Below are 56,308 nucleotides of genomic sequence, written 5' to 3' on the forward strand. Positions count from 1 at the left end.
CAGCGGCATCGGCTTGGCCACCGCGAGGATGGCAGCCAGGCAGGGGGCGCGCGTCGTTTTCGCGTCGCGCGATGAGCCCGCATTGCGCCAGCTGGAGATGGAGATCATCGACGCTGGCGGGCAGGCGCTGGCGGTTCAGGTGGACGTGTCGAACGTCGACGATGTCCGCCGACTGGCAGACGTTGCCATTGCGCGGTTCGGGTCGATCGACACGTGGGTAAACAATGCCGCGGTCGCGATCTATGCCCGTGCCGACGAAACCGAAATCGGCGACGCCCGGCGGCTGTTCGACGTGAACTTCTGGGGCCAGGTTTACGGTTCCAAGACCGCGATGGACCATTTCAAGCAACAGGGCGTGCGGAATGGTTACGGTAGCGCGCTCATCAACGTCGGCAGCACCGAGTCCGATCGCGCCCTGCCGTTGCACAGCATGTACTCGGCCAGCAAGCACGCGATCAAGGGCTTCACCGACGCAATGCGGATGGAACTGGAAGAGGCCGGCGTGCCGGTCTCGGTCACGTTGATCAAGCCCGGCTCGATCAACACGCCCTTCACCGAACACGCGCGGAACTACATGGGCAACGAGCCCGACTATCCGCCTCCGGTGTACGACCCGAGCGTGGTTGCTGAGACGATCATCTACGCCGCCACACACCCGGTGCGCGACCTGTTCGCCGGCGGCGGTGGGAAGATGATCAGCGCGATGGGCACGTACTTGCCGCGCATTACCGATTGGTTCATGAAGCAGACGATGTTCAAGCAGCAGCAGAAGGACGTCCCGACACGCACCGGCGACAACCTGACCACCGGCACGCGTGGCGAACTTCAGGAACATGGCAGCCATCCGGGCCATGTGATGCGATCCAGCCTCTACAGCAAAGCGACGATGCACCCGTTGCTCACGTTGGCGATCATCGGCGCCGCCGGCCTCGCCATCGCGGCGGCCGCCAATCCGCCAAGTCAGGTGAAGCGCCGCGGATCGCTCACACGACGGCGAGACGGGGTAGCGACGCGGTTGCGCGATCTGGTCCAGTAGCACGGGACGTTGCCGACGAGGTGCCTATAACGCGGGCGGGATGAGAATTCAGGTGCGGAGCGGAGCTACCCGAAATCCCCATTTGCGACCGCCCTTCAACGTCCGATAATGCATGTTATGTTAAGTTCAGACAATGGTTTACGTACGGGAATGATACCCTAACATCGGTGCCATAACCCTAGAAACTGCCAATCTTTGTAGAATCGCAATAGGAGCCAATCTGAGCGACGTTTCCGCACCGGGACGGCCCGCGACCCCTCCAACGTCCGAAAACGCGTTGGCGCGGCCAATGCGCTCGCTACGCGCAAAATGGCGCTTTGGAGTTAAGTGCGCCCTGCAGCGGTCCGATCATGGGATTGTGGTGCTGGCTCGCACCCAAACGCCCCTGACGACGGTCGGGGGCATTTTTATGCGCCGACCCGGCGGGGGCTCTGGTAAACTGCTTTTGCCGGTGGTGATCCCCGCTTGACGTTCCCCCCCTCGTCTTGCACCCGCCGGTTTTTTTATGCGCCGGCCGATTGCGCTTAACCCGCGCTCCCAACGCGCCGAAAAGCGCAGCATGAGCAGCGACGATGCACAGAGCGTGATTGAAGAACTGGTGGCCGCGCACCCGGAGGCGAGCGACACCGGTGCCGGCATTCGCGCCGAGCTGCAGCAGCTGACGCCCCCAGAGCCGGCCCCAAGCGTCGTGCCAGAGGGTTTCGTCGGCCCGGAGGGTTGGAACGCGGCCGACCACCGGTACCCGCCTGAAAAGACCTGGCGTGGCGGCTGGCGCAAATTGCGGCGGGGCGCTGCAGCGCATCGAAAGAACGTCGCGCTTCAAAGCGCCGACGGCGGCGCGTCGGCCGACCCGATCGCCGGCGAAGCGCCTTTGATGACCTTCGACGCCAACCAGGCGGCGCAGTCGACGTGCGATTTGGCTTTCACCGTCGCGCCGATGTTGCTCGATAGCCTGGCCAAGCTGCCAGCGCCGATGACGTGGGCACCGACGGACAAGGAACGCGCCGACGTGCAGGAAGCGCTCGCGCGGTTTTACAAAGCGCACCCGGAGTACGCTTTGGATCTCCCGCCCGGCCTGGCGCTCGCGGTGACCGTCGCCGGCTACGCCCTGCCGCGCATGTTGGCAATGCCGGCGGTGCAAGCGCTCATGGGCATGAAGCGCAATCAAAGCGCCGATGGTGCGCAAAGCAACGATCAACACGAGGCGCTTCGCCATGCTGCATAACCACACCGTCGGCGGAAGCGCCAGCGGCAAGACGGCGCTCAACAAACTCTTCTGCGCCGGGCTGTCGGCCGCCGGCATCAAAACGGTTGTGCTGGATCCGCTGCGCGACGGTGGATGGGACAGCGACTTCGTCACGCACGACCCCGACACGTTCTGGCGCTGGACGCTGAAGCAAAAGCCCGACGCGCAGGTGGCGCTCTTCTGGGAAGAGGCGGGCATGAGCGTCGACCGGGAAGACAAGCGCTTCAAAATGGCGGCGACGACCGGCCGGCACAGCGGCTGGCGGATCTTCGTTATCTCGCAGTCGTTCAAGCAGGCGCACCCGCAGGTCCGCGACATGTGCAAAGAGCGCTGGGTGTTCAACTGCAAGCTGGAAGACGCGATCGCCCTGGCGAAAGAGTGCAACCACCCGCAGCTCAGGACCGCCGCCAACCTGCCCCCGCTGCACTTCTTCCGCGTGCGGCCGTTCAAGCCGCTGCAGAGCGGCATCATCACGTTCGGGCGCAGGCCGACATTTTCCCTGCGCGAAGTTAAAGCAGCTGCCTAAAGCGCCGATACAGGCATCAGCGAGCCAGCTAGTTCAATTGCAGACGTTCAAAGCGCGAGCCAGCGCCGAGACCCGAAGGGTTCCGGTATGTGGCTCGCGTTCTTCATTTTGATCCTCATCGCCGGCGTCGTCCTGGCGGCGCTGCTGAACGGCCGCGGCCGCGCCTACGCCCTGCTGGCGATCGCCGGCATGCTGCTGGTGCTGCCGATCGGCTGCGCCGCGAGCGAGCCCTTCACCACTGCCAACCTAAACAAACACGCCCTGCGCGTCGGTGACGCTGCAGGGCAATTCGCAGTCACAGGCAATCCATTGCCTGTGCTTTTTCAAACCCTCAGCATGGCCTCGTTCGTGGTCGGCGGCATCGGTGCCGCGGTCGCTCGAAAGAAAGCGAAGCAGCTGAAGGAACGCCAGCGGCCGTGGACCGACGCTGAGCGGCAAGCGCATCGTGCGGCCCAATCCGCGGCGCATGGCCTGCCCCTCAGCATCGCGCCCACGCCGCGCGGATCCGAACCGACGTTACCCGCGGCGCGTGCCGCATGAGCATCCCGCGCGTGCGGTCGCTCTGTCTGCTGTTCGCGGCTGTCGCCGTGGCCGGCTGTGTTCATCAAACCCCGGCTGGGCCGGAGGGAAGTTTCCGTGAAGGGTTCCACCACCAAGATCCTCGTCCTGGCCACCGTGGCCGCGATCGCCGTCCACTTCGCCATGAAGCAGGTCGAGAAGCGCATCTAACTCAGCCCGACGCTGACGACATCATCCGGGCCGCGGGTGATGCGAACTCACCCGCGGCCCATCAGTGTGACATTGCAAGCGCGAGCCAACGCCGAAAACGTCCGTTCTAGTTCAACCGCGGCCGCATGCCGCAAAGCGAAAAGATCATGCTCCGCACAATCGTCCGATCGACCAGCAACCAGCGTAAGAAGATCAAGCGCGGCAACACGGCGCAGTTCATCAGCGCCGGCCGCGAGGCGATCAAGCTGCAGACCGATGGTGGCTGGCAGAAATACCTGTTCATCAGCCTGGCCGGCACGCTGACGTTCGCGGCCGGCGCGAACAACACGCGCACCGCCGCCAAGCCCGGCGACGAATGGGCGCTGGTGAAGAACCTGAAGATCGTCATGTTCGGCAAGGACATCTGGAACGGCAGCGGCGAGGAACTCCGCGCGATGCAGCGCGTTTGGTTCGGCCGCGACGCGCAGACCGTGCCCGCCCTGGGCGACGGCACCACGGCCAGCGTCGTGTTCGACTCCACGCTGGTGTTCCCGTTCGTCGACAACGAGACGATCCGCCCCTACGACACGCTCCACGACGGCCGCAGCGTCGGCGACGCCCGGCTGGAGATCGAGTGGGAGACGACCGCCAACGCCAACAGCGGCGCGACGGCCGCGGCGGCGCAGCTGTCGACCACGCTCTACAACATGTTCGGCTACAGCGGCATCCCGGTCGACCTCAAGCGCCACGTGCGCAACCAGGGCACGATCGCCGCGGCCGGCGAGATGACGATTGAGCTGGACATCTACGGCCAGTCGTTCATCAGCCACGTGCTGCACGTCGAGAGCAACAGCACGGGCGCCGACCTGCCCAACGTCGTCACCGCGATCCGCATCGAGAACGGCGGCGACGATCCGATCGACCTGAGCATGGAGCAATTCCGCCAGGCCTACAACCTGCTGGCGCAGACCAGCACGGACCTGCTGCAGACGTCGGCCGACCAGCAGTACTTCGCGGACCCCTACCGCAGCGACGGCAGCGACGCCCGCGCCTGGCTGTACGTGCCGCACGTCGACCCGATCGACAAGCTGGCCACCGAAAGCTACGACACGACCGGCACGCAGGTCCTGCGCCTCATCATCACCTGCAACGCGGCCTGCAAGGTGACGGTGCTGTCGAACGTGCGCGAGCCCGACCCGAAAGCGGCGCTCGCGGCCTAACGCCCGACTGTTCCCCCTTTCCTGGACACCCGGCCGGCGGTTCGCTCCGTCGGCCGGGCTTGGACGTGACCCCCTGGAGCTGCGCAAATGGTTTTCGATTCACCATCACCGCCCGCGACGTCGATGCCGCGGACAATGACGATGGGCATGACGCCCAAGCAACAGCTGCAGGCGCAGAAAATCGACCTGGCCAAAACGCGGGCGATCGAAGCGCAGGAAACGAAGCGCCAGCAGATCGCGGCGCGTGAAGCTGCAGCGGCAAAGCGCCAGCAAGAGGCGACGGCCCGGGCGCAGGCTGCAGCTGCAGCGAGGACCGCGGCGGCGCAGGCCCGCACGGCCGCGGTCGCAGCGAAGTCGCAGGCCTCGGTCGATCGCGCCGTTGGCGTGCAAACGCAAAAGACGTTGGCCAGCAGCAACAAGTACGACAACTACGCGAAAAAGCTGATCGAAGTCGAGAAGCAAAAGACAGTGCAAAAGCTCGGCACGGCCGCATTCGTCGGCACGGTCGACCAGACCACCGGCGCGACGTTCCTGCCCGACACCGCGGGCATTACCGCGTTCCTCGGCGGCATCGGCAACATGATCGGTGGCAACAGTGCGCCGCGGTACGTGTCGGCAACCACCGACCTGGCCACCTACCCGCCGGCACCGGCCGACGACGTGGGCGCAGTACCCATTTACAAACGACCCGCCGCGATCGCAGCTGCAGCTGCAGTCGCAGTCGTGGCGATCGGCTTTACGAAGGGCTGGTTTAAGTGAGCAAGTTTAGCGAACTCCTTGGCGGCGACGGCAACGCGACGAATCTGGTAAGCGGCATCGGCGTCGGCCTCGGTTCTCTGTTCGGCGGTCCCGCCGGCGGCCTGGCAGCTGCCGGCGTGGCCAGCACGTTCGCCGGCGGCAAAAAGACCGTGGCCAACCCTGCGCCCGCTGCGCCTGCGCCGTTCCTGGTGCAGCGCCAACCGATGCCCGTCGAAACGGTGAAGCTGGCACCTGTGCCGGCCGACAACACGAAACTTTACATGATCGCCGGCGGCGCTGCCGTCGTCGTGCTGCTGGCGGTCATGCTCGCGACGCGCAAGTAACCAGCTGCAGGCCTGCGCCGCGCAGATCTGCGCGGCGTGGATCTCCGGCCGGTGGATCTACCTGGAAGGGCTCGACCAATGGCAAAGCTAATTATCGCCGGCGTGACGCGCGAGATTCAGAGCGAAGACGACGTGCTGCCGGCATACAAAGCGGAGCAGGACTTTCAGGCGGCGGCGCTCGGCCGGCCGTTGACGATCGACGAACGCGCGAAAATCCTAGAGCCGATCCGCGTTGCTGCCGGCATGCGCCCCACCGGTGCAAACAAGCCCTACACGCTCAACGGCCAGACGTTCGACCTCACGCGCCCGCCGTCGACGCTGGACCTGCTGCCGGCCGCGGTGGCGGAAGTGACGCGCGAACGCGTCGCGCAGGTGGCCGGCGTCGTGCCGTCGGCGTTCGGCCTGCTGCCCACGAAGTACAAGTTTGCAGCTGCCGGCGTGGCCGTCGTCGCGGCGTTGTTCGGCGCGGCCTACCTCAAGCGGAGCTTTGCTTAAAATGGAACCACGCTACAAAGCCGTCGGATACTTCACCCCACGCGAGGGCGGCCAGTACGGCAGCGCATCGTCGGCTGCGGCCGGCGGCGTGCCGTCGATGAAGTCGCTCACACTCGACCTGAGCGTCGCGACGACGGATAAGGAATATCCGATCAGCGGCAACGTGCTCTGGTACCTGGACAGCACGGCTGCCGGCGATCGCCTGCAGGTGCGCTTCGATGATTTCGGCAGCGACCCGCTGCCCTGGCGTCCGGGGATCTCGATCGTCGGCCGCACCTACGGCCGCGTGTATCTCTCCTGGGCGGCACAGCCCGGATCCATCGCGGTCCTGGCGTACACCAACGACCCGGCCGCGACCGAACTGCAGGTGGTGTAAGTCGCCCGCAGGGGTTTTCCGTTTCACCAGGTAGACGCAATGGGCATGGGCATCGGTTCCAGTTTCAACAAGGGCGACCGCGGCGACGTGGGCCCGGCCGGCCCCGCCGGCGCTGCCGGTGCTGCAGGCGCGACCGGCCCGGCCGGCGCTGCAGGTGCTGCAGGTGCCACGGGCGCACCGGCCGGCCGCAACCTGCTACTCAATCCCCGCTTTCGTTGGGCGCAGCGTGGTACGTCGTTTTCGGCGAACGCGGGCAACGCGCTTGATCGGTGGCACGTTAGCCGCACGCTCACGACGGTTGGCACGTTCGCGCGTGCAAGCATCGTGCGCGGCGTCCTGGCAGCGGAACCGTCGTTCATCGGGCGCGTGTCTGTGACCACCGCGGGCGCGTCGACGACGATCACGCTGGCGCAGCGCCTGGAAGACGTCGTGCGGCCGGCCGGTACCTACGCCTACTCGTTTTGGGCCAAAGCGACGACGGCCGCGGCGATAAACGTCGGCCTGGTGCAAAACTTCGGGAGCGGCGGATCGGCCGACGTTGCGAGCGCAACCGGCACGATCGGGCTGTCGACCAGTTGGGCGCGTTACAGCGGCAACCTGGCGGCGGCGTCGATCGCCGGCAAGACGATCGGCGCCGGTCACTACCTGGCGTTTCGCCTGGCGTTTCCTTCCGACGCGTTGAACGTGTTTGAAGTGGCCGACGTGCAGCTGGAATACGGGACCGCGGCGACGGAGTTTGAAATCGTGCCCGATGCCGTCGACCTGCAACGCTGCAGGCGCTACTACCGCAAAAGCTACGAAGTCGACTTCGCGCCCGGCGCTGGCGGCACGGCGCTAAACGCGATCGCCTATTACGCGCCGGCCATCAACGGGGAATGCGCCCCGTTCGTTGCGTACGACCCGCCCATGCGAGCGGTACCGACGACGCGTTTCTATTCCAGCGACTCGGCCGCGGTCGACAATATCCGCAACCTGACCGACGGCGTCGACCTGGCAGTAACCGCCCCGGCCGTCGTGTCGACAAACGGGCATTACGGAATCAATGCCGCGCACACCGCCGGGAAGGTGTATCGCTACCACTACGCGGCCGACGCGGAGTTTGCATGAGCTTCAAGCTAACCAGGGGATTCGCGGCCGCCTCGGCCGACGACGTCGCGCTTGCGGAGCTGCAGGCGCTAACGCGCACGTACTACGACCCGCGGAAGTTCGCAGACACCTACGCTTTGCATGAGTACCCGTCACCAGGCATCACCGGCGGGAAGTGGGAAACGTTCTACAACTCGGACAACAGCGGCGGGCAGTGGAACCAGGTGCTCGAGCGATTCCAGACGCCCGCGATCGACCTGCGCCAGATCGGCAGTCGCGCACGCCTCCCCGATGGCTACGGCAGCACGCTGGCCGGTAATACCGCGTTCGGCCGTTCCGTCGTCGCGTACCTGATCGACGCGACGTACACGCCCCTGTTAGATCGCGTCGGCGTCGAGGCATCGGTTATCCCCTCAAACAACAACTTTGGTTCGCCCCCGTCGACCGCGATTCACCTGTTCTGCAAGGCGAACGCGAGCAACGGCACCGGCGTCGTGCTCGGCATCTACAACAACCAATTCCGAGTCTTCGGGCTTTACGACGACGACAACGACGGCACCCCCAACGCCATCACCCACGGCACGATTGGCCACACGTTTTCGCGCACGGCCTATACCCGCGTCGGCATGTTCGTCGTCGGCAACACGGTCGAGGTGAAGATTAACGGCGTCGTCGCCGGCACGGTGAACACGACCGGCGCTGCAGGCCTGGCCGGCGGGCTCGTGGGGTTCGGCATCGGGAAGGACGTCAACGCCTACCACAGTTCCGACCTAGCCTGGCCGATCGTCGCCGGCCTGCGCGACTTCACCGTTACGCGCTTCGGTTAAATTTGACACTCCCCCACCCATGGCGCTACCGTCTCGCGCCGATGCCCAACCCGCTGAACATGCTGGCGCAGACGTTCGAGGTGCGCGTTAACCCTGACAACGATTTGATCGTGAGCGTACAGAGCGCCCCGCGCGGCGATCGCGTGACGTGCGCGAGCACCTGGGACGTGTCGGCACAACTCGCGCAGCAGCTGCAGGACGCGCTCAACGCGCTCAACCAGGCGAGGCTAGACGACGACGCCACCGCGGCGGTCGACGGCACGATGGCTAAGTGGTGGGCGGCTTCGGGTTGAACTTGCGCAGCTGCGCCGACATTTCCTGCAGGAGCGGCCGCGCGTCGGTGATGCGCTCGCGCAGCAGGTAGAGGTTATCACTATCGAGCAACTTGGCGGCACAGGTGCGCCACCCTTGGCGAAAGTAGTGGTTTTCGTTTGCCTGGTACGGCGTCGATTGCTCAATCTCAGCAATGACCTCCCCCGCTGTGGCCAGGACGGCTGAGATCTGCTTCACCAACGCAGCGGCCACGTTGCGCGGCGCAGGATCATCGAACGGTGGCAAGCGCTTGCCCGCGTTGTACGCGGCCTGCGCCACCTCATCGGTGCTGCCGTCGCCGAACGGTTCCACCTTCACGCCGACGACGGTGCCCCGCCTGGTGACGTAGTGGATGACCTGCGCGACCGCTTTGCCGTCGTCGGGTTCCGGTGCTGGCGCTTCTTCTCCGCGGACGATGCTGATCCGCATGGTGCTCCCCTCGTTAGTGCCATGGGTGGAACGTCGAATAAAAAGCAGCGGCGGGCAAACGGTGGCTCTACTTCCGATGCCCGCCACTGCGCCGAAACGACCGTCGATTACGCTTAGTCGGCCGACGTCGACGACTTCACCGCCCCGCCGTCGACGGCGAGCTGGTCGCCGCGCTTAACCAGCATTTGCACGCGGTGCTGTTCAGCCAGGCGATCGACGCCGGCCGACGTGCAAAGCGCGTGAAGCGCCGCCTCCACGTGGACGCTGTGGCGGCTTTGCTCTTTGGCCCGCGTGGTTTCAACGTCTAAGCGCTTCTGCTGCAGCGCGATCAACTGATCCAATTTTGCCGCCAGCTGCGCCGCGGCCGTGGCGATCGGCTTTAAGTCAAACATGGTGCCTCACCTGTCTAGGGTCGTGGTGGAAGTCACTAACTTTGCATGGAAGTCAACTAATTCACTTCCTCGATCGCCGGGCCAACCGTTGGCCAGACACGTTGCACGACTTTGGTTTGCTGATGCGCGTTCGACATGACGCGCATTACGAATCCGGGGCTGTGCTTGGCGGCCTCGTCGATCGCCGCGGCCTCGGTCGCGTGCTGGGTGCCGCCGCCGTGGCGAATCACGAGGTAGTCGACGTGGTAGTTGGTTTGGCGGCCCATGCGGTCACTTTCCTTTCGCCGGCTTTTTCGCTGGCGCTTTCTTTTTGGACGATCGCGGCGGCGTCGTTTTGGCCAGCACTTCCTTAGCGATCTGCACGGAACTCTTGCGCGTTGGCGCTTCGCCCTTCGTTGCGTAGCCCTGGGGGTCGAGTTTGATTTTGGCCATTGGCGCTTTCTGCCGGCATCGCCGGCGATGAATGAAACAGGAACATTTGCCCGGCGGCGTCTACGCGCCCGGGCGCTTCAAATCCGCACGTTGCGGAAAGTGGATCGTGGTGGTGTTTTGCACTCAACGGTCACCTGCCGGCGCTTGCTCGAGCGCCTGTAGCAGTCCGCGCTTTACAGCTTGACCGTGGAGCATGCTATGCCAGAGAGGCGAGCCCAACGGGCCGGTTGCCTTCCTTATGTTCTCCAATCCCTGGCGCAGAACCGGGTCGGCGATCGCCAGCACTTCCTTCACCAGCGCATCAAAGTCAGCGCGGGGAAGACTTCTAAGCGCCTCCTCCTCACGACTCTTTTTGGTTTCTGCCGCTACGCGCCGCTGGCGCTCAATCGCTAGATCCTCCTGAACGTGCTCAGGTTTGGATGTCTGGCGGCGATCTTCGGCTGTCATGGGCGCGCTGAACTTCTTTCGGATGGCGGTCGCGATGAACGCCTGGCGGGTGCTTTTCAGCTTCCCGTTTGCCTCTAACCAATCGCAGCGCGTTACAGCGATTCCAATCTGCTTCACGCTGCAATTCGGGTGGTCGGCGAGGCTCTGCGCTTCCCCTTCTTCGAAGCCCTGCGCCAGCAGCAGCGGCACACATGCAAATGCTTCTGCATTAGCAGAAGCATAGTTAAATAAGGTATCCCCACCGCTGGTGTCCGCGGGCGCGGTACTCCGCCCATTGGTGGCGCGCGCCCCGAGTGCCGCGCCAGCGACCCCTGGGCGCGCGCCTGAGGTACCTGGCGTACCTGAGGCGCGCGCCCGGGGTACCGCGCCCGCGGTACCCTCTCTGAGGCTGGCAGGCGGCGGCCCATCGTCTGGCCTCAGGAGCGGAAGCGCGTAGATGGAGGTGACGTGGCCTGTACCCTCTACCACTTTTTGAATGATCCCCTTCGAGGCCAGCGACTTGAGCGACGTATGCGCGATCGACTTGCCAAGCTGTGTGATTTCACGCAGCTTGCCAACCGACACCTTAATGAGCATGTAGTCGGGCGTGACCTGGGCGGCGTCGATCCAGCGCGTCATCGCGACGAGACCCGCTAATTCACTGCCCGTCAAGCTGGCGAAGTGCCCGCCGTCGATCAACTCACGAATGAAGCGGCCCCTCAACGTGTCCTCGGTGGACACGTTGATGTCGTATCTAGCGGGTTCGACGTTAGAAAGGAGCAGCGTTTGCGCCGCCGTGAGAATGGGGGCGCGATCGGATGCGTCCATGGACGCTCCGCTTTCTTGGGACCTGCGGGACTTGTGCCCAACCGCACGGCCCGCGACGATCCATCGAAGAGGGTTGACGTTCGGGAAGGCGTGCGGTCGCTAGGCCCAAGTCCCATCTTAGCCAGAGCGGACGCACTCGCAGGGCTTGCCGGCCCTGGTCGAACTGGCGGCAACCAGTTCGACAGCACGTCCTAATAACCGCCCGCCTTCCCGGTCGTCAACTTCCTACTACGAATCGGTGCTCGACAAAAACCCGGATTACGTACTCGCGTGGCACCTGCTCCGTCGCGACCGGCGACGTCGGCGCTTCCTGCTTTGGCGGCACGGGTGAGTGCCGAACTTGTGCAACCTTTTGGGATCTACGCAGCTGACGCCACCCGCCCCGCCAAGTCTTATCTGGCGGGTAACTGTGCTTTTCGACCTTCCACCCGCGCGGCCCCTTGAACCCATCGGGTGCAACGCCTAGCTCTACCTTCGGCACGTCCGCTTCCATTCTCACTCCCTTGCTAACCCCCCTCCCCCACCGCCTTGACAACGCTGCTATCCTAAGTTTTATTGGGCCTAACATCAAGAAGCTGAATGCATGTTATGTTAAGCTCGACACACATTCAGAAGCGGGTGGGGTCTGTTCGCTGGGCAGGCGTAGGATGTGATGATCTTCGGCAGCTTTTAAACCGACGTGGACGTCTTCTGATCAAGTATCTGCCGTCACTAGACTTACCGCCCCCATTGGGCCGCCAAAACCGGCGGCGAGACAGATCGATCGATGCACGGTTCGGCGTACGGGTGCCTGAGCTACTTCGCAGTGGCGTGCGGTCAGCGGAGCGCTTGTGTTCGCATTCCCTGGAACTAACCCGCGTTGGTGTCCCAAGCAGTTCAGCACCACCGACACCATCCCAGCGGCTCCCAGTGCATGGCCCAGATGGGCTTTGTGGGAATAGATTGTCGCCGGTGCGTTGCGTCGTGCCCCAAGGGTCGCATCGATGGCGGCAAGTTCGATCGGGTCGTTGACGACGGTGCCGGTGCCGTGGGCATGGACCAGATCGACAGGCCGGTTCCCAATGACCTGCGATAGAATATGCCGTAGCGGCGCGCCAGAGGCGTCGCTGGCGGTCAAATGTGACGCGTCGCCGGCCAGTGCGAAACGTTCGATTCCGACGATCGCCCGACCCGTACTCGGACTCCGTTCCAGGCAGACCGCAGCGGCGGCTTCGGTCATCAGGAAACCGGCTCGGGTAACGTCGAAGGGTCTACAACCGTGACCGGCCGGTGGCAGTACGCCTAAACGCTCGAAACTGCTGATAAACAAGGGATGAACCGACGCTTCGGTCGCGAGAACGATCGCCCGGTCGGCCTCGCCGACCTGTAGCATCACGCATGCGCGGATCAACGCGTGCAACCCACTGGCGCAGGCAGCGGACAAGGTCGTCCGGGGGCCGTGTGCGACATCTAAGGCCGTCGCCACACGCTGGGTAAGGCCAGACAGGCCAAACTCGGTTCGACGCCCCGCCGGCGGCTGATTATCGGACGTAAGGGTCGGCGGGGGGCTGATCCAGTCTTCGATCTCCCCTTTGCTCGTCCCGAGCACGATGGCCGTGCGATCATCGCGAAGTGTTGCACGCGACCACCCTGCCTGCTCGATCGCCTGCCGCGCCACGTTCGCCGCCGCGGTTGCCGCGCGTGATCCGTATTCGCGGCTGATGTCCAATTGGGAATGGTCACGAACGCAACGCGTTGAATCGACTAGCGCGTGCCACGTCGCGTCGACGGTCGAGCCGAGTACCGTCGTAAGGCCTAGTCCCGTGATGGCAGGAAAGTTCGACACGTTGCCGACATGTTACACGATCGCGCTCCACAGTCTCGAATTGCGGCGATGCGACCTACGAAGAAGCACGAATCGGAAGATCGGCTTGGCACCGCTTCCGATTCGTGCTTAATGGTGCCCTTTCGTGGGCACTTTTTCCGTTCGCAGCGGCCAGAACGCCTTTAGCGGGTCGCGGGCGCGAAAGCGGCCATAAGCGCGCGTACCTTCCGGGCTTCTACCGTCCGTGTGCCGGTGTTGTACATCAGCACGGCCACCTGGCCGCTGCGATGGTCCAATACGTACAGGGCATCGGCGCCGGCGTTGGTGCGGGCCGTGACGAGCGAATAGTCCCGATCGCGAACCACTTCCTGCGCGTGGGCCGCTTCGGGAAGCAGGTAATTGCCGATCGCCAGGACGACGGCGGTCAGCGACAGGAGGCCGATGGTGAAGTTCTTGTTCTGCATGGCGTTTGGCTCCTGTGGGTTTAGCGGCGCTTGCGGTCCGTGGTGCCACCGATCGTCTCACCGGCCGCGAATACACGGCCCAGGTCCAGCGGCGCCATCATCGAGATGTCGTCGCGCGGCTCATCGTAGCTCATGGCGCTCAACTGGCCCGTGCTGGTGTCCAGCACGTAGATGATCGCAGCGCTGCCCGTGCCCAGGGCACCGGGGATCATGATGTAATCGCCCGGTCGACGATTCGCCTGCGCGTGGGCGGCGTTGTCGGGGAACAGGCGGAACAGGAACGCGCCGGCCAGCACTGCGTTGAGCAGCACGAGCGACCATAAGACGGGCTTCTTCATCAGGGTGCCTCCAATTGGCATTGTGTCTCGACACGGCCTCTATGGGAACGGACGTTGTATGACGGCGTAGCAGCAACCAATCAGGCCGCGCCAAAAATTCGATCGGCGATCAATCTAGATGCGACCGCTGCGCGTCTTTGAACAGCACCGCCAGCGTGATGATGCCCAATAGCATCAGCAACATCCACATGACCGCGGTCGAACCCTCGGTCGCCACCTTGGATGGGTACCCTTCCAGGCGAGCGTCAATGACGGTCTCGGTATCGCCCGGGGCGGCATGCAGATCGGTGGCGGTGGTGGTGAACGCGGCGATGCTGAGGATCGCCGACAACAGAACTCGTGAGCAGCGACGGGCCATGCGTTTCATCATAACCAGCTTTCGAGCGGGCGGGCAAGCGTTTGAAAGTCAGCAGCGGGCAGGCAGACCGTTTCCCACTTGGCGCTGCGCCGCCTCATGTGATTGCGATACTCGGCAAGGTCGATCCCCATCAACAAGTACCATCGGTCGCGAAACTCGTACATCCCCGGTTCGGGCGTCAGTGGCGCGTCGATCCAGTAGACGAAGCTGAGCAAGGCACGAAAGCCTTCGCCGAACACCTGTTCCCACTGCATGAGGTCGGTAACGTCCTGTTCGGTCGTCCACGTTTCGAAGCCACTGCGCTTCGCCTTATTGCGACACGACCGCCCTTTCACGTCGATCAGGAGATTTGGGCCGGCCTTGCTGTAGACGACGAAGTCGAAGCTCTTCAACTTCGCGTCGGCGAAGAGGGCCTTCTTGGCCTCGTCAACGGCAACATAGGGCACGCCGCGCGAGCGGAGGTAACCCTCGAACGCGGCTTCGTAATGGATCGATCGGTCGGCCACTTCGCGTTAGTCCCCCAAGGGTCGGGTCCGGGATCGTCCCGGATTTTGATCCGGTGTTCCGATATAGCCACCGGCTCCCGGTGGTATTTCTTTAGATTGAGGAAGGACCGCGGGCAAGCCCGTGGCTATGCAACAACGCTCACTTTACCAACGGTAAGGGTCTGCGTCCCTTCACGGTTAACGCCACCGGTGCGCGCACCACGGGCAACACGTTCGGCCGCGTCGACTTCGGCAACTTCTGACGCTGGGCCCGGCGGCGCTGGTTGACCTTCTTGGCCCGCGCTTCCTCAAGGGCCGTCTCCGCGTACTCCATCAAGTGCTCGGCGCTCGTGAAGAGCTGTTCAAAGTCGTACTCGCCGCCGTGGTAGTCGCAGTTGTCGGTCGTGTACTTGCGGCAGATGGCGGGGCGCGTCTCGTAGATGCCGCAGCGGTTGTCGTCCTGCAGGTGCTTGCAGCGGTTCAACACGCCGACGTACCACTGCGCTTTCTCGATGTAGACGACGATGTTCTGGTGGATGAGGTACCAGCGGATGTCGTCGTAATCCTTACGCGTCTCGGGGTTGTCGATCGGCAACGAAATGTAGCGGCAGCATAGCGCGGCGCACTGGTCGCAAAGGCTAGACATGGTGGCGTCGGCTCCGTCTCAGAAAAAACAACAAGGCGTACGACTTCGCAAGATGCGGATTGTAGCGTTCTTGTACCCGCCCGTGCTAAATTCTCCACCATGCGCGTCATCGCGGGTGAATTTCGTGGGAGAAATCTGCTGGCGCCGGCGAGCGAGGTCACGCGGCCCGTCACCGATCGCGTGAAGCAATCGGTCTTCGACATCCTGTCGCCGTACATGGACGATGCGGTCGTCTACGACTGCTTCGCAGGCACCGGCAGCATGGGGCTGGAATGCCTGAGCCGGGGCGCGGCCCATGCGACCTTCTTTGAGGCAGATCGATCGGCCGCCGAGCGGTTAAGGCGGAACATTGGCACGCTGAAGGTTGAGGGGCGCAGCACCGTCGTCGCCACCGATCTGTTCAAGTGGTTCAGCACCGCTCGCAAGCCCGGCAGCCGCCCCGCCGAACTGATCTTTCTCGACCCGCCCTACCGATTTCTAAACGAACGGCCGGAGGAATTACGCAAACTGGCCGAGGCCTTCGCGGCGCGGCATTTGTCGCCGACCGCGTTGGTCATCTTCCGCCACGATGCGAAGGACGCGCTCGAACTGCCCGCCCTGCACGTTCGCGACGTTCGAGAGTACGGCTCGATGACGGTCGAATTGCTCGGCCTGCCCCCCAACGGCGACGCGCCACCGCAGTAGTATCCAGTGGAGAGGCGACCGCCGTTATGCCCATACCCCGCTATCGCTTCTTCGGCACGAAGGACGCCGCCCTGGCGGGGTCGTTGCAGTTCTCGGCCAGGCAGGTGGTTGAAGGGCTGATCACCGGCCAGCACAAGAGCCCCCACAAGGGCTTCAGCGTCGAGTTCGCCGAGCATCGCGAGTACACGCCCGGCGACGAACTGCGGCACCTCGACTGGCGGGCGCTGGCGCGGTCCGACCGCTACTACGTGAAACTGTACGAGCAGGAGACCAACCTGCGGGCCACGCTCGTGATCGACACGAGCAATTCGATGCGGTTCGCTGGCAAGATTGATTACGCCAGGCACCTGGCCGCGTGCCTGGCTTACCTGCTCTCAACGCAACAGGACCTCGCGGGGCTGATCGCGGTGGATGAGACAGTGCGCGTCGAGCTGCCGCCGGGCTCGTCACCGACGCACCTGGATCGGCTATTTAAGGAGCTGGAGCGCATCGAGCCCGGCAACAAAAGTGACTTGCCCGGGCAGTTGCACGCGTTGTCCGAGCGACTGCCCCGCCGGAGCATGGTCGTGCTGGTCAGCGACCTGTGGACCGAACCCGACGACCTTCGGCGAGCGCTCCAGCACCTGCGATACCGCAAGCACCAGGCGATCATCATCCACCTGCTGGACAAGGCCGAGACCGAGCTGTCGTACGAAGGCCAGATTACTCTGGAAGACCTGGAGACCAACGAGAAGATCCAGATCGACCCGGCCGACCTGCGCGAAACGTACCAGAAGCAAGTCGCCGACTATCTGGCCCAGGTGCGCCGCGCCTGCAGCGACAGTGATGTGGAGTATCACGATCTGTACGTCGACCAACCTTATGACAAGGCGCTCGTGCGGTTGTTGTCCCGTCGACGGTGAAACGGGGAGTACTTGGAACAACGATTCCGCAGATTCCGCAGATAAGAGAGCGAGAGAGAGAGAGAGAGAGAGAGAGAGACGGCCCATCACGCTCTTCATCTGCGTAATCTGCGCAATCTTTGTTCCGGTCTTCCTCGACTGAATTTATGTTCGGATTAGATTTCCTATTCGCCTCTGCCCTGTTCGCCCTGCCGATCGCGGGGCTGCCGGTGTTGCTGCATCTTTTGTTTCGGAAGAAGTCGCCGGTCGTGCAGTTCAGCACCATACGGTTCATCCGCTCGAGCATGCAGCGGACGGCGGCGAGGCGCAAGTTGCAGCGGTGGCTGTTGCTGGCGTGCCGGGCGTTTCTGTTGCTGCTGCTGATCTGGGCGATCGCGCAACCGGCCCATCGGGCGGCCGCGAACTGGCTTGGGTCGGCCAAAAGCCCCATCGCGGCAATCGTGATCGACACCAGCTATTCCATGCTGCTGAAGGACCGCGAGACGCCCCTGCTCGACTCCGCCGACGCCGCTGTGCAATCGCTGTTGCGCCAGCAACTGGCCGGCGCGCGGGTCGCGGTCTTCCGTTCGGATGTGCCACCGGCAGATCAGCCGGAGACGTTGCGCGAGTCGGGCGAATGGCTGACGGATTGGTCGCCGCTTCAGCCCACGCCGGCCGGGATGCCACTGGCGGAGCGCATCACCGCGGCCACGGAGTTTCTGAACGATCAGTCGGCCGATCAGAAATGGCTCTTCGTGCTGAGCGATTTTCAATCTCGCGAGTTCCCACGGCCAGTGACCGCACCCGGCGACGTGCGGGCCGTCTTCATCGACCTGCACGCTGACGACGCTCGGTCGGCCGGTGTGACGAACGTCACGGTTCAACCGCAACGGCCGATCCCCGGCGTGGGCAGTGATGCCGTGGTGTCGATCGCCGGGCGGGCGGGCGAATCACGCGCGGTCACGCTTCGGGTCGCCAGCCCGGCGGGCGATGTGTTTTCGGAAAGCACGTTGGTTGGCACGCTGGATCGTGCCGGCCGGGCGCAACTGCGGTTTCCACTGAAGCTGCCGGCCGAGCGATGGCTGACGTTGACCGCGAGCCTGCCCGCTGGCGATGCGTCGGAATGGGACGACTCGCGAACCCATTTGATCGAGGTGCCACCGCGACGGGTGGTGTCGCTCCTCGCGCCCTCGCCCGCCCCACCGGCCGAGCGATTCCTACGGCTGGCGCTCGACCCGTCCGAAGGCGCCGACTCTGCGTGGCCGCTGTTGGTGAAACCGGCCCAAGCCATTGCGCCTGATGCGCAAGTGGCCGTCGCGATGCTCTCGGCGTGGCCGGCGGCAGAACGCGTGCAGCAGTTGTCACGCTTCGCGCAGTCCGGCGGTGTCGTCATCGTTGCGCTTCAACCCGGTTTGGAAGAGTCGTGGTCTGCCCTGTCGGCGGATCGTCAGGCAGCGCTCGCGGATTTCCTGGGTGGCACACCCGCTCCGCGCTCGCCGACCGGCACCTTCACGGCGTTGGCCGGTAGCGGCGCGGCTACCGTGCTGGAAGGTCTGAACGACCCTGCGATGCAGCTTGCTTCCGTCTCAGCCCAGCGATTCGTACCGCTCGCGGAAGTCGCCGGCGATTCGGAGGTCGTGCTGTCGCTCAGCCGGTCGTCCGGGGTTGGCAGCGAACGGCCATTGCCGTTGCTGTTGCGCCAGCCGCACGGCGCCGGCGCAATCTTCAGTTTGACGACGCTCCCCGACCCCCGCTTCACGAACTTGCCGACGCATCCGGTGTTCCTGCCGACGCTGGTTCGGATTGCCGTCTCGGGCACGGGGGGTTCGACGCCGGCGAACGTGGAGATCGGTCAGCCGATCGTGTTGCGCGATCGGTCGTTAGACGGTCGCCCGCAACTGAACCTGGAGACGCCTCGCCAGGAGCGTTTCGTCCTGCCGGCGAATCGGGATGAGGGGGGCGTCTCGTTCGTGTTCTCGAACACTGGGTCGCCAGGCATTCACACCATCACCACCGCCGAGCGTGCTGAGCCGGTGGCGATGGCGAACGTTCAGTTGCCCGGCGCGGAGGCGGAAGTGGACCGCCGCGAGGCGGCCACGGTGGCGTCGGGAGATAACGTGGTGGTCGTGCGTTCGGTGGAAGAGCTGCAATCGAAGTTCGCGACGTTGTCGGAGCCTGAACCGCGATGGTCGACGCCGATCGCGCTCGTGCTGGTGTTGCTGTGCTTCGAGTCGCTCATGGGCAGCGTGACCAGCGCATGGCAGTGGCCAATTTGGGGTGCGACGCGTACGGAGCGCTGAGTTCTTTCCAAATAGCCGCCGGCTCGCCGGTGGTCTTTCCTCCCATGGAACCGAGGACCACCGGCAAGCCGGCGGCTATGTGAAGCCAAAGTCCGCGTTTCCGACCCCTTCGTGGATCGCCCCGCTCAGGCTATCTTTGCGGCTCGATGAATGCTCCTAGCTCACCTTCGCGCGAACACGCGGTGGCCGTCGTACGGCGGCTGCGCGATGCGGGCCACGTCGCCTACTTCGCCGGCGGGTGCGTGCGCGACGAGTTGCTGGGACTGCCCGCGAAGGATTTTGACGTCGCGACCGACGCGCCGCCAGACAAGGTGCGGTCGCTGTTCCGCAACACGCAGGCCGTCGGTGCATCCTTCGGCGTAATCCTGGTGCGCATCGAGCGGAGCCAGATCGAGGTTGCCACCTTCCGCACCGACGGCCGCTACACCGACGGTCGCCGGCCAGACGACGTTCGCTTCAGCACGGCTCAGGAAGACGCGCAACGCCGTGACTTCACGATCAACGGCATGTTCCTCGACCCGCTCACGGGTGACGTGGTCGACTACGTCGGTGGACAAGCGGACCTGGCCGCCCGCCGATTGCGAGCCATCGGCAATCCCGACGAGCGCTTTACTGAGGACCACCTGCGCCTGTTGCGGGCCGTTCGGTTTGCGGCTCGCTTTGGCCTGAAGATCGAAGAGGCGACCGACGCTGCTATCATCCAGCACGCGCCGCTTCTGGCCCGTATCAGCCCAGAACGCATCGCAGAAGAACTTCGGCGGATGCTGACGCCGGCCACGCGCGACAGGGCGTACCACCTCCTGCGAGAGTACGGCCTCCTGGACGTTATTCTGCGATTCTTGCCGGCCGCTGGAACGCAAATCAATCCGGCCGTCGACGGATTGCTACCGCGAATCACAGGCTTTACCGGGACCGAACCCATTTCATTCAGCCTCGCCCTGGCGGCGGCTAGCCTGGAGCATCGCGGTCGAACGGACGATGTGTTGCATCTCACTTCGCCGACGGAGGTGAGGCGTACGTGTGCCGCGCTGCGCCAGGCGTTGAAGATCAGCAACGACGAGGAACGGGCGATCACCGAGACGCTGATGATCGGTCCGTTGATTGGCGATCAAGTTCCGGCAGTCGCGCCGTTGAAACGTTTCCTGGCCACGCCGCATTCGCGCGATGCGTGGCTGCTCATGCGGGCGCTCGGAAAAGATGCGCTTGTGGGCCCGGTTCTGACGCAGCTCAGTCAGACGGACTGTGCGCCCCCGCCGCTCGTAACGGGTGATGATCTGGCCGCCGCAGGCATGAGACCGGGGCCGGCATTCAAGCGCATCTTGGACAGCGTCTACGATGCACAACTGGAGGATCGGGTGAAGTCGAAGGATGAGGCGCTCGAACTGGCAAAGCGCATGGCGTGACGCGAGCGTTTGGGTGCCGCTGGTGGCACAGAGGCGGGACTACTTGCTGCCCATCGCGCTGACGATCTGTTTCAGGTCGCCCACCTGGGTGATGCGCAGGCCGAAGTTTTCACCGACCTTGACGGCCTCGCCCATGCCGATTGGCTTGTTGTTGATCAGCAGTTCCAGCGGCTCGTCGCTGCTCTTGGCGAACTCGAGGATCGCGCCGACACCGAGTCGCATCACTTCTGACAACAGCAGTTTGCGCTCGGCCAGCTTCACGATCACCGGCACGTTGAGGCGCAGGATGCGCTGCAACTCGCCGTTGGTGGGCGTGTTAACGGGCTTGGGTTGGCCTGAAAGGAGTGGCACGTGCGTTCCCGGTTGTGGCACGCCCAACGCGTGCTGCACAACGTGATTATCGGCACGACGCCACCGAAGGCAATACCCGCAATTGCTACGGATGACCCCGTCATATAGCCCCGCGCTTGCCGGGGGTGCTTGGTCTGAACGAAGACCCCACGCAAGCCGGGGGCTATGCGGTTATTCCACCCGATCAGGCTCATCGGGATCCCAACACCTTGACGACGCTCAAAGGCAACGCGACTCTTTAACCCATGGCGATAAGTGAACTGCCGCTAAGTTACTGCACCAATGTTCATCCGGGCCGGTCGATCGCCGAGGTGAACGCGGGGCTGGATCGCTACACCGTCGACATCCGCAACCGATTCGGCCATCCGCTGGCGGCGGGGTTGTGGTTGGCGAGTCCGGTGGTATCGGAGCTGGCCGCCTCGGATGAGAAGCTGCGAGCGTTCGCCGCGGGCGTGCAGGCTCGGCGACTGCCCTGCTACACGCTGAACGCCTTTCCGTATGGCGATTTCCATAGCGAACGCGTTAAAGACCGGGTCTACCTGCCCGATTGGAGCCAGCCCGCGCGGGCCGCCTATACCCGCCAGTGCGCACAGGTGCTGGCCCAGTTGATGCCGGCCGAAATCACTGACGGTAGCATTTCGACTGTGCCGCTGGCGTTCAAGGGTCACCCGCATGACGCCGGCTTTACCGATCAGTGCATCGCGGCGCTGTTGGACCTGTCGCAGTTCCTGACCGACCTCGAACAACGGACGCAGAAGACGATCCGGCTGGCCATCGAACCTGAGCCGTCCTGCGTTCTTGAAACGACCGCTGAGGCGCTGGCGTTCTTCGAGCGTTTGTTTGCCGCCGCGAGGGCGCGCGGGGCCGAGGCAATCGCCCGGCGGCATCTGGGTGTCTGCTTCGACGTCTGTCACCAGGCGGTGGAGTTCGAGGACGTCACGGCGTCCATCGCCACCATTGATGCTGCTGGCGTGCGAATCAACAAGGTTCACGTCAGCTGTGCGCTGCAGATCGACCGCCCCGCAACCAACGCCACCGCCCGCGAGGCGCTTCGGCGGTACGTCGAGCCGCGTTACCAGCATCAAACCACCGCCCGCACGTCCACCGGAGCCGTTGTGCAGGAATTGGATCTGACCGGCGACCTGCTGGACAATCCACCAGCCGAATTCGCGCACGCCGCTGAGTGGCGCATTCACTTTCACGTGCCGATCAGCGACGCGCAGATCGGCCCGCTGCGCACCACGCGCGACGCCCTGCCCGCCGCGTTCGACGCCGTGGCGAAGCTGGATTATGCGCCGCATTTAGAGTTGGAAACCTATACCTGGGAAATCATGCCCGGCGAAGGCCCCCCTAATCTGGCTGCCGGCCTGACCCGGGAGTTGATCGCCGCCCGGCAGATGATCGAGCAAGCCCGCCGCTAACCTCTGGCGGCCGCGGTTGTCTGACCGGGACAACCTTTATCTGGAGTGACCGAAAGTGAACCTGACCATCAGCAACTCGTCGCCAGTTTCAGTCGTTCGTAAGGCTTCTTCGATCACCGCTGTTCTCACCGCGGCGCTCGTGTGCACGTCCAGCCTACGAGCAGAGCCGCCCACCACCGTCCCCACCACGCAAGCCGCCAAACCCGCCGGCACGGTGCCGCAGGAGCTGCTTGGCGAGTGGTTCCAAGGCACCATCTCACCCACCAGCTACTGGGACACGCAGAGCGGCAAGTACCTCGGCAACGCCAGCAGCATGGGCTCGACCTATCGCTTTCATCCCGACGGCACGTACGAGGAATACGTCTACATCGAAACGCGCATGTACAACGTCCAGACCGTGATCTGGACCACCTACAAGGGCACCGTCGACTTCAAGGCCGACACCTTCACCGTCACCCCCACCTGGGGCCACTACAAGACCGGCGGCACTAGCTCGCAGAAGACCGACCGCGACATGACGGAGGAGGAACTGGCCAAGGGGAAGAAGACCTACAATTGGAAGCTGGAAAAGAACCCCGACACGGGCAAGACGCACTTCGTCGTCCCGTTCGACGATGGCAGTTCGTTCCAGTTCCGCCGGACTGAATCGGATAAGGCCAAGGAGTAGGCCGGCGGCCGTCCGGGCTTCCCCGCGCAACGCGCCTCACTTGGCGTTGCCCCGCCGGCGCGTAGAATGCCCGACCCAAAATGGATTACTTCAACTACAAGAACGGTGAGCTGTACTGCGAAGACGTGCCCGTGGCCAGGATTGCCGCCGAGGTGGGCACGGCCGTCTACATCTATTCGAAGGCCACGCTCGTCCACCACTACCGGCAGATCGCCGACGCGTTCAAGGCGCTGAACCCGACCATCTGCTACTCCATCAAGAGCAACGGCAACATCAACCTCTGCAAGGTGCTGGCGGCCGAGGGATGCGGGTTTGACGTCACCAGTGGTGGCGAGCTGTTCCGCGCGTTGCAGGCCGGTGGCGACCCGAAGAAGATGATCTACGCTGGCGTCGGAAAGACCGATCAGGAGATCATCGACGCGATCAACGCCGGCATCGCGGCGTTCAATCTGGAGTCGGAAGCCGAAATCGAGAACATCGATCGTGTCGCCGCCAGCATCGGCAAGCAGGCGGTGGGCGCGATCCGCATCAATCCCGATGTCGACCCGGGCGCCAAGACGCACGCCAAGACGACCACCGGCAAGAAGGAGACGAAGTTCGGCGTCGACATCGAACGGGCCGAGCGCGTCTTCGAGCAGTACCGCAACCTGAAGAACCTGCGCATCGCCGGTGTGCATATTCACATCGGCAGCCCGATTTACGACGTGCAGCCATACGTGGATGCGGTGACGAAGATCATCGCGCTCATCGACCGCCTGACGGCCAAGGGTCACAAGATCGAATGGTTCGACGTCGGCGGTGGCTTTGGGGTGAACTACGAGCACCCCGAGCAGGCGCTGCCGGTGACCGAACATGCCAAAGCGCTGGTGCCGCTGCTGCAGGGCAAGCCGTACCGCATCGCATTCGAGCCCGGTCGATACATTGCGGGCAACAGCGGTATTCTGGTGACGAAGGTGCTGTACCGGAAGACGGGTGGCGAGAAGAAGTTCGTGATCGTCGACGCCGGCATGAACGACCTGATCCGCCCGACGCTGTACGAGAGCTACCACCACATCTGGCCGGTGCATCCCGATGCTGCGAACCAGCCGAAGTCGCGATCGAAGTCTACCGAACCGGTGAACGGTGAAGTGGTGGATGTGGTCGGGCCGATCTGCGAAAGCGGCGACTATCTGGCCAAGGCCCGCCCGCTGCCCACCACCCAGCGCGGCGATCTGCTGGCGGTCTTCACGGCTGGCGCGTACGGCTTTGCGATGAGCAGCAACTACAACAACCGTCCACGCCTGCCCGAGGTGCTGGTGGACGGCGACAGTTACAAGGTCATCCGCCGACGCGAGACGTTCGAGGACTTGGTGGCCGCCGAGCGAATCCAGCCGCGCCTGAGCCCGTCAAACGACCTGTAGGGGCAGGCCTCCGTGCCTGCCCTTCTTCTCTTTATGGCGTCGCAGATCACGGCCACGGCCGCGGACGCCTGCCACTGTCATACTTCACCTTCTCAGCGCCTCCGGCCGATGAAGTTATGGGTCGCAGCATTTGGCCGCGCGCCCTACAATTCCTCGAACGGGCGTGCCCGCGTGCGCCTGACTTGGCATCGAACGCGACGTTGCTGACGTAAGTTGCGACGGCGTGCGGGAAGGGTATCGCGATGGCGACGGAATTTTACGAGTGGAAGTTCGGTGACGTGTACTACCTGAAGCGCGGCTGGGGTGAGCCGATCGTGCTGCTGCACAACATCTACCCCGGCGCTAGCCACGAGGAGTTCGAACACAACATCGCCGAGCTCGCGCGGCACTTCACGGTGTACGCGGTTGACATGCTGGGCTTCGGCCAGTCGGACGCGCCCCACCTGCGGTACACGGGCAACCTGTACGCTTCGTTGATACACGACTTTCTCGTCGACGTCGTCGGCCAGCCCGCGAACATCGTGGCCGCCGGGCTCACCTGTTCCTATGTAGCAGACGTCGCCGTCTGGCGGCACGAACTGGTGAAGTCGATCGCGATGATCTGCCCGCGCAGCGAACCCATCGGCCTGGATTCCCCGCGATGGATCGCTGCCATCCGGCACTTCCTGATCAGCAGCCCGACGCTCGGCCACGGCATGTACGAGACGCTCAGCACCGGGTTCGAGGTCGACGCCTTCCTGCGCGGCTGCTTCCACAACCCGCGGAACGTCACGCGTCAGAAGATCGACCGCCTGGCCGCCAACGCCTCGCACCCGGGCGGCGCGTATCCTTACGCCAGCCTTGTTTCGGGATACCTGGATAGCCCGTTGATGAAGACCTTGCCACACGTGAGCATGCCCACGTTGCTGATCTGGGGCCGCGAGGCGAAGCCGACACCGGTGGAGCACAGCGTTCGCCTGGCATCAATGTTGCGCAAGGGCCAGCTCCACGTCGTCGAACAGGCCGGCGCGTGGGTGCATGACGAGCAGTCGAAGATCGTGAACAAGCTGCTGTGCGACTTCGCGTTGAATCGGGGTGCCGGTGCGCAGATCGCGACGGCTTAACCGCCTGCCCTTGGACTACGCCTGCTTCCCGCCCTGCGCTGAGGTCGACACCGGTTCCAGTGCCCCCGCCAGGCGTTGCAGCACCGTGTGCAGGCGACGGCGTCGCGGTGCCGGTAGGTGCATCCGGCCGAAGCGCACCTTGTAGAAGATGCTCGTCAACCGACGAATCGTGTCGTACACCTCGCTCGGCAGGTACGCGAGGCTGTCGGCGAATTCCTTTGGTGTGAGGTAGTCTGGCCGCTGCATGTTGTGGCGTTCCAGCAGGCGGATCAGGTCGTCATAGAACCCCAGTTGCCGTACGAGGCGGATCTGCTCGGTCGGCGACAGGTCGTCCAGCCCGATACGCTCGGCCCGGCGGCGAAGGCGCCAGCGTTCCCAGAGGAACCACAGGACCGCAACGATCAATCCACCCACCAGCATGATCATGATCGGCGCGATCACCTTCGTCGCGAACAGGCTGAACTTCGACTGAATCCAGTCCATAAAATTTGCGAGCGACTGCGACGAGTTCACGGCCGTCTGATCCAGCTTCGTGCTGACGTTGGTGATGAGGCTCTCGCGGTTATCGCTGTCGTAAGCGATGACTGAGCTGGCCCAGGTGAACTCCAGGAAGTTCATCATTCCGCGCACGCGGTCCATAATCCCCACCTGCCGTGGGCCAGCGTCGCGGCCACTGGTGGGGTCGAACGTCTTCCAACCCATTGGCGTCAGCACCTCGACCCATGCGTGGGCGTGGCTCTGCTTCACGGTGTACATGTAGCCCAGATCGCTGTACTCGTCGGAGCGGAACCCGATGACCACCCGGCTGCGCAAGTCCAAGCTCTGGCAAAGCAGCGTCATGGCGCCGGCGAAGTACTCGCAGTGACCGCGCTTGAAGTCGTACAGGAAGCGCACGATTGGATCGTCGTTGTGCGTGCGGCCGAACTCCGTCAGGTCCAGCGTGTAAGCGAACTTCGACTGAAGGTGCTTCTCGATCACGCGAGCGACCTCCTCGTCCATCGCGTGGGGTTCCCAGCCCTGCTTGCCACCCTCGCCGGCCGAGCGGCGTTCCAGCAGATCCCCGAAGTCGATCTCCTTCAGGTAATCGCGCACCCGCGGGTCGATCTCCGACTGGAACCAACGCGCGGGCCGCGGGATCATCGACTCCAGCTCATCAGCAAGAATCGGCTGCGGCGCATCGGTCGAGGTGACCTCGTACTCCAGCCTCTGCACGAGCGGGTCGGCCACCGAAAGCAGCTGGTCGCGCGGCACGTAGCGCAGCCGGATCGGCCGAGCGGACTTGAAGTCGATCGGGAAAGGCATCGCGAACAACGTCGAGGAGCCCGTGGGATCAAGCGTGATCCGCTGGCGGTAGATCGACCCCCCCTGCGGCAGCGTGGGCTCCAGCGCGATCAGCTGATTGGCCTCCACATCTACCGCAGTGCCACCACCGCGCGAGAAGCCTCGGCCGGTGCGCACCCAGCGCCATCCGCTCTCCGGGTTGGCGTCGTAGCGGTCCAGTGTGACGCCGCGCAGGTAAAGCGGCTGCGTGCCGCGCAACGGTTCGCCATCCTTCGTCACTTGCACGTGCGCGACGGTCTGCGTGTTCTGCGTAATGTTGGCGATCTGCTGGAAGCTCATCTGATCGCTGAAGCCGGTCAGCGCCTGACTGGGGCGCATCGGCATCGTGCCGAGCATGTTGGCACCGGTGCCGCGCGGGAACATGAGGAAGACGATTACCGCCGCCACGATTGCGACGCTGGAGACCAGCCCCGTTAAACGGCGCATCGAGCGCGACAGGTAGCGCTGGTCCTGCCGAAGCACGCTGAGGTTGATGCGGTCTTCTGGCAGCGCGTAGGCCGAACGGGCGTGGTCCGTCTCGACCTTCAGGTGGAACAGCAGGCAGCAGTAGAGCGACAGAAACAGGTAGGCGATCAACAGCAGCCCGAAGATGAGGCTTGCGGTCGTGATGGAGGCCGCCACCATGAGCAGCAGGCTCAGGACGAGCAGCTGCGCGTAGTCGCGGTTGGCGCGCTGCTCGTACAGCTTGACGACCTGCAGCAACACCAGGAACTGCCCGATCGTGATGATCGGCGTGCCGCGCACCACCATCACCTGCTGCGCGACGTACAGGAACGCCAGCAGCGTCAAGATGTTGGCCATCCACCGCGGCATCGGCGTGAACCTTTTGGTCGCCACCAGCCATGCGTTCAGCGCGATCGCGCCGCCAGACAGAACAAACAACGCCGGCGCCTGCGCCGCCAGCGTGAAGCCGACGATGCCCAGCGTCACCAGGATGTACAGCACAGGTTTGAACTGGCGAATGTCGTACATAATTCGTGTGGGCGGTGGTTAGAAGTCTGGGGTCAGGCGAAACCTCTTTCACTCGATGCTCGCGATGCGCGCCCTCAGCGACCTAATGCCCACTAATCTTAGGCTGCTGATCGAACGGCATACAGGTGGCAAAGTCGATTTCGTCGCCGAATCGGAACATCTGTCGGCCACCCATTTCGGCCGACGAGAAGACCATCATCGAGCCGCGCGTGCGCTCGCTGAGGCCGATCTGCATGTCGCGCGGTGTGAACAGCACCGCGGTCGTGCCGTGGCCGACGATGTCCCGGCTTTCGTCCAGCAGGTGCTGCGTGTTCCGGCTGGTGTTGAGCGATAACCGCGCCAACGTGGTCAGGATGTCGCGCAACTGGCGCTTGCCGCGCGTGGGTGGAATGGCGACCCACGCGCCGTCCCAGGCGCAGAGGCCGACCGAGATGTCCTGCGCCAGCGCCGCGGAAGCCGTCGATGCCGCCATCGCGATCGCACGTTCCACCCGAACGTGCTCGGCCTCGCTGCGATCCTGTAGAAACGTGTCTACCAACAACACCAGCCTCGGCGGTGAGACCTGGGTCATCTCCTTGCTGACGAGCGTGCCGGTGCGGGCGCTACGCTTCCAGTAGATCATGCGCGGGTTCTCACCCTGGCGGTACTCCTTCAACCCGTAGAACTCATCCTCGCCCCCGCGGCGTGGCCGCATGGTGGCGCCGGTCTTCTCGGCCGACCGGGCCATCTGAAGAACCTTGGGATCGACCTTGCCGATCGGGGGGTAGACGACCAACGTGTCGGCGTGCCGTCGCTCGAGGGCGCGCTTGATGAACCCGAAGGGAAAGCTCGTGCTGATCTGGTAGCGGTTCAGCTCGTGCAGGCCACGCCGTTTCGGCACCACCTCGGTCGGTACGGAAGCCGTCATGCCACCAGCGGCGTGAAGGAGGTAACTGGAGGGTTGCTTGGTGAAGGCCTCCACTCCGTCCAGTTCGCTCAGTCCGACGGAAAGGCTTGGCCAGAATCGTTTGTGGTTGGTGAACGAATAGGCGATGACCGTCACCTCCCCCACCATCACGGCTTCCGGAATCTCGCGCTGAACGCGCAGCCGACGAAGCACCAGCCGGCTGATGAACCCGCTGATCACCAGCACGCCGATCATTAGCCCGAATACACCGAACAGCAGGTTGGCCTGGCTGTTGATGGCCGCCAAGCCCATGAACATCATCATGGAACAGTAGACGAGCCCGGTGAGCGAGAAGTCGAGCGATGGCTTGCGCCGGACCGGCGTAGTTACCTGGCGGACGGAGTTGGACGGGCCGCGGGTCGTCATAAGCCGGGATCGCTCGGATTGAACTGCAATCGACGTTCACGCGCGCACAGCCGACCGAACTTGAGCCGCAATACCGACCTAGCGTGGCGTCGGCACCTTGTCGAGGATGCCTTCCAGCACCCGGGCCGTTGCGTTGGCGTCGCCGTTGTGCAGGTACGACTTGCTGACCACGCGGTGCGCACAGCACGCAATGAACAGCCCTTTCACGTCGTCGGGCGTCACATAGTCGCGCCCGGCAAGCATCGCGGCGGCCTGCACGCCGCCTGTTAGCGCCAGCGCGCCACGCGGGGAGACGCCAAGGTGCAACTGGTCGTGGTGGCGCGTCTCGTCGACGAGGTCCAGGATGTAATCGACAATCGCGGGGTCCAGCCGCACTTGCGGCACCATGTCCTGCAAGCGCACGACGTCGGCCGCCGTCAACACGGCATCCAGTTCGGGTAGCGCGTTGCGGCCGGGCTGGGTCGTCAGGATCTTATGCTCGGCCGTGCGATCGGGATAGCCGACCGCCACGCGTAGCAGGAACCGGTCCAGCTGGTTCTCCGGCAGGTAGTACGTGCCCTCGAATTCAAACGGGTTCTGCGTCGCCACCACCATGAACGGCCGCTCGAGCTTGATCGTCTTGTCCTCGATCGACACCTGCTCCTCGGCCATCGCTTCCAGCAACGCCGACTGCGTGCGCGGCGTGGTGCGGTTCACCTCGTCGGCCAACACGATGTTCGCGAAGATCGGGCCCGGCTTGAACTCGAACTGCTCGGTGGTGCTGTTGAAGACCGACACGCCAAGCACGTCGCCGGGCAACAGGTCGGGCGTGAGTTGGATTCGGCTGAACTTACAGCTGATGCTCTTGGCGAGCGACCGCGCCAGCACCGTCTTGCCAACGCCCGGCACATCCTCGATCAACACGTGCCCGCGGGCGAAGAGCCCGATCAGCAGCAGGTCGACCGCTTTGGATTGTCCAAGAAATACGCGACGAATGTTCGACCGGAGTCGTTCGATTGCGGGATCGGCCACGCCTGCCACCTTGATGAGTCGTCCGTTCCTCGTTGTCCGCCTACGGTGGGAAGACCTACACCCTATCTTAGCAGCCCCGGCCGTAATTGACCAACAGATTAACCGGATGGTGACACGGTTAATCGCGCCGGAACCAAGCGTTATCGCTCGGGCCAACGAAGCCCAACAGCGCTTGCGCGTTGTCGGCCCCGTAGACGTTGGAGCCGTACGTGAACGACATCGGCTCGGCCGTCACGTGACCGTCGGCCCAGCAGATGTTAGCGCGCTTGCGATGGCGGAAATGGATGGACGGCGACGTGGTGTTGCCGAACGCGTCGAGCGGGGGCTCGACGTACGAGTATTCGATCAAAGCCGGGAGGGCCATGGCCGTGTCTGCGAAGGCCACCTTTGTCGCCGGCTGCCTGATCATTGTGACCTTCGCAGGCACGTTGCCCACGCGGCGTTCGAATTCCGAGATGGACAACGACATGATGAGCGTGCCCAGACCGGGCACGCCGGTGCCGCTGCCGAACGCGCCGGCGTTATAGCCGTATCCTCCACAGGCCAATTCGAATCCGATCGATTCGTCCGGCGGTTCGAAACTTGGACAGCGCTTGATCTGCGGCGTCTGCAGGAACGGTTTCAGCGGTCCACGATCGAATTCAAACGGGGCCGAATCATTCGGCCGAACGCCGTGCCAGCGGTGAAGATTGCCACTGATCAAGTCGAAGTGACCGGGCGGCCAGTAGTTGTTAAAGCTGCCCGCATACAGCAGTGACGCCGTGTAGATCTGCCGCAGGTTGCTCTGGCAGACCGTCCGGCTGGCCGCCTGCCGGGCCGCCGACAGTGATGGGAGCAGGATGCCGATCAGCACGGCGATGATGCCGATGACGACCAGCAGCTCGACCAGCGTAAAGCCCCTGGCGCGCGACGTTATCCAACGCGCGTCACGGGAACGGGAACCGGGTTTTGGCGATGAGCCGGGTCGCATGCGGTTCCCACAGAAGGTGTTCATTACGTCTGATCCCCTCTCCCGGTACGCCGGGAGAGGGCTAAGGTGAGGTGATTTCGAGCGGAAATAAGCTGAAGTACGAAAGCTGGAGTGCGGAGCCTTTTGTCCGCTTTTCATCCTTCAGCCTTCATCCTTCCCGCCATTCGAAATCACCCCCACCCAGCCTCCCCCGGAGTACCGGGAGAGGGGCCGGAGGGATCGCTACCTAGTCCAAGCGACGGCGGCGTTGCAACAACAGCCCCGCCGCCAGCAGGAACGCCAGCGACGACGGTTCCGGGACGGCGACCGTGACGAGGTTGTCGATGGCGGCGTAGAGCGGCGTGTTGATGTAGTCCACTCCGCCGTAGGTCGAGCGGTCCGACGAAGCCCACTCGACGTCGAACGACACGGCGTTCCCCAGGGGCGTCAGGTCGACCAGTTCCCACGTGGCAACGATGTAGTCCTGGCTGTTGTCCTCGAACGTGTAGTCGGCCAATCTAAACGCGACCGAGCCGGTCGTCCCGCCGGTGGCGTTCGCGCCGGCGTAACCGACGAATCTTACGTCGAAGTAGTCGGGGTCGTTGCCGGTATCGCCTCCGAACTTCTTGGCAAACTGGTCACCCTGCTGCAAGGACTTAGCGGTAAGCGTCGTGTTGGTGACCCGTACCGACGCAAGCGCCTGGCCCGCGGGCAGGTTGACGTGCCCGGTGTTGTAGACGATCGCGTAGTTGCTGCTGCCGTTGAACCCAATACCCGTAAAGGCGGAGTACTCGTTCTCATAACCACCTGTACTCGCGTCGGTATCGTCCGAGTACGTCCAGCCGTTGTACGTGCCCCCGGAGAACGTCATCCCCTCGCTGACGAAACCCGTCGTTCCCACGCCGTACTCCGGCCGCTGCGTGGGATTGAGTTCTTCAAAGTCATAAGTGGTCGCCGAGGCCACCGAAGCGGACAAAGCGAAAATGGTTGAAATGATTGCGCGAAGTTTCATGCTGTTCCTTCTGTTCCATCACTTGTTGAATCGGACCGCAAACTAACGGCTCCGGCGGCGCAAGGCCGCCACGGCGCCGATCGACAGCAGCGCGATCGCGCTCGGTTCCGGCACCGCGTTGATCACGCCAATGCCCTGGCCGACAGGCAGGCGGAAATCAAAGCCGCCGGTGCCAGTGGTGAGCCAGTTGTCGAGGATCGGATTGTTCTGGCTGTCCCTAAACGCACCGTTGCCAGGAACGTCGATCAGCTTCACGAACTGGACGTCGTTCAGGTCGACCGCGCCGCTCAACACGAGCGCGTTCGTCGTCAGATCGGCCAGGTCGAACGGCGTCCCGAACCCGTTGGCGTGCTTGCCGGCGAGGTTGTGGATGTTCGTTGCGTCGAATCCGGCGTAGCCTTGGCCGAACGTGCCGTTGAACGTGGTGTTGGTGCTGATCGATGCAAAGCGCGCAAAGTCGGTGCCGTTGCTCGACACCTCCACGTACGCCAGCTCGGCGAAGACGAACGGCGCACTGGGAAACAGAATGCCATTCTCGAACACCGCGAAATCGGCCCCGCTGCCGTTGCGGATGCCGGTGGGGAACTGCACGGTCAGGTAGCCGGGCGACGCGCCGTTGGCGATCTCGGTGGCGTCCAGATCGCCAAGGCTGTTGAAGCCGGTGGTGCTGATGCTCGTGCTGCCGCGCGGCGCGAACTGCGTGCGGGCCGCGTCGATGGAATCGGCCCACTCCACAAACCGCGCGCTGGCGGCCGGGATGGCGGCGTCGATGGCATTTGAGGTATCGGTGGGACCGGAATAGATGCCCGCGAGAGCGGGCGAAACGATAGGAATGGCCGCGATTACCGCAACCGGGACGAACTTGCGCATCATGCGCTCTCTCCTGCGCCGACTCGCGCGGCGCAAACGAAAACCCCCGGCCGTCGCGCGTGCCAGTGGCACGGGAGAAACCGGGGGTCCGAGAGCACGGGATTGCTGCGTTGGGTCGCCCACCCATGACGGTGGTAAACGCGACGATGACGCTGCCTGCGTGGATCAGGGGCCCGGGGTCCCAAAGCATAACGGCCAATGGCCGCGATGCCTTTTCGCGAGGACGGTCCGAACGGGCTCACCGCACCAAGCGGCGAGCCGAAACGCAGGCAGGTCTTCTGACTCGGGGCCCACCCGGCCGCCTTCCCACCGGTCCGTCGCAATCGCGATCGACCGGCAGTGGCAAAATGGCCGGGCAGTAATACAGCTGCCCCATACAGCGGCGCGTCCGTGCCGGATTCTCACCGGCTTCCCTTTGACGCCTCGGCTTCCACCGAAACATCAGGCATAACGCCGCCTGCGTTAACTCGAGGGCACAATACAGCGGGACCTGGAAGATTCAAGTCGGAGCAACTCAGCCAACAGGCACACCCGCGCGCGCCTACGCCGTTAGCGCGTTCCTTCGTAGAAGAAGACCTCGCGGACGATTTGCTCGTCCTGAACGGTGTAAATGGCGACCTCTTCAAGCTTCACGCGTTGGCCGGTGCCGTTGGGCGTCAACTCAAAGGTGAAGTGGACGGCGAACTGGCCACTGGTGACCGCGGTCGGGTCGGCGACACCGTTGAAGTATGGGCCGCGCACGTATTCCCCGTGAATCTGATTGGCGGCGCCCCACTTCTCCGACTTCTGAATGACCGGCTGCTTCCCGACCGTCTCGTGGCCACTGGCCTCAACTGAGATGATGGCGTCGGCGTACATGGCGCGCATGACGTCGAAGTTTTTCCCTTGGTTACACAGATCGACGAACTCCTGGGCTAGCGACTGAAGGCTCATGATGCGACTCCCTTTGGTAGCGCGGTGGTAGCGACCTCAGCCGGGAAGTGTAGCACAAAAGTGTTTTCGCGCGTGTGTACGCAGCGGTGACGCAGCGCGGCCTCGCATTCGTTGACGAGACGCGGCATCGCGACGAGGCTACCGGGTCTCATGCATAACCCAACGCTGTGGATCGCGCTCCTTCTGCTGGCGGCACTTTGGATGGTGGCGCTACCCGTGACAAGCGCGCGGGCGGATGACATGGCCGTGGTGCGCGATCGATTGATCGCAGCAATGGTCCCCGCGTCGCCGGATGCGAAAGCGCGCGCCATCAAAGCGGCGACGGCACGTGCCGAATCGCAGCAGGCGGATGGAACGTGGAAGGACGTTGGGTACGACGATGCCCGGCGCAGCGGTTGGCGCACGAGCGATCACCTCACGCACGCTCGCACGATGGCGATCGGCCATCGCCTCAGCGGCGACGCAGAGTTGCGCGACAAAACGCTGAAAGCGTTCGCGTGGTGGCTTGCCAACGATCCGAAGAACTCGAACTGGTGGCACAACGAGATCGGCGTGCCACGGCTGATCGGCGAAACTGCGCTGCTGCTCGGCGACGCCCTGCCCGCCGACGTGCTCCCGGGCATCGTCCGCATCCTGCGTCGAAACGATTGGGCCCAGCACACGGGCCAGAACCTGGTGTGGGGCTGCGGCATTCAGGTGCTGCGCGGCTTGCTTGAGTCGGACCAGACCGCGGTGGCCGAGGCCTTCTCGCGCATGCACACCGAGGTGCGCGTGGGCGAGCCGCAGGGCGAGGGCATCATGCCCGATCGCAGCTTCCATCAGCATGGGTCGCTGTTGTACTCAGGCGGTTACGGTCGGGCGTTCACGTCCGACGTCGGCCAGTTCATCGCAGTGGGTTGGGGGACGGCGTTCGCGGCGCCGGCGGAGCCGCTGAACGTGTTTTTGTCGTACCTGCTGGATGGTCAGCAATGGATGATCCGCGGCGTGGCCATGGACCACTCGGTGGACGGTCGCGAGATCGTTCGCCCACGCCGTTCGTCGCGGTCGCACCCTTCGCCCACGCTTTCGAGATTCGGCGGCCTGGCGACAGAACTGGCGGCGCTCGGCGCGCCGCGCACCGACGAGTTGCGCACCTTCGCCGATCGACTTGCCGGCAAGGGCGAGCCGCTGGTGGGCAACCGCACGTTCTGGTGTTCCGATTACGTCGTCCACCATCGGCCGGACTTCTTCATGTCGATCCGCATGTTCTCGAGCCGCACGATTAACGCGGAACTGGTGAACGACGAGGGCAAGCGCATGCGCCACGTCGCCAACGGCTGCACGATGCTGTACCGCCGGGGCAATGAGTATGAGGGCATCTTTCCCGCGTGGGATTGGAACCGCGTCCCCGGCACCACCGCGGCCGCAATCGATTTTGCGAAGAACGCCAAGCCTCGTGTCGCAACGACGGCGAACTTCGTCGGCGCGGTGTCGAACGGACGTTTCGGCGCGGCGGCGCAGGAGATCGATCACGATGAGCTATCGGCCCGCAAGTTCTGGCTGATGTTCGATGATGGCTTCGCCGCACTTGGCGCGGGCATCAGTTCGACAGCGGATGGCACGGTTACCACCAGCGTAAACCAGTGCCGTCTTGTCGGTGACCTGCAGCGGAGTGAAACCAACGTCACGCATGATGGGTTCACTTACGTCTTTCCAGAGGGCCAGGAGCACCAATTGCGCCAGGGAGCGCAGAGTGGCCGCTGGTCAGATATCGGTGCTGACGTGGCCGCCAAACCGGTGACGATGGACGTGTTCAACCTTTCCATCGATCACGGCGTTCGGCCCACCGACGCCAGCTACGCCTACAGCGTGTTCACCGGTGCCGATCGCTCAACCGAGGTGGTGGTGCTGAGCAACACGCCTGAGCTGCAGGCCGTCACGCATCGCCGCGACCGTGTGACGGCGGCGGCGTTCTGGAAAGCGGGACGGTTCGCGGTCGGTGGCCGGACCGTCGAGGTCGACCAGCCCTGCCTGGTGCTCATCGAGAAGCAAGAGCAAGGGGGCGATTCGATCAGCGTGTCAAATCCGCGCAACACCGAACTTACGGTCACGGTGACGATCGACGGCACGCCCCACCGCTTTGAATTGCCCGACGGTCCGATGGCCGGTTCGAGCGTGACGCGATGATTATCGGGCCGTTGCGTTGAAGAACTATTGTTCCGCGCGGCGTTGGCCGATGAAGGGATCATGCGGGCGCTATCCATCCGTCAACCGTACGCAGAGCTGATCCTGCGGGGCTTGAAGACCATCGAATTTCGCACGCGCGCAACAAAGATCATCGGCGAGCGGTTCTACATTTACGCCGCTAAGACTTGGGCCACGGGCGGCTCCAGCGCGACCGACGCGAAGCCGAAGATCTGGTCGACCGACCTCACCGTCCCCGGTCGCGACGAGAACTCGACGCCACCGCCGTGGATGCTGACGCTCGCCGACCGCCTGATCCTGCGCGGTCCGGACGGTGGCGACCTGCCGACCGGCGTCATCGTCGGCACCGCCGTCATCGAGAGGGTGACCCAAGGCCCCACCAGCTACGAATGGCACCTCGGCGACGTGCAGCGCGCCACCCGCCTGCGCAAACCAACCGGTCACCCGCAGCCAGTCTGGTTCACGCCCTTTTGACCGCCCGGGTGCAAAAGAAAAAGACACGAAGCAACTGCCCATTTTGGGCAGTGCTTCGTGCCTTGGTGTTTCAATCTTCCAAATCGAACGACTAATGAATGCCCTCAGCCGCCAGCCACCGCTCGGCGTCCAAGGCGGCCTTGCAACCCATGCCGGCGGCGCTGATGGCCTGCTTGTAGATCGGGTCGGCAACGTCGCCGGCGGCGAAGAGGCCGTCGACGCTCGTCGTCGTGCGGAACGGGTCCTTCAGCACGATGAATCCCTTGTCGTCCAGTTCCACCTTGCCGCGCAGGAACTTCGTGTTCGGCGTGTGACCGATCGCCACGAACATGCCCGGCGCATCCACGCGCGTCTCCTGCCCCGTCTGGATGTTCTTCACGATCGCGGCCGTCATGCCACGCTCGTCGTCACCCACGACCTCGTCGACCACCGAATGCCACAGCGGTTGCACCTTCGGGTTGGCCAGCAATCGGTCGGCCATCACCTTGCTGGCGCGCAACTGGTCGCGGCGGTGCACCAGGTACACCTTGCTGGCAAACTTCGTCAGGTACGTCGCCTCTTCCGCGGCCGAGTCGCCACCCCCCACCACCACCAACGGTTGGTTGCGGAAACGCGGCAGCGCGCCATCGCACACCGCGCACGCGCTAACGCCGCGGTTCTTGTAGGCGTTTTCGGAATCCAGCCCGAGGTAGTTGGCGCTAGCACCTGTGGAGACGATCACGGTGTGCGCGTGCAGCGTCTTGCCCGTGCTGTCCGTCAGTTTGAACGGCCGGCTGGTGACGTCGATGTCGACGATGTCCTCCGTCTCGATGCGCGTGCCGAACCGGCTGGCTTGCTCACGCATTTTCATCATCAGATCCGGCCCTAGAACGCCGTCCGGGAAGCCCGGGAAGTTCTCGACCTCCGTCGTCCAGTTCAGCTGTCCCAGCGGCAGCGTGCCGCGCAGGCGGTTTTCCTCGGAGATGGCCCCTTCGTAAACGAGCGGCTCCAGGTTGGCACGGGCGGCGTAAATGGCGGCAGTCCAACCGGCGGGGCCGGAACCGATGATGACGAGCTTTTCTGCGGTGTTGTTCATTGCTGATTGCATGTTAGCGGGGAACCCGCGGCTGGGGAATTATAGGCGCGCAAGACGGGAAAGTGTTCAGCGGCCAGTGGTCAGTCGTCGGCGATCGGCGAATGAAGATCGCCACCTTTGGTCCTAGTGTCCGCTGCTCAGCACTTTACTTCGCGCTATGTCCGGAAGTGAAGACCGCCGGCAGGTGCGGGCCGGGCGGGGCGGCGTGGAAGATGCGTTCGACGTAGGCGGGTCGGAGGTCGCTGGGCAACTGGTCGAGAGGGAAGAACGCGACGTCGAGCGACTCGTCGTCGTTCACACGGGGCTCACCACCGGTCGCCGTACAGCGGAAGGCGGTGGTGACGTACTGCGCGACGTCGCCGTTGGGGTACGTCATCACCACCGACGTATAGACGCCGCTCACACGGTCGACCTTCACCCGCACGCCAGACTCTTCGTACACCTCGCGCACCACGGCGTCGGCGGGTTCCTCGCCGGGGTCGACCATGCCGCCAATGACGGCCCAGAGGCCGTTGTCCGCACGCTTGGCCAGCAGCAGTTCGTTGCGGTCGTTGAAGACGATGCCGAGCACGCCGGGAAATAGCAGATAGTCGTGGCCGACCCTCGCGCGGATGCCCTTCACGTACGGCGACATGCCCATAGCGGATTGCTTTCGTTCGGGTGATTGAATCATGGTGCCTGACGAGCGGCGCCGGGTTGCCCTTGGCCGCTCATCCATCACCAGCAGCCGCCCTATTCCAGCGGCACCGGCCCGCTGCGGTCTGGCCGGCTGGGGGGTGGCGTTGGCGTGTTGATGACGTGCACGGTGCGGCCGGTGTCGTCGTCATCGTCGTCATCCACGTCACGGTTGCGGGCCTTGTCGCGGCCGATCGGGACGATCACTTCCTTCTCGGTTTCGCCGCGTCGAATCACCTCGTACGTCCCCTTCAGTTCGTCGCTCAGCTGCCCGAGCGACATGCCTCCGGCGGACATGAACAGCAGCAGGATCGCGCCCACCTGCGCCAGCCCCGTCAGCACGCCGAACACGACGTAAAGCCCGACGGCCTGATACATCATGAGGCGCAGCGTCGTCAGCAGGACGATGCCCAGCGTGAGGTAGAACGCCGCGTAGAACTGCGGGCGGTTCTTGATGGTGCTGGGAAAGACGAAACACGCGAACAGGAACGCCACGATGGCGATCGTGATGCCATCGGTCGTGATGATCGTGTAGATCGGAGCGGCTTCGGTTTGCGCGAGTACCATGGCAACAGGATACCGCGGATCGCCGATTTTGGTTAGTTCGTTTCTCGATCGCTGACGTTCGAGGGCACGAACAGGTCGATTGGCTTGTTGGCCCAGCTGATGCGCGACGGCAGCAACTGAATCGCGGCGTCGGGGCTCCAGGAGACGAATTCCGTCGGTGGCTCGTTCAACCGATCGACCGCCTTCACGATCGCGTCGAATTCGGCAACGGCCGGTGGCACCGGGCGGTCGACCGGCTGCAACAACAGCACCCAGCAGAACAGATCGACCGGTGGCATGCTGTACGGTGCCGGCTCATCGAAGATCGCCATTCGGGTTCTGCCACGGTCGGCCCACATCTCCAGCGTGCGGGCCGCCTCGGTGCGCGTGTCGCTGCGGCCGGTGTCACGCGCGAAGTTCTTGATGTAGATCGCCCCCGCCGCCACGACCCAGGCCACCAGCGCGATGCCCGCAATGCGACGCGTGCGCGGCAGTTTGATCCAGTTCCGCAGGCCCCCGAGCGCTGCGATCAGCAGCGCCACGCAGGGCAGGATTGCAAACCGGCCGTACTCGCCCGGCTTGCCGGCCCCCAGCAGCACGAACTGGGCCAGCACCAGAAGCGCCGGCGCCGCCAGCAGGATCGCCAGCGCCTTGCGTGGAAAATCGACCGCAGCGCCCGGCGTGCGGGCCATGCGCAGCACCCCAACCACGGCCGCAATGCCACCGATCACCGCCACGGCAAGGCTCGATCCCTCGGCCAGCAGGTCGATCCCGTTGAACAGGCCCCGCACCACCTGCCCCACCTGATAGAAGTTGCCGTGGGCGGTCATGTTCGAACTGAGCACGCTGGAACCCTGCATCGCGTTCATCACGACGTACGGGTTGCTGATGCCGTAGACCAACGCGCCCGCCCCCAATGCCAGCACGAGGTGGCCGACGCGCCGCATGAGTGACTGCGGCCGCAGCGCGATCATGAGCAGCAGGATGACGATGCCCGGCAGCGAGAGCAGCACCATCCCCGTGGCCGCACCCCAAAGTGCGCCGGCAGCGATCGCGCGGCGCGACGAGCCGTTGCGCACGTACGCCGCCGCGGCGAGCGACGTCCACAGCAGCAGCACCGCGCCGGCCAGGTGGGGCTTGCCCTCGTGGGCCATGTTCACCACCACCGGCATGCAGGCGAACGCGATCCCACCGAGCGACACGGTCAGCAGCGAACCGCTCATCTTTCTCAGGATCAGCATGACCGCCGCCACGCCAGCCAGGCCCCACAGTGCCGAGTAGGCGCGCATCACGATGTAGAACCGGCCGAACTGTTCGGGATGATCGAGATAGTGCGCGACGTCGCCGCGCACCGTCAGCAGACCCATTTCTTCCCCGAACTTCAGCAGCGCGCCGATCGGGTAGACCCACAGCCCGCCGTACTGGTACATGCGCGGGTCGAGCTGCATCTGTCCCGGGCGCATCTGGCCCAACGCGCGCAGCGTCAGCATTTCGTCGGGCTGGTGCGAGTACAAGCGGTACCGCTGGACGATCTCGGCACGTTGGGCGTCGGTCGCGTTGACGACCACCGGCGCATCGCGGTTGGCGAGCGGGTTGACGTCATGATCGCTGGCCTGGCCGGCGGCGTCCCAGCCGCCGGTGAGCGCGATGATCTCGGCGCCGGTCCACGGCTCGCGCGAGGCGAACAGGAACTCGTCGTCGGCACGCGAGGGCAGTCCCCAATTGATGCCGATCGCGAACGCGCAGATCGCCACCAGGAACGGCGCGACCAAGGCAAGGACGACGCGTGTTTTACTGACGTCGTCGTTCATTGGGGTTCGGTTGCCGTCGGCACGAGGACACTGTCGGAATACCACGCCGGCCCCACGCCGGTGCTCAGCACGCCGGGCAGCGTCGGCGGCACAACCGCGCCGGGCGGCACGGGTGAGGCCTGCAGCGCGGTATAAATGTTGTCATTGTTCACGCCGCAAAACTGGGTCAGCGACCACTCGACGTGGCCGTCGCCAAAAAGCACGTTCTGTCCCGCTTGGCCGTGGTTGAGCGAGTTGCCCATCGACCGTAACGCTGGCCCATCTTCATAGCGCACGGTGGTGACGTTGTTGGAACCGGCGGTGCCCGGGTTCATGTCGGCCATCAGGGCGAACTCGGCCCGTACGCGGTCGCTGTTGAGGTGATACTCGGGCAGCGACGAGAACGGCGTGGCGTACGAGTAGGTTAACGCATCGCGCGAGCTGAAGTTCCCCAGCCGTGGGTTGAAGCTGGCGGCCGCGGCGGCGCGGTCGACGCTGGGGCAGATGAACAGCTTCGGGTCGGCCATGCCACCGCGCACCAGCAGGTAGAGCGACGCCGTCACGTCGTCGGCGGCAACGGCAGAGCCTTCGGCGAACGGATCGGTCTCGACGTTGCCACCGGTGAAGGCGGTCCAACCGGGCTTGTCAACGTCGTGGCGAACCGACGGATACTCATTCCGGTTCTCGCGCCCGTACTGGTCCAGCGCCAACTTGATCAGGCGAAAGTTCTCGGCACAGCGCACGCGGTTGTTCATCTCGCGCACGTTCAGCACGTACGGCACGAAGATGCTGGCCAGGATCCCGAGGATCGCCAGGATCACCACCGCTTCCAACAACGTGAACGCCCGCCGCCCACCATGGCGAGCGTAGCGCGACGACATATCCTGCATCCGCAACCGCTCCTTCACGCCCCTGCCCCCAGTGTCACCAGTTCGCCACCGGCTGCTTGTTCGTTCTTACGGCGCAGCTGACCGCAGGCGGCGTCGATGTCGCGCCCGCGGCTCTTGCGCACGTGCGTGTTCACGCCGTTATGCCGCAGGATGTTCTGGAAGTTCACCACGTCGTCCGCGTCGGGCCGCTGGAACGGCAGGCCCTGCACCTCGTTGTAGCGGATGAGGTTCACGTTGGCGCGCAGCGACTTGCAAACGGTCGCCAGCTGTCGCGCGTGTTCCGGCCGATCGTTCACGCCGGCCAGCAGGATGTACTCGAGCGTGATCTCGCGGCCGGTCTGCTGGAAGTAGTAGCGCGCCGCGTCCAGGATCTCGTCGATCGCGAAGTGCTCGGCCCAGGGGATGAGCTCCCGCCGCAGCTTCTCGTTGGGCGCGTGCAGCGAGATCGCGAGGTTGATCGGCAGTTCCTCGTTGGCCAGATCGCGCATGCGGCTGGGCACGCCCACCGTGCTGATGGTGATCCGCCGGGCGCCCATGTTCAGGCCCTTGGGGTCGTGCAGCACGCGGATCGCCTTCATCACGGCGTTGTAGTTGGCCAGCGGCTCACCCATGCCCATGAAGACGACGTTGGTGATGTGTTCGTTTCGCGGCTTCATCAACTGGTTGAAGGTAACAATCTGCTCGACGATCTGGTCGGCCGACAGGTTGCCCTTCACACCGTTGACCCCGCTGGCGCAAAACTTACATCCGACCGGGCAACCCACCTGCGAGCTCACACAGGCGGTGCGGCGATCGTCGTCGGGAATCATCACCGTCTCGGCGACGCTGTTGTCGGCCCAGGTGAGCAGCAGCTTGCGCGTGCCGTCGTCGCTGATCTGGTCGCGCGTGATCGTCGATCGCAGGAACGCGAACATCTGCCCGATGCGCCCGCGATCGAGCACCGAGAAGTTGGTCATGAGGGGCGGATCGATGACGTTCTTGCGGTAGACCCAGTCGCGCAACTGTTCAGCCCGGAACTTCGGAAACCCGGCCGCGGTGACGGCGGCGTCGAGGTCGCGGGCGTTCAGTCCGAAAAATGGAGCCGGGGTGACGGTTACGGGATGATTGATGTCGTTCGAAGCCATAGAATGTAATACGTCCATCGGCGGACGATCGGCGACGGAAATCGGAAGCGATTTCCGTCCGTCGAGCCGTTTTCCGATTGACGGGATTTACGGTAACTGCTTAGCTGGAAGGACGCAATTGCCCTTGTTACCATGGTCCATGGGTCGATCGCACGGACGCAACCGAAACGACGTATCATGTCTATTCTCGGCACAAACATGACGCCGCGCCAAGAGCAGCCAGACGAGCAGCTGCTGGCCGAGTATCGCGAGGGAAACAAGGCCAGCTTTGCGCTGCTGGTCGGTCGCTACCAACGCGAGCTGTTCCACTTCCTCGTTCGCTTCCTTGGCGATCGCGCCGCGGCCGAGGACGTGTTTCAGGAGAGCTTCTTACAGGTCCACCAGTCGGCCGAGCAGTTTGACCCCCAACGCCGATTCCGTCCGTGGCTGTTCACCATCGCCGCCAATAAGGCCCGCGATCTGCTGCGTTCCAACGCGCGCCGGCCCACCAGCCCGCTTCAGGCCAGCATTGGCCGGGGTGATGACGACAGTGGCGAGTTCCTGGACCTGATGCAGGCCACCGGCGAGCTGCCATCAGAACCGATGGAACGTGAGGAACTGCAGCAGCTGGTGCAGAAGACGGTGATGCAGATGCCCGAGCATCTGCGCGAGATCCTGCTGTTGTCGTACTTCCACCAGTTTCCGTACAAGCAGATCGGCGAGATTCTGGACGTACCGCTGGGCACGGTGAAGAGCCGCCTGCATGCCGCCGTCGCCCATTTCGCCGATCGCTACCGCGCCGCGACCGAAAAGGAACGTCGGCCGTCGGGCCAACAGTAATCCACGTCACACTCGGTGGCCGTTCCGATAGTTTTCGCGATATATCGGAGCGCTTCCATTTTTTCTCGAAACATTAGTGATTACCCCCACGTAAGAAGCCATGTCGTGACGGGAGCAACTGTGCTTGAACGGTTTGCGGGTCGCGACGATTAGACGTTGCCCACTTTTCGATCGGCTGTTACGTTGCTGCCGACCGAGTGGCCTTACGGGGAATTCCCATGAGTCGTAAACTGTCTGACGAAGACCGCCGTGCCGTTGATATGGTTCTGGATCAGCAGCTGTCGCCCGACGCGGTCGGCAGTGGCCGGGCCGGTTTCGCACCACCAAGCGCCGATGAGTTCCGCCTACGGTTGCGCCGCGTGCGCGACGTGCTGGGTCTGCTGAACGCGATGCCGGCCCAAGAGCCCTCGAGCGACCTCGTCGCCCGCACGATGCAGCGGATCAACAGCGCCCCCGCGGGCAAGCCTACGGTGCCGTCCGAATCCGTGCTGTACGGGTTGAACCAGCCTCTGGCTTAGTTCATCCTCTGTTCTCCCAAGATAAGCGTCCCTCCCTACATAGCCACCGGCTTGCCGATGTTCTTCCTGCACCCGGTCGAAGATCACCGGCAAGCCGGTGGCTATGTAGCGGAGGGACGTTCTCTTACTGCTCGAACCGCGTCGATCAACTGCCGAACTTCCGCATCGGAGTGGGCGCTTGAGAGCGTGACGCGCAACCGACTGCCCCCCTTCGGCACGGTGGGTGGCCGCACCGCCACCACCAGCAAGCCCACCGACTCCAACTGTGCAGCCGCGGTCAAAGCGGACTCTTCTGTTCCCAGCAAGATCGGCACGATGGGTGAATCGATCGGCGATGCGCCCGCGATGCCGAGCTCGTCTCGAACCCGGCGTGCTAACTGTCGAACCCGCGTCGCCCGATCGGGCTCGCGTCGCATCACGTCGATGGCCGCTTCGACTCCCACCGCGATAACCGCGGGAACCGCCGTCGAGTAGATGTACCCGCGACCATGGTTGATGACGGCATCGCACAGTTCCTGCGACCCACAAACCGCCCCACCCGCCACACCCGCCGCCTTCGAGAAGGTGGTCACCGTCAGGTCCACCGCCGCCGCGACGCCCAGTTCACTTGCTAGTCCCGCCCCACCTTCACCGTACACACCGCCACCATGCGCATCGTCGACTAGAAGTAGGAAGTCGTGCGAATCCTTCAGCGACGCAATCGCCCGCAGATCGGCGGCGTCGCCGTCCATGCTGAAGATCGATTCGGTAACGACGACCTGAAGCTGCCCAGCGGGGCGATCCGCAAGCAAGCGCGACAGTTTGTCGACACCGTTGTGCGGGAAGACGCGGTACTCCGCGCCGCTGCCGCGGACGGCGTCGATGAGCGAGGCGTGACACAGCTTGTCGAGCAGGAACCGCACGCCACCGGTGTCGCGCCCGATCGCGGCCAGCGCCTGCACCGCGGCGTGGTTGGCCTGGTAGCCGCTGGGCAACAGCACTGCGCCGGCGGTGCCCTTCCAGTTGGCGATGGCGGACTCGGCGCGCTCGTGGAATACCGTGTGGCCACTGATCAGCCCGGCCGCCCCCGCGCCGGCGCCGACCCGGTCGATCGCGGCCCTCATCGCGGTGGCGATCTGCGGATGGTGCGTCAGACCGAGATAATTGTTCGACGAGAAATCGATCAAAGGGCGGCCACGGCGCGTGACGTGAACAGCGCTCGTTGGCGCAACGGTCGTCCGCGCCCGGTCTCGCTTCTCAATCGCGCGCCGTTCGCGGGCGGCTTGAAGGGCATGGATCCAGTCGGGGGAAATCATCTGAGATTACGCGAGAAATCGGATGAATTACGTTCAATTAGACCTAGTTGCGCCGCGTGATCTTGTGAGGGTTAACCCATGCAAAAAAGAAGACCACCGGCAAGCCGGTGGCTATGGGAGTCGGAAGCGCACTTGAGTCGCGCGATAATTTGAGACGCGTGGTGACGAACCACGAGATCAGACGGCCTTGCCGTTCGTCTCGTCCTCGTCGTCATCATCGTCGTCGTCAACCTCCGCCATCTCGGCGACGTCGGGGGCTTCGTCGTCGATGGGGACGCCACCGATCTCGGTGAGCCGTTGCTTCATCAGCCGGCCGACCTTGAACTTCACGGTGCGCTTCTCGGGAACGGTGACGGGCTCGAGCGTCTTGGGGTTCTGCGCCTTGCGTGCCTTGCGCACGCGCGTCTCGAAGACGCCGAAGTCGCGGAACTCAAGACGGTTGCCCTTGCCCAACTCGCTCACGACCGAGTCGAGAAACTGCTGCACCACGCGCTTCACTTGCACGCGCTTCAGCGCAGTACGAGTGGCGATACGATCGATCAGTTCTTTCTTCGTAACGGTGGCCATTGCTGGGCCTCCCCGAGAGAGATAACACGTTTATGGACCCACAGTTACTATGCCATTTGCGCCCGACAATGCAAGGGGTGTCGACAAGTTGAATCAACTGAAGTGGTTCGGAATGCAATTGGACGAGCTAACGGGCCGTTAAAGTGGCCGGTTCCGTTAAAGCATTAACCCCGCAGATCAACGGGTCGAGACCCACATTTTTGCGGAGACGGCTTGGCGTTCGAAGTCGGTAAACCGGTCGTAGATGTACTGGCGATCATCGGTGCGGACGTAGGCGTAGGTCGTGATGGCCGTATCGAACCCGACATAGGCGGCGTGTTGCCGCAAATCTCGCGCAAAGACATACTCGGGAAGCGGTTGCATCCCCGGCACGTCGAACGCCAACGCCGCGCTCGGCTGGCTCAGTTGGGCAACGGGAGGCGGTGGCGCGGTGGTTTTATCCCGGTGGGACGCGCAACCAGTGATCAAGCCCAACGACAGGATGACGGCAAGCGAACGCATGCCAACATCACTTCAAATCCAGTGCCAATAACGCTCAGCTTGCTGCAAGTGACGTGGCTGCCTTGCATTGGGGTCGGCCGACGAATCTTGCTTCTGGTTCAATCCGGATGATGCGAAAAGGCAACAGGCGGCGTTGCCGGCAGGCATCATCGCACGCGCTGATGCGGGCGGGATTCGCGAACTCAAATCTGAAAGTCCGGCGCGAACTCCTTCACGCCCCCCGACCGCTGCCGGCGTTCCCGGTACTTCAGCTTCGGTGGGTCGGCGGTCACGCGGTTGAACGGTGGCACGGTGGCGGTGATGAAGACGTTGCCGCCGATCAACGCGCCTTTGCCGATCACCGTATCGCCACCCAGGATTGTGGCGCCCGCGTAGATGATCACGTCGTCCTCGATCGTCGGGTGCCGTTTGCGCGTGCGGAACTCTTCCACGTGCCGGTCGGGCGCCAGCGCGCCCAGCGTTACGCCCTGGTAGATCTTCACGTTGTTGCCGATGCTGCAGGTCTCACCGATCACCACGCCCGTGCCGTGGTCGATGAAGAAACTCCGGCCGAGCGTGGCGCCGGGATGGATGTCGATGCCCGTCAGGCTGTGCGCGTACTCGGTCATAATGCGTGGCAGCAGCGGCACGTTCATCGTGTACAGCTCGTGCGCCAGCCGCTGGACGAAGATCGCGAACATGCCGGGGTAGCAGAAGATCGTCTCGTCGGTCCCCTTGGCCGCCGGGTCGGAGTCGTACGCCGCCTGCACGTCGGCGGCCAGCAGCTCGCGAACCTGGGGGACGCGCATCAAAAATGCATGCGTGAACTCGGCGGCCGCCTGGTCGCACTCACGGCAGTCCTCGTCCATCACGCCGTCCGGGATTCGCTTGCGGTAGCGCAGACACCTGCGGATCTGCTCGTACAGCATGTCGGCGATCTCCAGCGTCAGCTCGCCGAGGCGGAACTGAACGCTTTCCTTCGTCAGGCCCTGCTTGCCGAAGTATCCGGGAAAGACGAGCTCGCGCAGCCGATCGACGATCTCGATCACCTTGTCGCGGTTCGGCAGCAGCACGCTGTCGAGGTGCGTCAACCCCGGCAACGACCGGGCCGACTCGACGATGCTCTCGACGACCTGCGACAGACGTTGGTTCAGTTGCTGGCGATCCATAAGGCTCGCCCAAGCATACGCCCACCGAATTCAACCGGCAAACGGGAGCCGGTGGGCACGGCGTTCGTGGTCAAAGAAAGAGGTAGCCGCAGAGACGCGGAGAGCGCGGAGACAGAGGGAGAAGAGGAGGATCCACAGAGGCACGGGCTGCCTTCGCCATTTTGATTCCTCTATCCTCTACCTTCGCTTCCTCTTCTCCATCTATCTCCGCGTCCTCCGCGCCTCTGCGGTTCATCTCCTCCAGCATTGCAGAATCCCCCAACCACTTCTGCTACATTGCCCGCCCAACTTTTCAGGAGATCCATGGAAGCGTTGATGATCGGCGTATCAGGCATGCGTGGCACGATCGGTGGCACCCTGACCCCCGCGACCGTCGCCCGCATGGCGGCGGCGTTTGCCGTCTGGACGAAGTCGACCGTGCCGGCCCGGCGGGCGCCGAAGATCGTGTTTGGTCGCGATAGTCGCCCGAGCGGCGCCTGGGTGCGGGATGCCGCCGCTGCGGTGCTGATCGCCAGTGGCTGCGAGCTGATCGACCTCGACATCGTGACCACGCCCGGCGTCGCCATGATGTGCCGTCACCTGAACGCCGACGCCGCCATCATCGCAACGGCGTCGCACAACCCGATCGAGTGGAACGGCCTGAAGTTCCTGAACGCCGAGGGCATCGCGTTGCCGCCCGCCGAGGCGGCGCGGTTGAAGCAACTGTACGACGACGGCGCGACCGACTACGTCCGCGTTACGTCGCTCGTGCCGCCGGCCCGCAATACCGAGACGCACGCGTTGCACATCAAGCGGGTGCTGGAGCGCGTCGATGTGCTTGGCATCTCGACGAAGCGATTCAAGGTCGTGCTGGACAGCGTGAACGGTGCCGGCTGTGTTGCGACGGCGACGTTGTTGAACAAGCTGGGATGTCAGCTGATCCACCTGAACGCCACGCCCAACGGCCAGTTCCCGCACGAGCCCGAACCCACCGAGGCGAACCTGACCGACCTCGCCGACGCCGTCCGCAAGCAGCGCGCCGACATCGGCTTTGCCCAGGACCCCGACGCCGACCGATTGGCGATCATCGACGAGAACGGCAAGTACATCGGTGAGGAATATACGCTCGCGCTGGCGGCCAAGTACATGCTGGCCAAGCGGCCCGGCGTGGCGGTGGCGAACCTGTCCAGCAGCCGCATGCTCGACGACATCGCGGCCCAGAACAACAGCATGGTCGTGCGGTCGTGCGTCGGCGAGGCGAACGTCGTGCAGGCCATGCTGAAGCACGACGCCGTCATCGGTGGTGAGGGCAACGGTGGCGTGATCGACACGCGCATCGTGGGTGGCCGGGATAGTCTGGTCGGCATCGGGTTCGTGCTCGACCTGCTGGCCGCGTCGAATAAGAAGCTGAGCCAGCACGTCGCCGAGATCCCCCGATACGAGATCGTGAAGACCAAGTTCGAGTGCCGCCGGGAGGATGCGACCCGCGCCGTGGAGGCCGTGAAGGCGGCGTTTGCCAGCGAGAAGGTCGACACCCAGGACGGCATCCGCATCGACTGGCCCAACGCCTGGGTGCACGCCCGCGCAAGCAACACGGAACCGATCATGCGCATCATCGCCGAGGCGCCGACCCGTGCGCTGGCGGATGAAAAAATCGCGCTGGTGCAGCGGGTGGTGGACACCGCCCTTCGCGCCTGAAGGATGGCGGCGGCGGTTTGGGTAAGGCAAAACGCGAAAACGTGCACCATTTTGCACCATTGTGCAACATCGGGAGGGTGAGGTGGCTGCCGTTGTGTGCGATGCGTCGGCTATTCGATTGTCAAAGAACTGGCTATCCATCTCTACGCTAGCGCAGCGCGATTGAGGTGGAATCGGCGCAACCGGATTTGTTTTCTTCAAGGCTCGGTCGGCGCCGGCGCGTCGCAGACAAGAATGTTCACGCGTCGCTTAAAGCGAGGGACCTGTTCCTGTAGCGGCTTGTCCTCTGGGTGCCACGGTTTGGTACTCCAAGACGTGTCGGCTGCGTGGATCCTACAGCACGGCTTGGAGTACCAAACTGTGGCACCCGAGCGCTACGGCAAGGTGCGCCCTGTTCTAGGACAGAAGACAGAAGAAACACAGGCAAGAATGCCTGTGCCATAGAAGAGAGGCAGAGAGAGTACGGGGGAGACTAAGATGGGGGGAGAGACAGGCAGGAATGCCTGTCCTACAGAAGAGGGCGCACTTTTACTTGGCGTTTCCTGCCTTGGCGGGCTCGGCGGCTTGGCGTTCAACTCATCCGCACCTCCGCCAGCCTACGTCGTGACCGGTGTCGCGACGCCGGTTCGTCGACCGGTTAATGCCATAATGACCCGGCGGCCATTGCGGGCGATGAAGACTACCAGCAACACGATTAGGACGGCCGCCACGATGGGAACGAGGATCGCCAGCAGCACTGCAACCACGGCGCTGACCCATTCCGCGGTCGAGATCGTGAAGTTGCCGAAGCCGCCGGTGGTGCCGGTGCTGACGGCACGGGCGAGGACCGTGCCTGCCTGCACCACGCCGGCGACGCCACCGCCACCCAGGGCGGCCAACGTCCACTTCGCCCACGGTTCGTCCATGGGCAGCACGGCGCCGGCGACGATCGTTCCTGCGCCGATGGCGGCTGGTGTGGCGACGGTGTCGAGCAGGTTGTCTACCCACGGCACGTAGTACGCCGCCACCTCGACGGCGGTCGCGACGCCCAGCACGATCAACGCGGGCATCGACCCGACCCATTCCCAACCGGAAGACGGTTCGATCACGCCTCCCGCTACGGCAGCCCCCATCCCCAGCAACGGCACGAACACCCGAAACCCGCACGCCGCCGCCAGCGCGAGCCCGGCACAGATCATCGTGAGGTAGTCCATGCGAGGATTTTAGCGGAGAAGGAGCCATCTCGGTGCTCTATAAAAGCGGGGCCTCTCTCGAACGTTGCAATCCTGCTAAATGACGGCCCAATGCCAATCGCCTTACCCGATAAACTAGAATTGTCGTTAGGATAGATCCATGACCGATGTTGCCGACCTCATCCCCCAGTCCCATGTCAATCTGCACGACCGCTTGTTGCCAGAGGTGATTGAACCCGTGGACCGGTTGGCGAGATCCGGCGTTACGTACACCGTCAACGGCCGCCACGGTCTAGCCAAGGCGACGTATCTGGTGATCGACCTTGAAGCCGAGGGTGACGTGGCGGCCACCCTGCTGTTGGAGTTTTACGCTCGCGGCACGACCGAACGGACGATCTTCGCGCGGATCGGGCTGTTGCCGCACGTGGTCACGCGGGTCGCGTTCCCACTGTCGGCACTCGACGGGCAGACATTGTTCCTGCCACGGTCGCCGTTGCGGTTGAAGGCGTGCGTGCAGGGCAAGCGGACGAACCTGGACGAGGTGGATCGGGTCGTCGTCGCGTTGGAACCGTCACCAGCGCCGCTGCGACTGCGCATCCACGCGCAGCCTCGTCTGAGCGATCGCGCAGAAGACGGTCCCGCGTGCGAGCGCGTGTTGGTCGACCCGCTGGGCCAATGGGCCGACCGCACCTGGCCGGGTAAGACGGCTGACGAGTCGGAACTCGTCAGCAATCTTCACGCTGCCCGCAACGCTACGGCCACGCCCACCGAACGGGAGACTGATCGAACGGCGTTCGGTGGTTCGAGCACCATCACGTTTCCAGCGACGGGCCACTTTCGCCTGCACCAAGACGGGCGCCGTTGGTGGCTGGTGGACCCTGCGGGCGGCGCATTCTTCAGCGCCGGGCCGGACTGCGTACGGCCGGACTCCACATCGCCCATTCTGCCTGGCACGGAACGCAACTTCGCGTGGCTACCGCCCGAGGGTGATTCGCGGTTCAGCGACGCCTGGACGGGCAAATCGAACATCAGCCATTCGATCGCGAACCTCATTCGCGCCTTCGACGGCAACTGGCGATCCGATTGGGCGGCCATCACCGTGCCGATGCTGAAGCGGTACGGCTTTAACACGGTCGCCAACTGGTCCGATCTCGAATTCGCGCGGGCCTCGGGCATGCCGTACGTCGTTCCGATGCCCCACTTAAGCACGACGGGCAAGCGACTGTTTCGGTCCCTGCCTGACGTGTTCGACCCCGCGTACGGCAAGGCCTGCGCTACATGGTCACGCTGGCTCCAACAGTTCAGTGGCGATGCAAACCTGATCGGCTATTTCCTTACCAACGAGCCCGACTGGGCCTTCGGCAAGCACAATCTCGCCAGCGAAATGCTGGAGGCGAACCCCGGCACCCACACACGGCGAGCACTGGCGGCGTTCCTGAAGGAACGCTACGCGAACGACGACGCTGCTTGGGCAGCCGCGTGGGATTGCGCGGGTAAGTCGATCGACGCGGTCATCAACGAGACCTGGCGGCGGGCCGAATCGCGCAGCACGGCGGCGTACGACGATCTGTTCGCGTTCAGTCGGCAAATCGTTCAGCAGTGGATACGCGGCATGATGGAACCGTGCCGCACGGTGTTGCCACATCACCTGAACCTGGGCGTGCGATGGGCGTGGATCAGTTCCGACCTGTGTTACGAGGTCGCGCCGTTCTGCGACGTGTTCACGATTAACAACTACAGCAACGAGCCACCGCTCGGACAGCTGACGGAGATCGAGAAGCGCACCGGTCGGCCGGTCATTATTGGCGAGTTTCACCACGGGTCGACCGACCGCGGACTACCGTGCAACGGCATCAGTGCCGTCGCAACCGAAGCCGAACGTGGCACGGCCTACCGGCGGTATGTCGAACTGTGCGCCGCGCATCCGGCCTGCGTTGGCGCACATTACTTCCAGTATTCCGACCAGCCGATCCTCGGACGCTTTGATGGCGAGAACTATCACATCGGCTTCGTCGACACGTGCTTCAAGCCGCACGACGAGTTTCTTCAGGCAGCGAGACAGACGCACGAACGGATGTACGACGTCGCCTCAGGGCAAACCGCACTTACCGAGGAGAAGGCTGCCCCTGTGCCATCGATCTTCTTCTGAGCGAGCGCGAGTGCGAGTGCGAACTGCGTTCGATTGACGCGCTCCTGTTTGCTGCTACAGGTGTGACGCCAATACCGGCTACTTCGATTTGTTCCCTGCACGCGGCGGGACGGCGAGATCTTTGATCATCGCACGCATGTCGGCGGCCTTGGGGGAATCGGCGTTTCGCTTCAGGGCGTCCTTTAGGATCGCCGTGGCCCGGCCGGTCTCGTTCAACAATTTCAGCCGTTCGGCCTCGGCGAGCACGGTGGCCGAGTCGTCGAAACGGGTCGTGACCTCTTTCACTTTTCCGCCAACGATGCTGACGCTCGCAATGGCCAGACAGCCATCGGCACGCGTCAACACGACACGCGCCGGGCCGTTCGCTGGCTGTTCGAGCGTTACTTGTCCGGACGTGCTTGCACGCTCGATGGCCTCGGCGAGCAAGCTAGCCGGCAGCCAGTCGGGCGCGTTCATCGGCAACTGCTGCTGGGGGTCTCGCGCGGTGGCGGTGAAGGTGGCGTAGTCGCTGATCGGGGTCTTGCGCACGATCGCCCGACCAAGGAAGCTGCCGATCGTGGCGACTGAGGCTTGGTCGTACAGATCGCTCGATGGATCGGCCGGCAGCGATCGCCAGTACGCCAGCCACTTCTGTTCAAAGCCGGCGGTGTCACCGAACGCCGTTTGCCACGCGCGCGATGCCGCACGCCCCCGGCCGATCTCGTTCATGTAGGTCGAGAACGCCCTGCGGTACCGCCCGTTGTCGGCGTGCACGAGGAAGTGCACCATTGACCACGCCTGGTCATAGTTCTGGATCGAAAGATTGCCGTTCCACTCGGCCAACGTTAGCGCCATCACGTCGGTGATCGACTTGAATTCTTCCGCGGCGATGCTTCGCCGGATTCGCTCCAGGCGCCACGGTGGCACGATGCCGGTGACGAAGCCGTCACCGGTCCAGATGCCTTCACCGAAGTACTCGGCCAGCCCTTCGTCGGCCCAGGTGGGCAGGTTGCCACCGATCACGGCGTGTGCGAACTGGTGAAAACCCTCGTGCTGCATCGTGTGCCACGTGGCGGCCGAGACGTCGTCACCGGCGATCACGAGGAGCCGTTGACCATCGAACATGCCCGCCGACCCCGCGACGCCGCCGGCGGTGTAGTAGTCGGTCGCGTCGCGGAACAGGTAGACGGGGAACTTCGTCCGAATGGCGCCGGCGAAGCCCGCGGTGCGGCTGGCGTATTCCTCGCCCATGCGCGTCAGCCGCAACACCGCTTCCCGGGCGGCGGGCTCGGGAAGGTCGGTGTAAAGCCAATAATATTTCGATTCGACCTTGTTCAGCTTCGGCGCCGAACCGTTCGGGCGGGGCAGGTCGGTCGGTCTGCGATCTGCCCCAAACGCCGTGGCGGTGGGCAGGAGCAGCAGGAAGATGAGGGCAAGCCGCGGAAACATGGAGGTGACCTATCCTACCATCGGTACCAACGCCCCGGCGAGGCGTTGACGTCCGGATAACCCCGAGCACCGGTCTCGGGCGTCGCGAACGCTTGCAATGGGCGGGCAGTTTGCCACAATCGCCCATCTCGCATGGCACCTGCAAAGCGAAATCTTCTGGTGGGCACGACGGTCCTGGGCGCATTCTTGGTACTGGGCTGGATGATCATCCAGTTTGGCGGATCGATCGCCACGCCGTTCGCGGCACCGGTGTTGAACGTGTCGTTCACCACGACGCGCGCCGACGGCGTCGTCGAGGGCTCGCCGATCATGTATCGCGGTGTGAACGTCGGCAAGGTGACCAAGGTCAGCCTGCTGCCCGACAACGAGAACGTCGACATCCTGGCGCAGATCAACCGCGAGCTGAATTTGCCCGCCAACGTGCAGGGCACCATTCGCCAGACCAACGTCTTCGGTGGTGGCGCAGCGATCTCGCTCGACCTGACCAACGGCCAGCCCGAAGGCCAGTTGGCCGACGGGGCCAAGCTGCAATCCCGCTTCGCTGGGTCGGGCCTCATTCCGCCTGAGATTGCGGAACTGGCGTCGGACCTGCGCGAGACGAGCCGTCAATTTCGCGAGTCGAACGTGGTGCCGAACATGAACGCGCAGCTGACCAAGATCGGCACGCTGATCGAAGAGCTGACGAATTTCGTCACCGATACCGAGACGCAGGACAACCTCCGCAAGTCGCTCGCCAACGTCCGCACCGCCACCGAGTCGGCCAACCGCATCACCGCGAACTTCGAGCGATTCAGCGCGAAGCTGGAATCGATCGGTGACAACACCGACCGCGTCGTGACCAAGGCTGGCGATAGCGTCGATGACCTGTCGAAGCAGCTCACCGAACGCATGTCGCAGATCTCGCAACTGCTGCACACCACCCAATCGATCGCCGCCAAGATCGACAAAGGCGAGGGCACCGCTGGCCGCCTCGTGAACGACCCCAAACTGTACGCGGGCCTGGTCGAGACGACCGAATCGCTCAATCTGATCGTCCGCGACATGCAACGCCTCGTGCAGCAGTGGGAACAGGAAGGCGTGTCGCTCAAGCTGAAGTGATCGGTGTTCGGTTGTCAGTGGTCCGCCGCCCGTTGTTGAAGACCACTGCCCACGCCGCCCGCCCACTCGCACCCGGTTTCACTCTTAACAACTGACCACGGACAACTGACACCACCAATGGCCACCATTAACGACAACTATCTGAAGCTGAAAGCCGGTTACCTTTTTCCCGAGATCGGGCGGCGCGTGAAAGCGTTTAGTGAGGCAAACCCGGGCGCGAAGATTATCCGTTTGGGCATCGGCGACGTGACCGAACCCTTGCCGCAGGCCATTCGCGATGCGATGCACAAGGCGGTCGACGAGATGGGCAACCGCGAGACGTTCCGCGGGTACGGGCCGGAACAAGGCTACGATTTCCTGCGCGAGGCGATCGCCAAGAACGACTTCCAGTCGCGCGGCTGCGACGTGTCGGCCGACGAGATCTTCGTCAGCGACGGCAGCAAGTGCGACTGCGGCAACATCCTCGACATCTTCGGTGAGGGCAACACGATCGCCGTCACCGATCCCGTCTACCCCGTCTACGTCGACACGAACGTAATGGCGGGCCACACCGGCGAAGCCAACGAGCGCGGCGAGTACGGCAACCTGGTCTACCTGCGCGGCACCGCCGAGAACAACTTCGTGCCTGAACTGCCGACGCAGCGGGTGGACATCATCTACCTCTGCTATCCGAACAACCCCACCGGCACCGTCGCCACGAAAGAAACGCTGACCAAGTGGGTGAACTACGCCAAGCAGAACGGGTCGATCATCCTGTTCGACGCGGCGTACGAGGCGTACATCACCGACGCATCCGTGCCGCACAGCATTTACGAGATTCCCGGCGCCCGCGACTGCGCGATCGAGTTCCGCAGCTTCAGCAAGCTGGCGGGTTTCACCGGCGTTCGCTGTGCGTTTACGGTGGTGCCGAAGACGCTGAAGGGCAAGGCGAAGGACGGCAGCGAGGTCGATTTGTTCCGCCTGTGGACCCGCCGGCATACCACGAAGTTCAATGGCGTGTCGTACATTACCCAGCGCGGCGCCGAGGCCGTCTATTCGCCGGAGGGCAAGCA

At 63.9% G+C, this 56,308-nt stretch carries 59 protein-coding genes and 1 riboswitch (2 of these 60 cut by a window edge); of the genes, 28 read left to right on the forward strand and 31 right to left on the reverse strand.

The features are described 5' to 3' along the window. The 12 genes from VGN72_04260 to VGN72_04315 form a co-directional block, all read left to right on the forward strand. Positions 1–1,036, forward strand: partial view of an SDR family oxidoreductase gene (locus VGN72_04260; GenBank protein HEV7298555.1) — the 3' portion only. It extends 56 nt beyond the left edge of the window; the window shows 1,036 of its 1,092 coding nt (coding positions 57–1,092); its start codon lies beyond the left edge, outside the window; its stop codon occupies positions 1,034–1,036. A 559-nt stretch (positions 1,037–1,595) separates the two neighbouring features. Further along, on the forward strand, positions 1,596–2,261 hold the full coding sequence (locus VGN72_04265) for a hypothetical protein (protein HEV7298556.1): 666 nt from the start codon (positions 1,596–1,598) through the stop codon (positions 2,259–2,261). Then, complete coding sequence (locus VGN72_04270; GenBank protein HEV7298557.1) at positions 2,251–2,808, forward strand: hypothetical protein; 558 nt, start codon at positions 2,251–2,253, stop codon at positions 2,806–2,808. The genes VGN72_04265 and VGN72_04270 overlap by 11 nt, the downstream gene beginning before the upstream one ends. Positions 2,809–2,895: 87 nt before the next feature. Next, positions 2,896–3,348 carry a hypothetical protein gene (locus tag VGN72_04275; GenBank protein ID HEV7298558.1) on the forward strand — a complete coding sequence of 151 codons (453 nt, stop codon included), beginning with the start codon at positions 2,896–2,898 and terminating at the stop codon, positions 3,346–3,348. Between the two features lie 335 nt (positions 3,349–3,683). Then, the gene (locus tag VGN72_04280; protein HEV7298559.1) at positions 3,684–4,736 is read left to right on the forward strand and encodes a hypothetical protein; all 1,053 of its coding nucleotides are present in this window, start codon (positions 3,684–3,686) and stop codon (positions 4,734–4,736) included. Positions 4,737–4,877: 141 nt separating this feature from the next. Further along, the gene (locus VGN72_04285) at positions 4,878–5,495 is read left to right on the forward strand and encodes a hypothetical protein (GenBank protein ID HEV7298560.1); all 618 of its coding nucleotides are present in this window, start codon (positions 4,878–4,880) and stop codon (positions 5,493–5,495) included. Continuing rightward, positions 5,492–5,818: a hypothetical protein gene (locus VGN72_04290; GenBank protein ID HEV7298561.1), complete on the forward strand. Its 327-nt coding sequence runs from the start codon at positions 5,492–5,494 to the stop codon at positions 5,816–5,818. The genes VGN72_04285 and VGN72_04290 overlap by 4 nt, the downstream gene beginning before the upstream one ends. 78 nt (positions 5,819–5,896) lie before the next feature. Next, the gene (locus VGN72_04295) at positions 5,897–6,313 is read left to right on the forward strand and encodes a hypothetical protein (GenBank protein ID HEV7298562.1); all 417 of its coding nucleotides are present in this window, start codon (positions 5,897–5,899) and stop codon (positions 6,311–6,313) included. A gap of 1 nt (position 6,314) precedes the next feature. After that, entirely contained in the window at positions 6,315–6,689 is a 375-nt protein-coding gene (locus VGN72_04300; GenBank protein ID HEV7298563.1) for a hypothetical protein, read from the forward strand. A gap of 45 nt (positions 6,690–6,734) precedes the next feature. Beyond that, positions 6,735–7,796, forward strand: a complete 1,062-nt coding sequence (locus VGN72_04305) for a hypothetical protein (GenBank protein ID HEV7298564.1) — start codon at positions 6,735–6,737, stop codon at positions 7,794–7,796. After that, entirely contained in the window at positions 7,793–8,602 is an 810-nt protein-coding gene (locus VGN72_04310) for a hypothetical protein (protein ID HEV7298565.1), read from the forward strand. The genes VGN72_04305 and VGN72_04310 overlap by 4 nt, the downstream gene beginning before the upstream one ends. 41 nt (positions 8,603–8,643) lie before the next feature. Then, positions 8,644–8,895, forward strand: coding sequence for a hypothetical protein (locus tag VGN72_04315; protein ID HEV7298566.1), 252 nt, complete (start codon positions 8,644–8,646; stop codon positions 8,893–8,895). Here VGN72_04315 and VGN72_04320 read toward each other — a convergent pair. The 11 genes from VGN72_04320 to VGN72_04370 all read right to left on the reverse strand — a co-directional run bounded on the left by VGN72_04320 (position 8,870) and on the right by VGN72_04370 (position 15,516). Continuing rightward, on the reverse strand, positions 8,870–9,343 hold the full coding sequence (locus VGN72_04320) for a hypothetical protein (GenBank protein HEV7298567.1): 474 nt from the start codon (positions 9,341–9,343) through the stop codon (positions 8,870–8,872). The two genes, VGN72_04315 and VGN72_04320, sit on opposite strands and share 26 nt — an antisense overlap. Before the next feature lie 113 nt (positions 9,344–9,456). Next, positions 9,457–9,735 carry a hypothetical protein gene (locus VGN72_04325; GenBank protein HEV7298568.1) on the reverse strand — a complete coding sequence of 93 codons (279 nt, stop codon included), beginning with the start codon at positions 9,733–9,735 and terminating at the stop codon, positions 9,457–9,459. Between the two features lie 56 nt (positions 9,736–9,791). Next, the gene (locus tag VGN72_04330; protein HEV7298569.1) at positions 9,792–10,001 is read right to left on the reverse strand and encodes a hypothetical protein; all 210 of its coding nucleotides are present in this window, start codon (positions 9,999–10,001) and stop codon (positions 9,792–9,794) included. 4 nt (positions 10,002–10,005) lie between these two features. Next, positions 10,006–10,167 (reverse strand): hypothetical protein, encoded by a 162-nt coding sequence (locus VGN72_04335; GenBank protein HEV7298570.1) that lies wholly within the window; start codon positions 10,165–10,167, stop codon positions 10,006–10,008. A 123-nt stretch (positions 10,168–10,290) separates the two neighbouring features. Beyond that, positions 10,291–11,421 (reverse strand): hypothetical protein, encoded by a 1,131-nt coding sequence (locus VGN72_04340; protein HEV7298571.1) that lies wholly within the window; start codon positions 11,419–11,421, stop codon positions 10,291–10,293. A gap of 694 nt (positions 11,422–12,115) precedes the next feature. Then, positions 12,116–13,129 (reverse strand): beta-ketoacyl synthase N-terminal-like domain-containing protein, encoded by a 1,014-nt coding sequence (locus tag VGN72_04345; protein HEV7298572.1) that lies wholly within the window; start codon positions 13,127–13,129, stop codon positions 12,116–12,118. A 278-nt stretch (positions 13,130–13,407) separates the two neighbouring features. After that, a complete protein-coding gene (locus VGN72_04350; protein ID HEV7298573.1) occupies positions 13,408–13,689 on the reverse strand; it encodes a hypothetical protein in 282 nt (93 codons plus the stop codon). A 20-nt stretch (positions 13,690–13,709) separates the two neighbouring features. Beyond that, positions 13,710–14,027 (reverse strand): hypothetical protein, encoded by a 318-nt coding sequence (locus VGN72_04355; protein ID HEV7298574.1) that lies wholly within the window; start codon positions 14,025–14,027, stop codon positions 13,710–13,712. 109 nt (positions 14,028–14,136) lie between these two features. Then, the gene (locus VGN72_04360; protein HEV7298575.1) at positions 14,137–14,385 is read right to left on the reverse strand and encodes a hypothetical protein; all 249 of its coding nucleotides are present in this window, start codon (positions 14,383–14,385) and stop codon (positions 14,137–14,139) included. An 8-nt stretch (positions 14,386–14,393) separates the two neighbouring features. After that, entirely contained in the window at positions 14,394–14,891 is a 498-nt protein-coding gene (locus tag VGN72_04365; GenBank protein ID HEV7298576.1) for an HYExAFE family protein, read from the reverse strand. A 139-nt stretch (positions 14,892–15,030) separates the two neighbouring features. Then, a complete protein-coding gene (locus tag VGN72_04370) occupies positions 15,031–15,516 on the reverse strand; it encodes a YkgJ family cysteine cluster protein (protein ID HEV7298577.1) in 486 nt (161 codons plus the stop codon). A 99-nt stretch (positions 15,517–15,615) separates the two neighbouring features. Between VGN72_04370 and rsmD the strand changes: the two genes are divergently transcribed. The 4 genes from rsmD to VGN72_04390 all read left to right on the forward strand — a co-directional run bounded on the left by rsmD (position 15,616) and on the right by VGN72_04390 (position 20,784). Next, positions 15,616–16,200: a 16S rRNA (guanine(966)-N(2))-methyltransferase RsmD gene (gene rsmD / locus VGN72_04375; protein ID HEV7298578.1), complete on the forward strand. Its 585-nt coding sequence runs from the start codon at positions 15,616–15,618 to the stop codon at positions 16,198–16,200. Between the two features lie 26 nt (positions 16,201–16,226). After that, entirely contained in the window at positions 16,227–17,102 is an 876-nt protein-coding gene (locus VGN72_04380) for a DUF58 domain-containing protein (protein HEV7298579.1), read from the forward strand. Positions 17,103–17,248: 146 nt separating this feature from the next. After that, the gene (locus VGN72_04385) at positions 17,249–19,381 is read left to right on the forward strand and encodes a BatA and WFA domain-containing protein (protein ID HEV7298580.1); all 2,133 of its coding nucleotides are present in this window, start codon (positions 17,249–17,251) and stop codon (positions 19,379–19,381) included. A gap of 146 nt (positions 19,382–19,527) precedes the next feature. Further along, positions 19,528–20,784 carry a CCA tRNA nucleotidyltransferase gene (locus VGN72_04390; protein ID HEV7298581.1) on the forward strand — a complete coding sequence of 419 codons (1,257 nt, stop codon included), beginning with the start codon at positions 19,528–19,530 and terminating at the stop codon, positions 20,782–20,784. A 39-nt stretch (positions 20,785–20,823) separates the two neighbouring features. Here VGN72_04390 and VGN72_04395 read toward each other — a convergent pair whose 3' ends face one another. Then, positions 20,824–21,135 (reverse strand): FliM/FliN family flagellar motor C-terminal domain-containing protein, encoded by a 312-nt coding sequence (locus VGN72_04395; GenBank protein HEV7298582.1) that lies wholly within the window; start codon positions 21,133–21,135, stop codon positions 20,824–20,826. Positions 21,136–21,380: 245 nt separating this feature from the next. Here VGN72_04395 and eboE point away from each other — a divergent pair, with 245 nt between their 5' ends. From eboE to VGN72_04415, 4 genes are all read left to right on the forward strand, one after another. Next, positions 21,381–22,556 (forward strand): metabolite traffic protein EboE, encoded by a 1,176-nt coding sequence (gene eboE, locus VGN72_04400; protein HEV7298583.1) that lies wholly within the window; start codon positions 21,381–21,383, stop codon positions 22,554–22,556. Positions 22,557–22,611: 55 nt separating this feature from the next. After that, positions 22,612–23,223 (forward strand): hypothetical protein, encoded by a 612-nt coding sequence (locus tag VGN72_04405; protein HEV7298584.1) that lies wholly within the window; start codon positions 22,612–22,614, stop codon positions 23,221–23,223. An 80-nt stretch (positions 23,224–23,303) separates the two neighbouring features. Continuing rightward, positions 23,304–24,623 carry a diaminopimelate decarboxylase gene (gene lysA, locus VGN72_04410; protein ID HEV7298585.1) on the forward strand — a complete coding sequence of 440 codons (1,320 nt, stop codon included), beginning with the start codon at positions 23,304–23,306 and terminating at the stop codon, positions 24,621–24,623. Between the two features lie 242 nt (positions 24,624–24,865). Then, positions 24,866–25,726 (forward strand): alpha/beta fold hydrolase, encoded by an 861-nt coding sequence (locus VGN72_04415; GenBank protein ID HEV7298586.1) that lies wholly within the window; start codon positions 24,866–24,868, stop codon positions 25,724–25,726. 15 nt (positions 25,727–25,741) lie between these two features. Here VGN72_04415 and VGN72_04420 read toward each other — a convergent pair whose 3' ends face one another. The 7 genes from VGN72_04420 to VGN72_04450 all read right to left on the reverse strand — a co-directional run bounded on the left by VGN72_04420 (position 25,742) and on the right by VGN72_04450 (position 34,126). Beyond that, the gene (locus VGN72_04420; GenBank protein ID HEV7298587.1) at positions 25,742–28,039 is read right to left on the reverse strand and encodes a DUF3488 and transglutaminase-like domain-containing protein; all 2,298 of its coding nucleotides are present in this window, start codon (positions 28,037–28,039) and stop codon (positions 25,742–25,744) included. An 82-nt stretch (positions 28,040–28,121) separates the two neighbouring features. Continuing rightward, entirely contained in the window at positions 28,122–29,351 is a 1,230-nt protein-coding gene (locus VGN72_04425) for a DUF58 domain-containing protein (protein HEV7298588.1), read from the reverse strand. A 78-nt stretch (positions 29,352–29,429) separates the two neighbouring features. Next, a complete protein-coding gene (locus VGN72_04430; protein HEV7298589.1) occupies positions 29,430–30,362 on the reverse strand; it encodes a MoxR family ATPase in 933 nt (310 codons plus the stop codon). A gap of 118 nt (positions 30,363–30,480) precedes the next feature. Next, the gene (locus VGN72_04435; protein ID HEV7298590.1) at positions 30,481–31,356 is read right to left on the reverse strand and encodes a prepilin-type N-terminal cleavage/methylation domain-containing protein; all 876 of its coding nucleotides are present in this window, start codon (positions 31,354–31,356) and stop codon (positions 30,481–30,483) included. A gap of 202 nt (positions 31,357–31,558) precedes the next feature. Beyond that, positions 31,559–32,323, reverse strand: coding sequence for a DUF4465 domain-containing protein (locus VGN72_04440; GenBank protein ID HEV7298591.1), 765 nt, complete (start codon positions 32,321–32,323; stop codon positions 31,559–31,561). 42 nt (positions 32,324–32,365) lie between these two features. After that, the gene (locus VGN72_04445) at positions 32,366–33,196 is read right to left on the reverse strand and encodes a PEP-CTERM sorting domain-containing protein (protein ID HEV7298592.1); all 831 of its coding nucleotides are present in this window, start codon (positions 33,194–33,196) and stop codon (positions 32,366–32,368) included. Between the two features lie 247 nt (positions 33,197–33,443). Beyond that, a riboswitch (cobalamin riboswitch) is annotated at positions 33,444–33,643 on the reverse strand. 99 nt (positions 33,644–33,742) lie between these two features. After that, positions 33,743–34,126, reverse strand: coding sequence for a nuclear transport factor 2 family protein (locus VGN72_04450; protein HEV7298593.1), 384 nt, complete (start codon positions 34,124–34,126; stop codon positions 33,743–33,745). Between the two features lie 150 nt (positions 34,127–34,276). On the opposite strand from VGN72_04450, the gene VGN72_04455 reads away from it, so the two are divergent. After that, positions 34,277–36,292, forward strand: a complete 2,016-nt coding sequence (locus VGN72_04455) for a polysaccharide lyase family 8 super-sandwich domain-containing protein (GenBank protein ID HEV7298594.1) — start codon at positions 34,277–34,279, stop codon at positions 36,290–36,292. A 60-nt stretch (positions 36,293–36,352) separates the two neighbouring features. Then, positions 36,353–36,784, forward strand: coding sequence for an ASCH domain-containing protein (locus VGN72_04460; protein HEV7298595.1), 432 nt, complete (start codon positions 36,353–36,355; stop codon positions 36,782–36,784). 91 nt (positions 36,785–36,875) lie between these two features. Here VGN72_04460 and trxB read toward each other — a convergent pair whose 3' ends face one another. The 6 genes from trxB to rlmN all read right to left on the reverse strand — a co-directional run bounded on the left by trxB (position 36,876) and on the right by rlmN (position 42,884). Continuing rightward, positions 36,876–37,859, reverse strand: coding sequence for a thioredoxin-disulfide reductase (trxB, locus tag VGN72_04465; GenBank protein HEV7298596.1), 984 nt, complete (start codon positions 37,857–37,859; stop codon positions 36,876–36,878). A 145-nt stretch (positions 37,860–38,004) separates the two neighbouring features. After that, on the reverse strand, positions 38,005–38,499 hold the full coding sequence (locus VGN72_04470; GenBank protein ID HEV7298597.1) for an NUDIX domain-containing protein: 495 nt from the start codon (positions 38,497–38,499) through the stop codon (positions 38,005–38,007). 92 nt (positions 38,500–38,591) lie between these two features. Further along, complete coding sequence (locus VGN72_04475; protein ID HEV7298598.1) at positions 38,592–39,101, reverse strand: hypothetical protein; 510 nt, start codon at positions 39,099–39,101, stop codon at positions 38,592–38,594. Between the two features lie 32 nt (positions 39,102–39,133). Next, on the reverse strand, positions 39,134–40,891 hold the full coding sequence (locus VGN72_04480) for a hypothetical protein (GenBank protein HEV7298599.1): 1,758 nt from the start codon (positions 40,889–40,891) through the stop codon (positions 39,134–39,136). Next, positions 40,888–41,751, reverse strand: a complete 864-nt coding sequence (locus VGN72_04485) for a type II secretion system protein (GenBank protein HEV7298600.1) — start codon at positions 41,749–41,751, stop codon at positions 40,888–40,890. Before VGN72_04485 ends, VGN72_04480 begins: the two co-directional genes overlap by 4 nt. A gap of 23 nt (positions 41,752–41,774) precedes the next feature. After that, the gene (gene rlmN / locus VGN72_04490) at positions 41,775–42,884 is read right to left on the reverse strand and encodes a 23S rRNA (adenine(2503)-C(2))-methyltransferase RlmN (GenBank protein HEV7298601.1); all 1,110 of its coding nucleotides are present in this window, start codon (positions 42,882–42,884) and stop codon (positions 41,775–41,777) included. 198 nt (positions 42,885–43,082) lie between these two features. Between rlmN and VGN72_04495 the strand changes: the two genes are divergently transcribed. Together VGN72_04495 and VGN72_04500 are read left to right on the forward strand one after the other, a co-directional pair. Beyond that, a complete protein-coding gene (locus tag VGN72_04495) occupies positions 43,083–43,703 on the forward strand; it encodes a sigma-70 family RNA polymerase sigma factor (protein HEV7298602.1) in 621 nt (206 codons plus the stop codon). Between the two features lie 218 nt (positions 43,704–43,921). Beyond that, positions 43,922–44,221, forward strand: coding sequence for a hypothetical protein (locus VGN72_04500; GenBank protein ID HEV7298603.1), 300 nt, complete (start codon positions 43,922–43,924; stop codon positions 44,219–44,221). Between the two features lie 101 nt (positions 44,222–44,322). Here VGN72_04500 and VGN72_04505 read toward each other — a convergent pair whose 3' ends face one another. The 4 genes from VGN72_04505 to epsC form a co-directional block, all read right to left on the reverse strand. Further along, on the reverse strand, positions 44,323–45,387 hold the full coding sequence (locus VGN72_04505) for an aminotransferase class I/II-fold pyridoxal phosphate-dependent enzyme (GenBank protein HEV7298604.1): 1,065 nt from the start codon (positions 45,385–45,387) through the stop codon (positions 44,323–44,325). Positions 45,388–45,693: 306 nt separating this feature from the next. Beyond that, entirely contained in the window at positions 45,694–46,083 is a 390-nt protein-coding gene (locus tag VGN72_04510; GenBank protein ID HEV7298605.1) for an HU family DNA-binding protein, read from the reverse strand. Between the two features lie 177 nt (positions 46,084–46,260). Then, positions 46,261–46,584: a hypothetical protein gene (locus VGN72_04515; protein HEV7298606.1), complete on the reverse strand. Its 324-nt coding sequence runs from the start codon at positions 46,582–46,584 to the stop codon at positions 46,261–46,263. Positions 46,585–46,766: 182 nt separating this feature from the next. Next, positions 46,767–47,732 (reverse strand): serine O-acetyltransferase EpsC, encoded by a 966-nt coding sequence (gene epsC / locus VGN72_04520; protein HEV7298607.1) that lies wholly within the window; start codon positions 47,730–47,732, stop codon positions 46,767–46,769. 315 nt (positions 47,733–48,047) lie between these two features. On the opposite strand from epsC, the gene glmM reads away from it, so the two are divergent. Then, the gene (gene glmM / locus VGN72_04525; GenBank protein HEV7298608.1) at positions 48,048–49,409 is read left to right on the forward strand and encodes a phosphoglucosamine mutase; all 1,362 of its coding nucleotides are present in this window, start codon (positions 48,048–48,050) and stop codon (positions 49,407–49,409) included. 596 nt (positions 49,410–50,005) lie between these two features. Here the strand turns inward: glmM and VGN72_04530 are convergent. Continuing rightward, positions 50,006–50,602, reverse strand: a complete 597-nt coding sequence (locus tag VGN72_04530) for a DUF4126 domain-containing protein (GenBank protein ID HEV7298609.1) — start codon at positions 50,600–50,602, stop codon at positions 50,006–50,008. A 139-nt stretch (positions 50,603–50,741) separates the two neighbouring features. On the opposite strand from VGN72_04530, the gene VGN72_04535 reads away from it, so the two are divergent. Then, entirely contained in the window at positions 50,742–52,730 is a 1,989-nt protein-coding gene (locus VGN72_04535) for a hypothetical protein (protein ID HEV7298610.1), read from the forward strand. Positions 52,731–52,808: 78 nt separating this feature from the next. On the opposite strand, the gene VGN72_04540 is transcribed toward VGN72_04535, so the two are convergent. After that, a complete protein-coding gene (locus VGN72_04540; GenBank protein HEV7298611.1) occupies positions 52,809–54,158 on the reverse strand; it encodes a DUF1570 domain-containing protein in 1,350 nt (449 codons plus the stop codon). Positions 54,159–54,290: 132 nt separating this feature from the next. On the opposite strand from VGN72_04540, the gene VGN72_04545 reads away from it, so the two are divergent. Both VGN72_04545 and VGN72_04550 read left to right on the forward strand, forming a co-directional pair. Next, positions 54,291–55,256 (forward strand): MlaD family protein, encoded by a 966-nt coding sequence (locus VGN72_04545; GenBank protein HEV7298612.1) that lies wholly within the window; start codon positions 54,291–54,293, stop codon positions 55,254–55,256. A gap of 117 nt (positions 55,257–55,373) precedes the next feature. Next, a protein-coding gene (locus VGN72_04550; GenBank protein HEV7298613.1) for an LL-diaminopimelate aminotransferase crosses the window boundary here: on the forward strand, positions 55,374–56,308 show its 5' portion. 301 nt of this gene lie beyond the right edge of the window; 935 of the gene's 1,236 nt are visible here — the first part of the coding sequence; it begins with the start codon at positions 55,374–55,376; its stop codon lies beyond the right edge, outside the window.

Source organism: Tepidisphaeraceae bacterium (assembly GCA_035998445.1).
GTDB lineage: Bacteria > Planctomycetota > Phycisphaerae > Tepidisphaerales > Tepidisphaeraceae > DASYHQ01.

Coding starts and splice junctions, on each gene's coding strand:
- VGN72_04265 (HEV7298556.1), top strand. CDS start 1,596: ATGAGCAGCGACGATGCACAGAGCGTGATTGAAGAACTGGTGGCCGCG.
- VGN72_04270 (HEV7298557.1), top strand. CDS start 2,251: ATGCTGCATAACCACACCGTCGGCGGAAGCGCCAGCGGCAAGACGGCG.
- VGN72_04275 (HEV7298558.1), top strand. CDS start 2,896: ATGTGGCTCGCGTTCTTCATTTTGATCCTCATCGCCGGCGTCGTCCTG.
- VGN72_04280 (HEV7298559.1), top strand. CDS start 3,684: ATGCTCCGCACAATCGTCCGATCGACCAGCAACCAGCGTAAGAAGATC.
- VGN72_04285 (HEV7298560.1), top strand. CDS start 4,878: ATGGGCATGACGCCCAAGCAACAGCTGCAGGCGCAGAAAATCGACCTG.
- VGN72_04295 (HEV7298562.1), top strand. CDS start 5,897: ATGGCAAAGCTAATTATCGCCGGCGTGACGCGCGAGATTCAGAGCGAA.
- VGN72_04300 (HEV7298563.1), top strand. CDS start 6,315: ATGGAACCACGCTACAAAGCCGTCGGATACTTCACCCCACGCGAGGGC.
- VGN72_04305 (HEV7298564.1), top strand. CDS start 6,735: ATGGGCATCGGTTCCAGTTTCAACAAGGGCGACCGCGGCGACGTGGGC.
- VGN72_04310 (HEV7298565.1), top strand. CDS start 7,793: ATGAGCTTCAAGCTAACCAGGGGATTCGCGGCCGCCTCGGCCGACGAC.
- VGN72_04315 (HEV7298566.1), top strand. CDS start 8,644: ATGCCCAACCCGCTGAACATGCTGGCGCAGACGTTCGAGGTGCGCGTT.
- VGN72_04320 (HEV7298567.1), bottom strand. CDS start 9,343: ATGCGGATCAGCATCGTCCGCGGAGAAGAAGCGCCAGCACCGGAACCC.
- VGN72_04325 (HEV7298568.1), bottom strand. CDS start 9,735: ATGTTTGACTTAAAGCCGATCGCCACGGCCGCGGCGCAGCTGGCGGCA.
- VGN72_04330 (HEV7298569.1), bottom strand. CDS start 10,001: ATGGGCCGCCAAACCAACTACCACGTCGACTACCTCGTGATTCGCCAC.
- VGN72_04335 (HEV7298570.1), bottom strand. CDS start 10,167: ATGGCCAAAATCAAACTCGACCCCCAGGGCTACGCAACGAAGGGCGAA.
- VGN72_04340 (HEV7298571.1), bottom strand. CDS start 11,421: ATGGACGCATCCGATCGCGCCCCCATTCTCACGGCGGCGCAAACGCTG.
- VGN72_04350 (HEV7298573.1), bottom strand. CDS start 13,689: ATGCAGAACAAGAACTTCACCATCGGCCTCCTGTCGCTGACCGCCGTC.
- VGN72_04355 (HEV7298574.1), bottom strand. CDS start 14,027: ATGAAGAAGCCCGTCTTATGGTCGCTCGTGCTGCTCAACGCAGTGCTG.
- VGN72_04360 (HEV7298575.1), bottom strand. CDS start 14,385: ATGGCCCGTCGCTGCTCACGAGTTCTGTTGTCGGCGATCCTCAGCATC.
- VGN72_04370 (HEV7298577.1), bottom strand. CDS start 15,516: ATGTCTAGCCTTTGCGACCAGTGCGCCGCGCTATGCTGCCGCTACATT.
- rsmD (HEV7298578.1), top strand. CDS start 15,616: ATGCGCGTCATCGCGGGTGAATTTCGTGGGAGAAATCTGCTGGCGCCG.
- VGN72_04380 (HEV7298579.1), top strand. CDS start 16,227: ATGCCCATACCCCGCTATCGCTTCTTCGGCACGAAGGACGCCGCCCTG.
- VGN72_04385 (HEV7298580.1), top strand. CDS start 17,249: ATGTTCGGATTAGATTTCCTATTCGCCTCTGCCCTGTTCGCCCTGCCG.
- VGN72_04390 (HEV7298581.1), top strand. CDS start 19,528: ATGAATGCTCCTAGCTCACCTTCGCGCGAACACGCGGTGGCCGTCGTA.
- eboE (HEV7298583.1), top strand. CDS start 21,381: ATGGCGATAAGTGAACTGCCGCTAAGTTACTGCACCAATGTTCATCCG.
- lysA (HEV7298585.1), top strand. CDS start 23,304: ATGGATTACTTCAACTACAAGAACGGTGAGCTGTACTGCGAAGACGTG.
- VGN72_04415 (HEV7298586.1), top strand. CDS start 24,866: ATGGCGACGGAATTTTACGAGTGGAAGTTCGGTGACGTGTACTACCTG.
- VGN72_04420 (HEV7298587.1), bottom strand. CDS start 28,039: ATGTACGACATTCGCCAGTTCAAACCTGTGCTGTACATCCTGGTGACG.
- VGN72_04425 (HEV7298588.1), bottom strand. CDS start 29,351: ATGACGACCCGCGGCCCGTCCAACTCCGTCCGCCAGGTAACTACGCCG.
- VGN72_04435 (HEV7298590.1), bottom strand. CDS start 31,356: ATGAACACCTTCTGTGGGAACCGCATGCGACCCGGCTCATCGCCAAAA.
- VGN72_04440 (HEV7298591.1), bottom strand. CDS start 32,323: ATGAAACTTCGCGCAATCATTTCAACCATTTTCGCTTTGTCCGCTTCG.
- VGN72_04445 (HEV7298592.1), bottom strand. CDS start 33,196: ATGATGCGCAAGTTCGTCCCGGTTGCGGTAATCGCGGCCATTCCTATC.
- VGN72_04450 (HEV7298593.1), bottom strand. CDS start 34,126: ATGAGCCTTCAGTCGCTAGCCCAGGAGTTCGTCGATCTGTGTAACCAA.
- VGN72_04455 (HEV7298594.1), top strand. CDS start 34,277: ATGCATAACCCAACGCTGTGGATCGCGCTCCTTCTGCTGGCGGCACTT.
- VGN72_04460 (HEV7298595.1), top strand. CDS start 36,353: ATGCGGGCGCTATCCATCCGTCAACCGTACGCAGAGCTGATCCTGCGG.
- trxB (HEV7298596.1), bottom strand. CDS start 37,859: ATGAACAACACCGCAGAAAAGCTCGTCATCATCGGTTCCGGCCCCGCC.
- VGN72_04470 (HEV7298597.1), bottom strand. CDS start 38,499: ATGGGCATGTCGCCGTACGTGAAGGGCATCCGCGCGAGGGTCGGCCAC.
- VGN72_04475 (HEV7298598.1), bottom strand. CDS start 39,101: ATGGTACTCGCGCAAACCGAAGCCGCTCCGATCTACACGATCATCACG.
- VGN72_04480 (HEV7298599.1), bottom strand. CDS start 40,891: ATGAACGACGACGTCAGTAAAACACGCGTCGTCCTTGCCTTGGTCGCG.
- VGN72_04485 (HEV7298600.1), bottom strand. CDS start 41,751: ATGTCGTCGCGCTACGCTCGCCATGGTGGGCGGCGGGCGTTCACGTTG.
- rlmN (HEV7298601.1), bottom strand. CDS start 42,884: ATGGCTTCGAACGACATCAATCATCCCGTAACCGTCACCCCGGCTCCA.
- VGN72_04495 (HEV7298602.1), top strand. CDS start 43,083: ATGACGCCGCGCCAAGAGCAGCCAGACGAGCAGCTGCTGGCCGAGTAT.
- VGN72_04500 (HEV7298603.1), top strand. CDS start 43,922: ATGAGTCGTAAACTGTCTGACGAAGACCGCCGTGCCGTTGATATGGTT.
- VGN72_04510 (HEV7298605.1), bottom strand. CDS start 46,083: ATGGCCACCGTTACGAAGAAAGAACTGATCGATCGTATCGCCACTCGT.
- VGN72_04515 (HEV7298606.1), bottom strand. CDS start 46,584: ATGCGTTCGCTTGCCGTCATCCTGTCGTTGGGCTTGATCACTGGTTGC.
- epsC (HEV7298607.1), bottom strand. CDS start 47,732: ATGGATCGCCAGCAACTGAACCAACGTCTGTCGCAGGTCGTCGAGAGC.
- glmM (HEV7298608.1), top strand. CDS start 48,048: ATGATCGGCGTATCAGGCATGCGTGGCACGATCGGTGGCACCCTGACC.
- VGN72_04530 (HEV7298609.1), bottom strand. CDS start 50,602: ATGGACTACCTCACGATGATCTGTGCCGGGCTCGCGCTGGCGGCGGCG.
- VGN72_04535 (HEV7298610.1), top strand. CDS start 50,742: ATGACCGATGTTGCCGACCTCATCCCCCAGTCCCATGTCAATCTGCAC.
- VGN72_04540 (HEV7298611.1), bottom strand. CDS start 54,158: ATGTTTCCGCGGCTTGCCCTCATCTTCCTGCTGCTCCTGCCCACCGCC.
- VGN72_04545 (HEV7298612.1), top strand. CDS start 54,291: ATGGCACCTGCAAAGCGAAATCTTCTGGTGGGCACGACGGTCCTGGGC.